The following is a 56,773-nucleotide window of genomic DNA, read 5'->3' as shown; positions in this document are numbered from 1 at the left end:
TAACAGGCTAATCTCCCCCAAGAGTTCACATCGACGGGGAGGTTTGGCACCTCGATGTCGGCTCATCGCATCCTGGGGCTGGAGTAGGTCCCAAGGGTTTGGCTGTTCGCCAATTAAAGCGGTACGTGAGCTGGGTTTAAAACGTCGTGAGACAGTTTGGTCCCTATCTGTCGCGGGCGGAGGATATTTGAGAGGAGCTGTCCCTAGTACGAGAGGACCGGGATGGACGAACCTCTAGTGTTCCAGTTGTCACGCCAGTGGCATCGCTGGGTAGCTACGTTCGGACGGGATAACCGCTGAAAGCATCTAAGCGGGAAGCCCACCTCAAGATTAGATATCCCGTGGCGTAAGCCACCTAAAGACCCCTCGGAGACTACGAGGTTGATAGGTCAGGTGTGTAAGGCCAGTAATGGTCTGAGCTTACTGATACTAATCGGTCGTGCGGCTTGACCATAATTTTATATTTTCAATGCATTTACTGATGTGGCCATATTTGTTTATCAATTGTTTTTTTGAAGAATGTGATTTTCCGGCGGCTATGGCGAGGATGAAACACCCGTTCCCATCCCGAACACGGAAGTTAAGCTCCTCAGCGCCGATGGTACTGCCCGGGCGACCGGGTGGGAGAGTAGGACGTTGCCGGGAATAAAATTTAACCCGATTCCGCCAGAGGCGGGGTCGGGTTTTTTTTGGAGGTGACTTCGTGGGGAAGATAAGACGGGCGTTAATCAGTGTAACCGATAAATCTGGCTTAGTTGAATTTGCAAAAGCTTTGGCTAACTTTGGGGTAGAGATACTTTCCACCGGCGGCACGGCAAGACTTCTGAAGGACAATGGTATTTCAGCGGTCGAGATTTCCAAATATACCGGTTCGCCGGAGATATTGGGCGGCCGCGTTAAGACCCTTCACCCCAAGGTACACGGAGGGATCCTTTTCCGGCGGGATGATCCCGCACATGTCCAGCAGACCACCGAGCTAAATATCCCACCCATAGACCTGGTGGTAGTAAACCTTTACCAGTTTGCCCAGGCCATAGCCAAACCGAATGTTCACATAGACGGTGCTATAGAACAAATTGATATTGGCGGACCGACTTTGCTGCGCGCTTCAGCTAAGAATTTCCGTGATGTCACGGTTATTTGTGATCCCAAGGATTATACTCGGGTGCTGGCAGAAATGGAAAAAACTAATGGTGGCACGACATTGCCCACGCGATTCGTTTTGGCCAAAAAGGTTTTCGATCTGACGAGCTCTTACGATAGGAATATCTTCGAGTACTTGGACGGGCAAACGATGTAAAAAAGAACATATTGACCTGCTGACGACGTTGTATTATTAATATCAGAAACTTGGAAACGGGCTTTTAGTTCCAGTTTTACGATGACCTTAGAGTTGTCATTCCCGCGAAACCTGTCCCCGACTTACGATCGGGGAGCGGGAATCCAGGTTGAGCAGACGGGATTCCGGATCAAGTCCGGAATGACCGTTGTGTAAATTCCTTTCTGAGAAAGTACACTAGAAAGAGGTAATCAGATTCATGCGTACGGATATCGTGCACGTTGGCGCAGGAGAACTGACCTACGAGATTCGTAATATCGTTAATGTGGCGGAGAAGCTCCAGACCCTGGGCATTAAGACCAATATGGAGAACATTGGCGATCCCGTGGCCAAGGGAGAGAAAATCCCGGGTTGGATGAAGAAGATCGTATCTGAACTGGTCATGGAGGATTGCACCTACGGGTACAGCCCTACCCGTGGTCTTCTGGAGACCCGCCAGTTTATAGCGGAGCATACTAACAAACGGGGCGGAGCACAGATTACCCCGGATGACATCATCTTTTTTAATGGTCTGGGCGATGCTATTGCCAAGGTTTATGGGCTGTTAAATCCTACAGCGCGTATTATTGGCCCCGCCCCTACCTATTCCACGCATTCCTCGGCTGAGGCCGCCCATGCCGGGGCCAGACCTATTTCTTACCAGTTAAATCCCGGAAACAGTTGGTATCCGGATATTGAGGACCTGCGTAACCGTGTTAAATATAACCCGAATGTAGCAGGCATCTTGCTCATCAACCCGGACAATCCAACGGGAGTGGTTTATCCCGTAGATATTTTAAAAGAGATAGTTTCTATCGCCAGGGAGTATAATCTTTTCATTATCTGTGACGAGGTTTATATCAATATCGTTTACAATGGGCAAAAAACGGTCCCTATAGGCGATATTATAGGCGATGTTCCAGCCATAGCCATGCGTGGCATATCCAAGGAATTTCCCTGGCCGGGGTCCCGCTGTGGCTGGATAGAAGTCTATAACGGCCACAAAGACGTACTTTTTGAGAGATATGTACAGTCTATTCTGAATGCCAAGATGATGGAGGTCTGTTCGACCACCCTTCCGCAGAAGGCTATTCCGCGATTGGTAACCCACCCTAAGTACCCGGAATATCTAAATGAGCGTATCTCCAGGTATGAGAAATTTTCCAATATTGCCTATGAGCGGCTAAACGGCGTACCGGGTGTCTTAGTTAACCGAACCAACGGTGCTTTTTACATGAGTGTGGTATTTGAAGATGGCCGGTTAAATAACAAGCAGACTTTGCCTATTAAAAATAATGACGTGCGTGTCCATGTGGAGCGCTTGGTAAGTGCACCGGGTGTATCCCTGGACAAGAGATTTGTGTATTATTTGCTCGGATCAATAGGTATTTGCGTCGTGCCATTGTCTTCCTTTTCTACCGACCTCCAGGGGTTCCGGGTTACACTGTTAGAACGAGACGAAAGAGAGTTCAGAAGGATTTTTGATATACTGGCGGAAAATATTGAGCGGTATTTGAAGTCTTGAAGGTCCGGCCCTCAGAAACTCCGACCTTTATGTGCTTTTGATAAGGATCTCAACTACGGTATCCCCTTAATTTATCGGCCATTTCTATTGACTTTTTTGCCTCTATACGTTAAGAAATCACAATAATCAGCAAGTTAAAATAAGCTCAGGAACTTCTATTTTTCACCCCCCTGCCCTCCCTCTTTGAGGGGGAGGGTTTGGGAGGGGTGGACTTGTGCGGCAACCCCCGGGGTTGCCATAGTTTTTAGGGGAGAGAAAAATGCCCATACCGGGTATTCGTGGCTTCAAAGATATCTTGCCTGAAGAGGCGAAAAGATGGCAGCATATAGAAAAGATGGCCAGAGACGTCTTTCGCTGTTTTGGGTTTAACGAGATCCGAATTCCTATCCTGGAGAAGACAGAGCTTTTTGCACGAAGTATCGGTGAAACTACCGACATCGTGGAAAAGGAGATGTACACCTTTGTTGACCGTAGCGGCGAGAGTCTTACCTTACGGCCGGAGGCTACGGCCTCCATCCTGCGGGCCTTTATTGAGCATGGGTTATATGCCCAGGACAAGATACAAAAACTCTATACCATCGGCCCCATGTTTCGCCACGAAAGGCCGCAGAAAGGTCGTTACCGGCAGTTTCATCAGATAAATGCCGAAGCCATCGGCTTAGATAGCCCGGCCATTGATGCTGAGTTGATGACTATGGCTATGCATATCCTAAGCGCTCTGGGCGTATCCGGCGTGGAATTGCAGATAAATTCCCTGGGATGCTCTCATTGCCGGCCGCAATTCCGCCGGGATTTACAGTCTTTTCTTGGAACGAGGCAGGCCGGGCTTTGTCCTGATTGTCAGCGCCGCGCCGTATCCAATCCGCTTCGAGTCTTGGACTGTAAGGTAGAAAGATGCCGAGCGGCGCTTGAGGGCATGCCTTCTTTATCCGAGTATCTTTGTCCGGACTGTAAAACCCATCTCCATGCAGTAGAGGAACATCTCCAGTTGTTTGGTGTTCCTTACACAATAAATCCCCTTATGGTGCGTGGTCTTGATTATTACACCCGGACGACGTTTGAGATTACCAGTCTGGCCCTGGGGGCGCAGAGTGCCGTGGCCGCCGGGGGACGCTATGATGGCCTTATTAAAGAATTGGGAGGCCCCGATTTGTCCGGGATGGGCTTTGCCATAGGGATGGAGAGGTTATCTCTGTTAATAGGTGACTTGCAAAAAATAGGGGAGGAACCTATCTTATTTGTGGCGGCCATGGGTGAAAATGCCTGTGTTATTGCCGCCCGTATCGCACACAGATTAAGACTGGCCGGGATACAGGCTGAGATAGATTACGAGGGGCATAGCCTGAAGAGTCAGATGAGGCGCGCAGGCAAGATCGGCGCCTCTCTGGTTTTAATCGTGGGTGATGATGAACTGGCCAGGAACAGTGTTACTATGCGGGATATGAAATCCAGCCGGCAATGGGCGGTTGATTTTAATGATGATATCGAGGCATTGGTTCGCCGTATAGGTGAGGAAATGGGGAGGGTTGTTTAATGTCCGGCGCGGAGGGTTGGAAGAGGACTCATTACTGTGCATCACTTGGTATGGCTGAGATTGGCAACGAGGTGACGCTCATGGGCTGGGCGCATCGCCGGCGTGATCATGGCGGGCTTATTTTTGTTGACCTCCGCGACCGCGAGGGAATCACGCAGATAGTGTTTGACCCCAGCGTCAGCCAGGAAGCCCATAACCGAGCCGAGGGGGTGCGTAGTGAGTATGTGCTTGCTGTACAGGGAAAGGTGAGGAGTCGGCCGGAAGGCATGGAGAATCCCAATCTGAAAACCGGGGCAATAGAGGTGGTAGTGCATAAGGTCTGTGTACTAAACACCGCCAAGACACCTCCTTTCCCGCTGGAAGAAGAAGTCGATGTCTCGGAGAATCTCAGGCTTCGTTATCGCTACCTTGATCTCCGGCGGCAAAATATGGCCGCCAATTTTCGGCGGCGGCATCAAGCGGCCTCGGTCATAAGGAGGTATCTGGAAGAAAACGGCTTCTGGGAGATAGAGACGCCTTTTCTTACCAAGAGCACCCCGGAAGGGGCGCGGGATTATCTGGTGCCGAGCCGGCTCAACCCCGGCCGGTTTTATGCCCTTCCCCAGTCGCCGCAGCTATTCAAGCAGCTTTTGATGGTAGCCGGCATGGACCGCTATTATCAGATAGTGCGGTGCTTTCGGGACGAGGATCTGCGGGCCGACCGCCAGCCGGAATTTACCCAGGTGGACATGGAGATGTCTTTTATCACCGAAGAAGACGTATATGTATTGGTGGAAGGGATGATGTCCAGGCTGTTTCAGGAGGTCTTGGGGGTATCTACGGTTACCCCGTTCCCCTGTCTTTATTACCACGAGGCCCTGGCCCGTTTTGGGACGGACAAGCCGGATATGCGCTTTGGCCTGGAGCTGCGCGACATCTCTTCTCTCATGGCCGGGAGCCAATGCAAGGTCTTTGCGGATGTAGTGGCCAGGAGTGGCGTGGTGAAGGCCCTTCCGGTTAGAGCCGGTTATGATTTCTCACGCAAAGAGTTGGATGACCTGACCCAGTTTGTTGGTCAATACGGGGCCAAGGGTCTGGCCTGGATAAAGATTAAACCAGAGGGATGGCAATCACCTATTGCCAAGTTTTTTTCTGATGAAGAGAAGAAGGCCCTCGGAGAGGCACTGGATCTCCAGACGGGAGACATAGTCTTTTTTGTGGCAGACACTATGGCCACTGCCTGTCGAGCCCTCGGAGAACTCAGATTACATTTAGCCGGGCGGCTGAATCTTATCCCGGAGGGTGATTTTAGATTTGTATGGATAAAAGATTTTCCGCTTCTGGAATATGATACCGAAGAAAAGCGCTATGTAGCCGTACATCACCCCTTTACCGCTCCGGCGACCAAGGATATAGATAAGTTAAAAACTTCTCCCGGGGAAGTTATGGCCCGGGCCTACGACTTGGTATTGAACGGGATAGAGATTGGCGGAGGGAGCATCAGGATACATCAAACCGGGGTACAGCAGGAGGTTTTTGAGGCCTTGGGTATTGGTGAAGCGGCCCAGGATAAGTTTGGTTTCCTTCTGGAGGCGCTGGAGATGGGCGCTCCGCCTCATGGAGGCATTGCCTTTGGTCTGGACCGGCTTTTGATGCTCATGTGCGGGCGATCGACCATCCGTGATGTCATCGCCTTTCCCAAGACACAGAAGGCAGTTTGCCTGCTTACGGAGGCGCCGTCTTCGGTCAGCATGACCCAGTTGGCCGAGCTATATCTTAAGCCGGACTGGCATTAACAGTGACGAGTGATGAGTACTGAGTGATGAGTGTGGCTGGATAAGGGTGCAAAAGTACTTATCACTCATAACCCATCCCTTTAAAGGAGGTGTGAGTAAAAGTGGCTAAATGGAATCGATCCAGGAGGGTGCTCGAGCACGAGCATACTGAGTTTTGGCGTCATGAACTGAAGGACGTCTCTGAACCCAACCTCCAGCGCGAAGTCTTTCCTTACGATGAGGTCTGCCGTGTAGATTTTGACCACAAGTTGATTGCTATTGATCCGGCGGAAGAGATATTTATTACCGATACCACTTTTCGTGACGGTCAGCAGGCCAGGCCGCCGTACACTGTAGAACAAATCTGCGACATCTTTGATCTCCTGCACCGTCTGAGCGGACCAAACGGCGTCGTGCGTCAAAGCGAGTTTTTCCTTTACAGTAACAAAGACAAAGAAGCGGTGCGGCGCTGTCTGGAGAAGGGATACCGTTATCCGGAGATAACAGGCTGGATCAGGGCCAAGGCTGAGGATTTAAAGCTAGTCAAAGAGATGGGTCTTAAAGAGACCGGCATCCTGACCTCAGTCTCTGATTACCATATCTTTTTCAAGCTAAAGAAAAAACGTTCTCAGGTCATGAGGGATTATCTGCGTATTGTGCAGGCTGCCCTTGACCACGGAATCGTTCCCCGATGCCATTTTGAGGACATAACCAGGGCCGATATCTATGGCTTCTGTGTGCCTTTCGCCATAGCGCTTATGAAACTGAGGGAACAGAGCGGTATCGATGTCAAGATAAGACTTTGTGATACCCTGGGTTACGGCGTAACCTATCCGGGTGCGGCCCTGCCCCGCAGTGTGCCAAAGTTGGTGCGGGCCATGATTGATGATGCCGGGGTCCCTGGCCACCTTTTGGAGTGGCATGGCCACAATGACTTCCATAAGGTATTTATCAATGCCACTACCGCCTGGCTCTATGGATGTGCGGGAGCTAATGGGACATTGCTTGGTTTTGGTGAACGGACAGGCAACGCCCCTATCGAGGGATTGATCGTCGAATATATAAGCCTGCTGGGGCGCACCAATGGGGTTGATACTACGGTAATAACCGAGATCGCCGAATATTTTGAAAAGGAACTGGATTATCACATCCCGTCCAATTATCCCTTTATCGGTTCTGATTTCAACGCCACCCGGGCCGGGGTACACGCGGACGGCCTGATCAAGAATGAGGAAATATATAACATATTTGATACGCAGAAGATACTCAACCGTCCTATAACCATAATAATCGGCGATAAGTCCGGTGTAGCCGGCATTGCTCATTGGATTAACAACCGGTTAGGTCTTGCCGTTGAGTCTCAGGTGGACAAGCGGCATCCCGGGATTGCGCATATCTATAAATGGGTAATGGAACAGTATGAGGCGGGTCGGGTGACCGCCATATCCAATGAGGAGATGGAGATGCAGGCCAGGAAGCATCTGCCTGAGTTATTCATCTCTGAGTTCGATAAACTGAAGAAAAAGGCCTATGACTTGGCGGCCCATTTAATAGAAGAAATAGTAGAAAGAGAAGAAATAAAGACTATGAAGGCTAAGGCCCAGGAACCTGTACTACAGAAGTTCCTGGATGCTAATCCATTTATCCAGTTTATCTATGTCACGAATACCGAGGGCCGCAAGATCACCAAGAATATTACGCACGTTAAGGACCGGGCCAAGTATGAAACGTTTAAGCTGGATAGAGATTTCTCTGATCGCCCCTGGTTTATCAATCCGTTAAAGGACGGGAAGGTTCATGTCACAGATTTCTATACCTCCAAGATAACCGGGGCCCTCTGCATCACGGTTTCCGCGCCAATTCGCAGCGACAAAGAAGAGATCGTGGGTATTCTGGGCGCGGATATCCGCTTTGAAGATCTGGCCAAGATGGAGAAAAACGGGGATATTTGACGAGTAGGAATCTTTTGAGATTGAAGCTCCCCGCAGCAAACTGCGGGGAATCTCCGTAGCAAGGTAAAATGCACCATATTCGCTCGCTAACCCCGCTGCAAGCAACAGGGGATGCGCTCGCTATGCATGTTCATGGAGAGAATGCTGCGTGAATCAAAGAAGACGTAGCATTTTTTGTGCCTCAGCAGTGGGGAGGTTTTTTATCCGGCTAAATATGGTTTCGCACGCCTTATAATCCAGTTTATCCACAAAAGCCTTTAACCGGACCTCTTCCGCCAGATGGGGTGTGGGTTGTTCTTGTGTTGGAAAAAGCTCTTCCTTGGTCAAAAGGCTTACGTAGATCAGGCTCCGGGCGGCCAGTAACTTCCCTAACGCCTCGTTAAATTTTCCTCTGAACATATAGTGCAGGGTTAGCAGGTCACCCGGTGGTGATATAAAATCAACAGCTCTCCCCCCTTGTTTGTAACTGAGATTGCGGGAGGGCTCGGCCAGGATGAAGACCTGTTTTACATTGTGTTGGTGAGCGTTTTTTATTTTTAAGAGCGCCGCGCGTAGGGCAAAATGGATGTACCCCGCTTCTATGTAGATGGTTTTATCCTGGAATCTATTTTCTCTGATAAAGTCAGTAATCGCCTCAGCCCGCATCTGGTCACGGAGTTTTATACGTTGGGCATCACGAGAGGCAAAGTCCATTACGGCCCAGGTGGTTTCCGCAAAGGTCTTATCTACGGACTGGTAGTAGTTCAATAAGGCCCCAAAGGTCATATTCTCTGCATCATAGACGGCCTTCGTCTCCGGCTGGTGTGTCAGATCGGCGGGTTTTAAGCCCTTTTCAACCGATTCATGGATCTCGTTTAACTTTGCCAGGTAAGGTTCAATCTGGGTGACCAACTTACCTCGTCTATAGCAATCTTGTAATAGATGATAGATTTGCCCTGAGTATATCGGGAAAGATGGGTCAGTCTGTTCGAGATAGCCGGGAATAGGAATTTCTCCTTCCAGCATGGTCTGGAACGATGGATGGGGCGGTTCTTCGAGGATAATAACGTCAGATCTTGCGAATACGTTTTTAAGGAAGGGGATCGCCTCTGCCCGATGTGCGGAAAGACCGATAGTGATCATAGTTTGGAATCATAGATGAAAAAATGATAATATTTCAAAAGTTAAGTTTAGCATAAGAAATAAGATTAAGGTAAAAAATAGGGTTATCTTTTTCCTTTAGATATGAAAAATATTTAACTGGACAAACTCGCTGGCTTACATTAAGTTTTTTGAAAAGCTTTCAGCAGTCAGTTCGCCGGAAAAAAATCTTTCTAATAGCTGACGGCTTATAGCTGATAGCTATACGAAGGTCAATCATGAAATTAGCCGTAAGCGGTAAGGGTGGTGTAGGTAAGACCACAGTTTCTGCTCTCCTGGCCTATCTTTTTGCCCAAAAACGAATGAATGTCCTGGCCATTGATGCCGACCCCAGTCCCCATCTGGCCGATGCGCTGGGATTTCCGGAGGCTGCTAACATCACGCCTCTGGCTGAGATGAAGGAGCTCCTTATGGAGCGTTCGGGCAGTCAGGGAGGGGCATTCTACAACCTGAATCCCCGAGTGGAAGATCTCCCGGAAAGATTCATGGTAACCAGGGACAACATACGCCTGATGGTGCTGGGTTCAGTACAAAAGGGAGGAAGCGGGTGTGCCTGTCCGGAGAACATGGTCTTGCGGACGCTGGTAAGGAAGCTTTTTACCTCGGATTCCGAGGTCATTATCCTGGATATGGAGGCCGGGGTAGAGCATTTAGGCCGGGCGACAGTACAGGCCGTGGATGCCCTTTTAATAGTAGTAGAGCCTTCCCGGGGCAGCATTGAGACCGCCGAGAAAATTACGCGCCTGGCTAGGGAGATCGGACTTAATCGGATTTTCCTGGTAGGAAATAAGATCAGGAATGAGGCAGACAAAGAGTATATTACGGCCCGCATAAAAGAATTGCCTTTTGCCGGCTTTCTGCCCCTGGATTTAAAGGTTTCGGATGCTGAACGGGAAGGTGTGCCGCCCTTTGTGGCCAGCCCGGGGTTAAGAGAGGCCGGGGAAAACATTATAAAGCAAGTGATGAGTGATTTTAGCTGAAAGCTATGAAGTAGGACAGGCGTCTCGCCTGTCGAGATGTGTGATGATTGATATCCAGAAACAGAGAGACCACCGTAACATAGATATTGACAAGGTGGGGGTCAAGAACATCCGGTACCCTATCACTGTGCTGGACAAGGCAAACGATGTCCAGCAGACGGTAGCCAGCGTCAATATGTATGTCAACCTTCCCCATAAGTTCAAGGGGACACACATGAGCCGGTTCGTGGAGATACTTAATGAATTCCGCGGTGAGATAAACATCAAGAAATTTTCACACATCCTGGACGAAATGAGAAGACGGTTAAAAGCAGAGTCGGCTCATCTGGAGATTGAATTTCCCTACTTTATTGAGAAAAAGGCCCCGGTAACTCGTACCCCCAGTCTGCTGGAATACCGCTGTTGCATCAGCGGATCCAGGCAAAAGAAGAAAAAGAACGACATCATCCTGCGTGTGGAAGTACCCGTTACCACGGTCTGTCCCTGCTCAAAAGAGATTAGTGAGTTTGGTGCGCATAACCAGAGAGGCGAGGTGCGGGTAAGCATACGTTTTAAAAAATTTGTCTGGATAGAAGATATTATCCGTTTAGTTGAGAATTCTGCCTCGTGTGATGTCTATTCCATTCTAAAGCGGCCGGACGAAAAATTCGTTACCGAGAAGGCTTATCAAAACCCTATGTTTGTGGAGGATGTAGTGCGCAGCCTGGCTGAGAAATTCTCCACCGATCCAGAGATAACCTGGTTTGCCGTGGAGGCGGAAAATTTTGAGTCCATCCACAATCATAGCGCCTATGCGTTTATTGAGAGACGGGTTGTGTAAAAAGTTTAAAGTTCAAAGCTCAAATGTTGGGGTTCTTGGTCATTTGGATTTGATTTGAACTTGGGATTTTGACATTTGAAAATACCCGGCCACTTTTTTAACTTCCTCGGCTGGAACATCTCCCTCCCTTACTATTCGCGGCGGTGAAAGGGTTACATCAATAATCGTTGAGCCTTTGATCCCTTTAGTTTCGCCGGCATCAAGTATCAGATCTACTCCTTCGCCAAGTTGGTTACAGACGTCCTGAGCTGTGGCCGGGTCCTTACCACCTGAGAGATTGGCGCTGGTAGCGGTGAGGGGAAGGCCAAAGGTCAACGCGATAGACCGGGCAACTGGGTGGGAGGATATGCGGATGCCTACCGTATCTGTTCCGCCGGTGAGAAGGGAGGGCAGGCCCTTTTTGGCCTTGAATATAATAGTCAGGGGGCCGGGCCAGAAGCTGTCCATGAGCTTTTCCGCTACGGCCGGAATGTCGCTTACCAGGCTATACAGTTGGTCCTTTTCAGCGATGATTACCAGGAGGGGTTTGGCGTAATCACGCTGTTTGAGGGCGAAGACCCTTTTAAGGGCCTGTTCATTTAAGGCATCAGCGCCTAACCCATAAAAAGTTTCGGTAGGGAAGGCCAGAATTCCACCTTGTTTGAGAACTGCGCAGGCTTTACATATTGCCCCTTCGTCAGGATTTTGGGCATTCACTTTGATAGTGATGAGTGACGAGTGATGAGTAGCCCCTGACAGGCGAGACGCCTGTCCTACGGGATGATGTTGCCACCTATTCTCATCACTCATAACTCAGTACTCATCACTTATTTATATCGGGCCTAGCCGACTGGCCTTTTCCTCCACTTCCTGCGCCATATTCACTTTATGTTTTCTCAATTCTTCCGCGATGTGGGGATATTTCAAGGCCAAGATTTGCGCTGCAAAGATGGCGGCATTCCTGGCCCCGGCCTTGCCGACGGCCATAGTAGCCACAGGGACACCGGGCGGCATCTGGACAGTAGAAAGAAGAGAGTCAAGGCCGTTTAGGGCCGAGGAATTTATGGGTACCCCGATAACCGGCAGGCTGGTTTCAGAGGCGATGACCCCGGCCAGGTGGGCGGCTGCGCCGGCACCGGCAATGATGATTTCCAGGCCACGCTCCGCGGCTTTTTGTGCATATTCATGTGTTCTCTGCGGAGACCGATGGGCAGAGGCGATGGTAATTTCATAGGAGATGCCCATTTTTTTAAGTACGGAAGTTGTCTCAACCATGACAGGCAGGTCCGAGTCACTGCCCATGACAATGCCTACTAAAGGACTGTTTCCCTTATTTTTCAGGGCCTTGCGTCCAATATCCTTACGGGAATAGACGTCTTCCCACTTGATGCGGCCCACTGCCTCATAGGCGCGTTTAATTGCCTGCTTGTAATCGCTGCCAAAAGCGGTTACTCCCAGGACCCGGCCGCCATTTGTTACAACACTGTTACCCTTGATGGCCGTGCCGGCGTGGAAGATGGTAACATCTTTCATTTTTGAAACGGCAGCGAGACCTTGAATGATCTTACCTTTTTTATAACTTCCCGGGTATCCCTGCGAGGCCATAACCACGCAGACCGCCGGGCGGGGATCCCAGTCAATAGAAAGATTGCCGAGCGTACCGTCGATGGCAGCCTGCATGATCCTGACCAGGTCGCCTTTCATGCGCACCAGGATAGGCTGGGCCTCCGGGTCGCCAAAGCGGCAATTGAATTCCAGTACCTTGGCCTTTCCTTCCTTGATGATAAGGCCGGCATATAAGACTCCGCGGTACGGCTGCCCTTCTGCAACCAGGGCCTTTATGGTGGGCTGCATAATTTCTTTCATGATTTGCCGGTACAACTGAGGGGTGACCAGCGGCGCCGGGGAATAGGCCCCCATACCCCCTGTGTTTGGGCCGCGATCCCCGTCAAAAATAGCCTTATGATCTTGCGAGGTGGCCAGCGGCAGAACGGTCTTGCCGTCTGTGACGGCCATGAAAGAGACCTCTTCGCCCTCCAGGAATTCTTCGATGATTATTTTTTTACCGGCCTCACCAAAGGCCTTCTTCTGCATAATGAGGTCAACGGCAGCCGCTCCTTCTTCATAACTTTGGGCGACTATTACGCCCTTGCCCGCAGCCAGGCCGTCGGCCTTAATTACCAGGGGGAATGCAGCCTTTTTCAGGTATGCCATGGCCTTATCAGTTGATGTAAATACCTCGTACTTGCCGGTGGGGATGTGGTACTTATCCATAAGCTTTTTGGCAAATACTTTACTGCCTTCAATAGCCGCAGCCTCCTTGCCCGGGCCAAATATGGATAATTTTTTGGCAGAAAAGATATCTACAATGCCCAGGGTTAACGCCGTCTCCGGCCCGACCACGGTCAGATCTATCTTTTTGTTCTGGGCAAATGCGCACAGCTCCTTAATATCTTCAGCGGAGATATTCACGCATTCAGCCAGCGTACTTATACCGGCGTTGCCCGGCGCACAGTAGATTTTTTTTACTAAAGGACTCTGGGCAATCTTCCAGACCAAGGCATGCTCACGGCCACCTGAGCCTACAACAAGGACTTTCATGCTGTGCTCCTTTTATCATAATTTAGCTTTTACTACCTTTACTAACGGATTCTGTCAAGAGAAACAGCAGCTTATTAGGGATGGGTAATGAATGATGGGTTATGAGTCGGAGAAGGGTTGCGAGTTGTCCGCCCTGGCGGATCTGCCAGAGGCACGACGAGTTTTTGACCCGAAACCCGTAACTCGCAACTCGGAGGCCGAAAGCTGAAAGCCGGCGGCTGACAGCTAATCCATCTTGACGGTAGTTGCAGACAGGAAGATCAGGAGCTCCGTGCGCTCTGTGGCGTCCTTTTCACCCCTAAAGAGCCAGCCCAATACCGGAACCTTGGATAATATAGGCACGCCCGCTATAGTCTTTGTTTTCTTTTCATAAATGATCCCGCCGATCACCACGGTCTCGCCGTCATTAATCAGGAGTTCCGTCTTTGCCTCCCGGATATCAAGGGACGGCGTGCCTTGCACAGTCTTTGTCCAGTCCGGCTCGTCTTTTTTGGCCGTTATATTCAGGCCGATACGGTTGTCCGGCGTTATATGGGGAACCACGGTCAGTTTAAGCGTGGCCTCCACAAATTCCGTGGAGATACCATCCTGGGTCTGCTTGAGATACGGTATCTTGGAACCCTGCTGGATATGAGCCTCTTTATTGTCCAGGGTAGTAATCTTTGGTGAGGAGACTATGTGTACCTTGCCGTCACTCTCCATGGCCAGGAGGCGCACATCCAGACTAGGCATGGTAGCGCCTACTCGCCCAAGGGAAAAACCGATGGCGCCCAATGCGTCCGCAGTAGCCGGTATGCCTGGATTAACCGCGAAGTTATTAGTGGAATCGAGCCGTCCCTGCACGGTGAACTTCCCGTGTTCTCCGGATTTCGTGGCTGTTCCGCCCCACTGCACCCCCAACTCACGTGAGAAATCGGCCGTGGCCTCCACAATACGCGCCTCGATAAGCACCTGCCGGGTTGGCTCATCCAGCGAGCTTACTATAGCCCTGGCGTCTTCGATTACGGCCGGGGTGTCTTTTATTACGATCTTGTTAGTACGTTCATCGAATGTAACCGAACCCCGTTCACTTCTGATTTTGTCGATCTGATCCTTTAATTTTTCGGCCTTGCCGTAGTTTACCTGGATATACTCAGTGACCATGGGCTCTGCCTGCTGCAATTCAATGAGCCGTTTATTCTCTTCTGCCACCCTGGCCAAGGGTGCGATACGAATGACATTGCCGGTTTTTACCATCCCCAGGCCCTTGGCCGCCAGGACCACATCCAATGCCTGATCCCAGGGGACCCTGTCTAATTTCAAGGTTACCTTACCGGTTACATCGTCGCCGGCCACAATATTCAGTTTGCTTACCTCGGCCAGCAGTCTGAAGACGTTATGGATGTCAGCATTCTGGAAGTCCAGAGTTATCTTTTGGCCGGTATAGACCTTATTCGGGCCAAAAGGCATTTCTACCCTGGCAAGGCCATCGTCTATCGGCGCGGCCGTGTCCCTTGACAGATCGCTGAATTCCGGAGGCAAGACTGTGTCCTTGTCAGGGGCCGCTTCATATTCTGCCGGTAGTTTGGCAGCCTCCGGCGCCATTTGGGCCAACTGGTCTGGTTTCGGAGGGACGGTTGTGGCCGCAAATTCCAGTTGGATAGTATTTTCCTTTTCTACGGTCTGGAAGGGGACCTCGTCCCGCATCTTTATGGTAATGTCCACAGTATGTTTTGCAGATATGGATTGCTGCGGGATTATTTCTTTTACCGCACCCTTAAAATAGCCGGTGTCATAAGGTCTGGCCAATGCCTTGGGCAGCAAAGCCTGGCTCAGGCGCAGTAACACAGTATCCTTATCGATGTTAATTAGCTTGTATGGTAATTTCCGGTCAGCCCTCACCGTAAGACGAACCTTGCCTTCCTCCAGAGGCTCGAAGTCTATAGCTTCTATAGTCCCGACCGAAGGTAATACCACGGGTTCGGGTTTCCGGCTTTCCTGCCGGAGGCGGGCCGGGGCCTGCTTGCCGATCCACACCGTAATGGTCCCGGCAGTCTGGTCAATAGAATAAGGGAACAACGCCGTCTTTTTAGAGTCGAAAACAATACGAACCCCGCCTGCTTTTGCGGCCATACGAATCTTTTTTAAGAGATCATTCTGGACAGAGACCGCTCTCTTTGGATATACGAGTTTAATTTCAGGGATGTCTACAACCAGTCTGGACGGGTCAGACAATGTAAAGGACTTTGAACGGGGCAATATTCCATCAGCAGAAATAACAACTTTTACTGTTCCTTTTGCGGGGGCATCTACCGCCACGTCAACTATGCCTTTGGCCGGAGGCATAGCGGCTAAACTGGCCGTGGTCTCGATCGCTTTGTCCGGTTCCCTTGCCGCCTTAAGTTCCGAATCGGGTTCTGGCGCAGATTCTTCTTTTACGGCAACGATAGGGCCCTTTTGAAAAGCAATAACTATACCCTTATCCATTCGGGTAATAGTATAGGGTATATCTTTCACCAATGCGATTTCGATGTGGGAATAAGCCTCCAATTTATCACCCAAAAATGTGCCTTTTATAGCCTTAATAATGCTGGTGTCAAAATCCGTGGGGAAGGCTACCTGGCTTACGTCTGCTTCCGGGATGTCAATAATTATGGCCAAGGGATTGACCTGTTTAAAGGCGGTATATGTTAACGGCTCCTTTCCCTGGATAGTAACCCGGAGCGTGGATTCATACTGGGAGACAATAACAGACTCAATTTCCCGGATTGATGTTGATTTTGATGCCGCATAAGCCGTGTCAGCCGGCAACCAGAGGCCGAGGCCCATGAATACTATAATGGCCAGAACTTGTATTCTAATCCAGCACATTAATCTTCTCCTTCCCCTGATCCACTTAACCTGAGTATCACGGGGCGTTTCCTTATTTTTCCGGTAAAATCTTTCACGGTTTCCGTGACTACCACGCGGTCCGCCAGGATGCCGGTTACAACGCCTTCCTGCGTCCCCACACGGCTTCCTGTACGCAAGATGTAACCCCTGCCCGATGCGTCTTCCACCATGGCGTAGGGATCCCTGCTGTTGGTAACGACGGCAACCAGCGTCAACTGGCCAATATCCAGGCTTTGCAGCGGTAAGGCCACGCTGCCGGGCGATACGGTTTTTGATTTATCCCCTGCCTTATCTTCTGATATAAAGGGCTTAAACGGATCCGGCTTTCCGACCGGGTTATAAGAATATTTTTCCAGCATCCCGATTTCGCCGTTCATCCCGGAGGCAGGAGAGGCGGCTTCGGCTTTCTGAGACCCTTCATTCGGCACACTTAAGGGGGGTTCCGTTTTCTTGTCCTTGCAGCCGGCAAAGATAAGCATCAGGCACATCAAACTACACGCCATCAGCCGGATACCTTTGTTGCAACTATTGCAACTAGTTGTTTTTCTGTTTATCTTCACCAGGCTCGCCCTCTACAAATCGGTACGTGGTGGCCAGACAGGAGGTCTTTATCATCATCGCGCCATGTGCCTTTTGGGGATCAGTCATAGAGACATTAGAGATATTGACTATGCGCGGCAGCTTGCTCACTCTGTCAAAAAATACGGCCACGTTGTGGTATGGCCCCTCAACGATAATCTCTACAGGGATTTCGGCATAAAAATCCTTGGGTGCTTCTTCTTTCGGCTTAAAAAGAATAAATTCCAGGCCCGCTTCGTTCCCAAGACTTGAAATGTTGGTTAGCAGGGAGGGGATCTCTTTCTTATCCGGGAGGAGCAACAGGGCCTGTTGGAATTGGGCCTTGGTCGCCTCAAGTTCAGCCTTAAATTGTGCCAGATTAGCGGCTTTATGTTTGACCTTGTCCAGGGTGGCCTGTGCGTCTTCAAGCTCCCCGCGCAGCTTCCCGATCTTTCTGAACTGGGGTCCGATCAAAATGACGACAAAAACCGCTACCAGGGCCGCAAGTATGCCGATATAAATCAAAATCTTCTGCTTAAAGGGCAACCCGGTAACTATATGTTCTATCTTGGGTGGCAGACTTAACCCTTTCATGCCTTTTTCTCACCCTTCTTTTTTTGGTCGGCAGGCTGCTCCGCTATAGACGTATCTACCGAAGCCCCCCTGATCTCGCAAGTAATGCTAAACTGCATCAATTTCACGCTGTTGACCGTCTCCTGGGCCGAATTTATTAAGTCCACATTGGTAAAATAAGGAGAAGCGGCCAAGCTCTTCATGTATAAGGCTATAGTACCGTTATCCATGGCCACTCCTTCCAGGAGGAGCTTATTTTCGGTCTGTTTGACGGCCTTGAGCCATAACCTTTTTTCCGGCAAATTTGTGCTTATTTCATCCAGCATATGTACCGGCCCGGTTTTATTTCTCTGCAGCCGACCAAGGACATCGAGTTTTTTCTGGATTAAGTCCTTTTGTTTTTTTTGCTCTTCGAGTCCCTGGACTACCTTATTGTACTCACCTATCTCATTCCGGGCCTCCCCGATATCAGCAGTCAGCGATTTTATCTGATACGAAAAGGAAATACCCAGATAAGCCATGGCTAAAACAATAAAGAATACGGACAGAAGGCATACCGATAATTGTTTACGGATGTTTTCCTTCTTCTTGGCTAATCTGACTGGTAAGAGGTTTATTTTAATCATATCTCTACACTTCTCAGGGCCAGGCCGATAGCTATAGCGGCTTGCGGGCCTACCTGGCCTATATACTCCGGATCAAACCGGTCAGGGTCCACATCTATGCGGGCAAAGGGATCAAATATTTCCACCGGGATATCTGTCTCCAGGCGTAAGATATCGCTGAGTCCGGCGATCTTGGCCGATCCGCCGCTCAGCACAATCTTGGCCAGGCTATGGTCCGGATAGTTTGCGTAATAGAAGTCAATGGCCCGCCTTATTTCCATCGTCCAGAGGGAACATGTAGAAGAAAATATCTCCTCAAGGATTGGCCTATTATCGCCGTTCACATTGCCGCTTATCTTCAAAATTTCCGCCTGATCGTATGGCAGACCAAGCTTAGATCGAATCTGGTCCGTGATCTGATCGCCGCCAAAGGAGGCATCCCGGGTGAAAGTAGAGACGCCGTTGATCAGGATGTTGATATTAATCTTGGAGGCCCCGATATCCACCAGGGCGATGTTCTGATCTTGCGTGTCGTAATTGGCTTCATAGGCATTTTCCAGCGCAAATGGATCGACATCGATAATGGTAGGAACAAGATTGGCATCGCGAATTAACTCAGAGTATTCGTCTATCGTTTCACGCTTTGCAGCCACCAGCATAACGTCCATGCGGTCTTTTTTCTCTACGCTCGCTCCCAGTATCTGGAAATCGATATAGACGTCGTTAATATCAAAAGGAATATACTGTGCGGCCTCGACCGCGATATTATCTTCCAGTTCCTTATCACTCATAAGCGGCATATTTATCTTCTTTATAATAACCGAATAACCGGCGATAGATGCCGCTGTGCGCCTGCCCGTTATTTTTAAATTGTTCACCAGTGCGGCTATAATATCAGCCACCTGTGCCCGCTCCTTTACCACTCCTTCGACAATGGTCTGTGCGGGGACAGCCGCTATACCAAAGTTTTTCAGTTGTAACCCATGGGAAGAGTCTGTCACCTCGGCTACCTTTATAGAATGGGAGCCGATATCTAACCCCAAGGCAAATTTTTGTTTTTTAAAAAACATATTTTGTGTTTTCTTCTCCAGAGATTGTCAAAAAATCCACATTATCCTAAATCCCCCTCGCCTCATTTTAGCAAGGGGAGATGGGGGATTTGTAAAATATTTTTAGGAAGTTATAATTTTTTAACATTGCTTCTTATACTTCTTAAATATATCCGGCTGTCAAGTTGTCATTTTCAGTTCATCAGTTGTATCGGCAAGTTATAATATATGCTTAAACATTTTGACAGTTTTTTATTTGCAAACCCAAAATCGTGTACTAATCTGCCAGAGGTTTTGCCTGCAAAAAATATTCCAGGACATGGAGAAAAAGGCTCAAAGGTCAAAATTAACCAAAGAGCCACTGCGTGTAGTCAATGCGGAAGAAATATTTCCGGCAGATAGGCATCTATTCTAACATGCCTATATCTTGATCAATCATTCCGGCTGAAATAAGTTCTGCTACGAAACTTCCGATTATTACCTTACTCTTTATTTTAACAGGGAGCCGTTGCTCATCAGCCGTTACCCATACATTAAGTTCAGCATCTTTGCTTTTCTCAAATACACCGCCGATATGCCTTAATTCCGGCTCCACTAAATAGGTATCATACGTTCCGCTTGTTAGTTTGATTTTTTCCTTTTTTACGACCCGCGCCTTTCCTATTATTGATTTTTTTCCATCGGTTACCGGAATCTCGATTTCTGTATTTTCTTTCAGATCATGCAGTCGAAAGGCGTAAAGAACGGACAACGGATCAAAGGAACCGGGTAATATAGAAACGGGATTTTTCTTTTCTCCAAAGTTGGAGTATTGAGCCTCTGACCTTTCCCAATCGAAATTCACAACGATGTCCCTTTTGGTACTCCCCTCATGTTGTTTTTTCTTATATAAAATTGAGCGGGTCATCTCTACGTCTGTATAGGCATCTATTCTGTTGCGAACTTTATAGAAAATATCTATAAATGGATAAGTTCTGACCAGCATTACAAAATGATACGATTTAATACCATTTATGGTTTCTATCGGGAGTACCGCAAGGACAGCCTCACCGGCCGGTATAAAACTCCATTTAATTTGAAAAGTCAGTTTCTCGCCGGGGTGAAAAGGGGAAATTTTCTCGGCCGCCCGGGTGCCTTTAGTGAGGCTGGAGGCCGCGATGAAGGCTATGACAATGCAGGCAAAAAACAATCGTATTTCCGGTCTGAGACAATTAAATGGATTCTTTTTTCTCATAAACGGCAGGGTATTTAGGGCATGATGGTGTCGAGGAGCCTGTCCACGGCCTGGTTCGCCATTTCCTCGATGAGGGGCAATCCCTCATAGGCAGTCAGCCTGTTGTAACCAACGCCGGACCCTTCCCAGACTTGCTGACCACTGACGGTATCCCAGATCTGTCCTGAGATCCTGACCGAATGGAGCACTGACTGGCGACCAAAGGTCCAGATAATGCTGAGTGAGGCATCGGCCTTGGATTCAGTCACTACCGCCTGAGTAACAAGAAGGTAGCGGCAGTTGAGTGCCCTTCCAAAGTCCTTAAGCGAGGCGCTGTCAAACCCCACTTTGGGGAAATTACGGTTGAACTTAAGATAGGCGCCGGTCAATCCCTCGTCGTTCAGGCGCTTCAGGGCGTCATTGGAAGGCACCAGTCTGAGGTTAGGCTGCCGGGATTGAATCTTGCTAAGCAGTATCTCGCCCAGGCAGACCCGGTAGGCGTCATGAGCATTTAGTGGAACTCCTCCCTCGGAATCGCCCGGAGGACTTTGCGGAGGGGTGTAAGGAGCAGAGAGAGTCCGGCCCTCAGGCGTATTGGCCTTCTCGATAGGTCGCTCCAGAACAATTACAGGCAGAAGGGCCAGCCGTTCCTGATTAAGGGCATCGTTATCGAACCCGGAACTCCGGTAGGATTCCTGAGACCAACCTTTGATTTTTGGGGAGCAGGTTGTTGACAGGAGCAAGAGGATGGGCATCAGCATCCAGATGTATGGTCGCCACGGGAACGCATCAAATCTCACGCCGTTTTCCTCCCGAAGGACAGAAATAGAAAACCCTTTTATTAAAGTATAGCCGGGACACAATCTTGTGTCAATCGAAGACTGGCTACAGGAAGTGAAAGAGAATAACGGCCTCGATATACCTATCAGGTTAAATGGATATCTTGTAAAGGAAATACCGGGAACGGCTCAGAGAGGGCTTTAAATAACATGAACAGAAAGCCTGAGAGGACCGCCACCCCTCCATTAACCCTCCTGGAGAAGGGCAAACCGGACAGCGGATTTTCCGATTAGTCAGGCTTTCAATTTTAGTATAGCCCGAACAGCAAGGGGTGTAAAGTGGAATTATCATCCCGGATTCAACAGCAAAATACTATTCGCGGTTATGTGGTGAATCGAAATGTAATTATTCAGGTTGGATTTCTTGTTGTATCCCTGTATAATTATTAGTGTATGGCGATAAGGCATACCGATACTATTAATAAAGTAATGTCATGAATACCCTGGGCATCCTTTTTATAGCCTCTCTAATTTTCCTGCCCATCTTCGCTATGGCCCAAACCCATGCGGACGTCCCGCTTCCCAAGCCCTCCTTTACCGGTAAAAAGTCCGTGGAAGAGGTTATCAAGGCCCGGCGAACCATCCGCCATTTCAAGGCTAAGGCCCTGAATCTGGAGCAGCTTTCCCAAATCCTCTGGGCCGTCTACGGCGTCACTGCAAACGATCCTTACAAATCCGTACCGTCGGCAGGCGCCCTCTATCCCCTGGACATCTGGGTGGCCGTCGGGAAAAATGGGGTAGAAGGATTGGCGGCCGGAGTCTATCACTATATCCCGAAGGCGCATAGGCTGACCCAGGTGAAGGCCGGAGAGGTTCGGGACGATATCGCCATGGCCTCACTTTACCAGAGCTGGATGGCTGAGGCCCCTGTTATCTTCATAATAACCGGGGAATATGAACGGTGTACCCGGAAGTATGGAGAAAAAGGCATCCCTTATACCTACATCGAGGCCGGGCATGCCGGGCAGAATATCTTTCTCCAGGCCGGGGCTTTGGGGCTGGGGGCCGGCATTGTGGGGGCCTTTCACAGCGACGTGATCCGGCAGGTGCTGGGTATCAGCAGAATTTACGATCCCATCTTGATTATGCCGGTGGGATATAAATGAAGCGTCCGTCTTCAGAGGACTTACTGTGACCTTTTAAAAACGTTCATTGGGAGATATGTCATGTCTATTGGTGAGATTTGCATCCGTGAAGTGGTCATCGCCAGGGCCACAGACTCTATTCACAAGGCCGCGCAGCTCATGCGGGATTATTCAGTGCGCACCGTAATAATTACCGAAAACAGGCATCCCATAGGCATCCTGACCGACCGGGACATAACCATCAGGGTGGTGGCCGAGGGGAATGACCCGCACCAGAGTCTGGTCAAAGATGTTATGAGCGCCCGCCTGCTCACCGTAAGGGAATCGGCAAGTGTGGGAGATGGTATCCGGATTATGCGCGGCAGGGGCATTCGGCGTCTTCCGGTAATAGATCAGCAAGGCAAACTGGTCGGCATTGTGACCCTGGATGATTTGATAGACCTCCTGGCCGAAGAGATGTCTGCTTTAGCGGGGTTAATCAGATACGAACAAGAAAAAGAAAAACAAAAATAACGGAAAGCAGTATTGATCCCTGTGGACAGAACTCGGAGGCCGTCGTGCAGTTTGAGAGTAAATTGATCCCCATCATGAGGGAAGGGGTTGAAGTCATCAAAATGATTTTTTTCAAGAAATTGAAGGCACATCTTTCTCGAAAATACCCTGAGCGCGAGGCATCGTATATCAATAAACTGTCCGGGGCCATTATTAATGATCTCTTTGGCACGCCTAATCCGGGAGAACCTTTTGCGACCTTTGTGAAGGAAAACAATGCCTGCATCGCAGAGGAAATGAACCATCTCGCCACTGAACTCGAGGGAATGCGTATTCCTCTGACCGATGCCCTCCGCGTTCAGTTTCTCTGCGACAACCAGGAGGGCATCGACAGCTCACGCATTCTTGCCCGCGCCCAGGAACTCCATATCTTGCTCGTGGACCGGGAAGTCCCCTTGCCGCGCCATTTTCTGGATCTGGCACGCAAACTGGGCAGCGCCTTCGGCTTCCTGGTTCCTCAGGTATAATGAAACGTTCTACAGGCCTTCTGTTTTTTTACTCTCCATAGCCGATAAAAAGGGCTTGAACAGGTCTATGGGAATAGGAAAGAGCGTTGTCGAGTTATTTTCTGCGGCCACCTCACGCAGCGTCTGAAGATACCGTAGTTGTAAGGCCATAGGATATTTTTCAATGATGCCGGCGGCCTCGGCTAACTTGGTTGCCGCCTGAAATTCACCTTCAGCGTTTATAACCTTCGCCCGTCTTTCTCTCTCCGCCTCCGCCTGTTTCGCCATGGCCCGCTGCATCTCCACCGGCAGGTCTATCTGTTTTACCTCTACCGCGCTTACCTTGACCCCCCAAGGTTCGGTGTGCATATCCAGTATCCCCTGGATCTTTGAATTGATCTTTTCCCGCTCGGCCAGAAGATCGTCCATCTCGGCCTGGCCACAGACACTCCTTAGTGTAGTCTGGGCAAGCTGGGATGTAGCAAAAAGGTAATTCTCCACATCAATCACCGCCTTCATAGCGTCCATAACCCGGAAAAAGACCACAGCCGAGACCTTAACAGAGACATTGTCGCGGGTTATGATGTCCTGCGGCGGGACATCTAGGGTAACGGTGCGCAAATCCACCTTGCGCATCTTATCAATACCCGGAATAAGGATGATAAGCCCCGGCCCTTTGGCCCCGATAACCCGGCCCAGACGAAAGACTACGCCCCGCTCGTATTCGTTAAGAATACGCAAGGCGCTGGCAAAGAATAATACTGCAAAAAAGATTATCACCAAAAATGGAAGAGACATAAGACCCTCCTAAGATATTTTCTTCCTTTGAACCTTAAGTAAAAGCCGATCAACGGATACAACTTCTACGTCCGTACCTGCTTCCATCTGTTCGTTTGCTACGGCATTCCAGTACTCGCCGTGGACAAATACCTTACCCTTGCCGTTAGACCATTCTTTAATAACGCCTATCTCACCGATTAAGGCAGGCGTTCCGGTTTTGGGTTTTGCCCTGACTGCTCGTATAGCAAGGAAGGCCACGGTAATAAAGAAGACAGAAACAGCGGCAATGGTCGGAACTAATACCTTTACATCCGGGCGTATAGCCGGCTCACCACCTTGAAACAACATCATGGAACCCAGTACAAGGGCGATGACCCCTCCCAGACCGAGCAGCCCATAGCTGACAACTTTAATTTCGAGGAGGAAAAGCACGGCAGAGAGAAGGATTAACAGGACCCCGGCGTAGTTAACCGGCAGGGTCTGGAAGGCGAAAAAGGCCAGTATAAGGGAGATGGCCCCTATAGCTCCAGGGAAGATGGCCCCAGGATGGGCCAATTCAAAGTACAGACCGGCCAGACCGATCATCATCAGGATATAAGCAATATTGGGGTCAGCTATAAGGCGGAGAACCTTTTCACCAATGCCTTCGCTGAAGGTAATGACCCTGGCCCGGCTGGTATTAAATTTTACTATGCCGGTAGTGGTCTGGACTTCACGGCCATGCAACTGGATAAGAAGATCATCCATATCCCGGGCCATAAGATCAATGACCTTTAATTTGAGCGCATCTGTCTCGGTAATAGAAACGCTTTTGCGAACGGCGTCCTCGACCCAGCCGGCGTTGCGCCCCCTCTTTTCCGCAATGCTCCGGACAAAGGCCACCATATCGTTTTCCGCCTTGCGGGCCATCTCCTTATCCATATCCCTTCCGCCGATATTTACCGGATGCGCCGCCCCGATATTCGTCCCCGAGGCCATGGCGGCGATGTGGGCAGCGATCGTAATCATCACACCAGCAGAGGCGGCCCTGGCCCCGGCCGGCGAGACATAGACCACAATGAGCACAGGAGAGTTCAAGATACCTTTGACTATAGAGCGCATGGCCGTCTCCAGCCCGCCCGGTGTGTCCAGCCGTATGATGAGGCATTGCGCCTTATCTTTTTCCGCCTGCTCGATATGATCGATAATGAACTTAGCCGACCCTGGATTTATGCTTCCTTCCACCTCTATTACATGGATGGGGCCGGAGACTGTGGCGGTCGAGGCCGTAGCGTTGCTCAAAAAAAGACACAAGACTATGAAGACCACGCCGCCATATCTGATGATAATCATGGTGAACTCGTACTAAGGCAAAGTTTGGACGGCGCAGTAAAAAGCTCTTCGCCGCAGTGATCCGCCGGAGGCGGACAACGCAGCAAATGGATTTTTTACGAAGCCGTCAATCATAACGCCTGATATTCCTTTTGTATCATCTGCATATCTTCCCAGACCTCTCGTTTTTTAGCTGGGTTGCGCAGTAGATAGGCGGGGTGGTAGGTAGGCATCAACTTTACGCCCCGAAAGCTATGAAAACGGCCCCGCAATATGCCAATCGGCGCTGCTGTTTCGAGCAGGGCCTGGGCCGCCACGCTTCCCAGGGCACAGATCAGGCGAGGCCGTATAACCTCCAGCTGTTTAAGCACGAATGGCTTACATGCCTCTATTTCATCCGGCTCCGGGTTTCGGTTTTTGGGCGGCCGGCACTTGATGATATTGCATATATAGACATCCTCACGCCTCAGGTTTATGGCCCGGATGATCCGGGTCAAAAGCTGTCCGGCGGCGCCGACAAACGGTTCTCCCTGTATATCTTCATCCAGTCCCGGCCCTTCGCCTACGAATACTAATTTTGCCTGTTCGTTGCCCGCGCCAAAGACTATATTGGTGCGCGTCTTGTGTAGCTTACAACGCTCGCAATCGCCAAGCTCGCGGCGCACGTCAGCCAGAGTCGGTCGTTTCTCCTGGCCGATGTTTTCCTCTGAACCCCTTCCTCCTATAGGCGAGATGCCTGTCAATCCCCCCATACCCTCCTTTTTCAAAGGGGGGCTGGGGGGGATTATAACGGAAGACACGGGGGGATTATTTTCATTGCCTTTTGAGCTTCCCTCCAACATAACAGTTTCATACAGTACCTTACCGGATGACGCAGGCAAAAAACCCAGCCCCATAGCCTTGCGAAAGGAGAGGTAGTCTTTACATTGGGAGAGTATTTCCAGTATTTCTTTACGTTGGGCCTTCATACCTGGCGTTTAATGACTTTCTTATCCAATTTTTTCATTCCAAAACGGAGCCCATTGCTCCTTCGCTTCACGGCTTGCGCAGTAACCCTTTGCTATTTTCTTCGCATAACTTCTAAGACCTTATCTAAAATCATATAGCTTAGTTCTTCCTTATCGAGGAGGGGGGAATCGATTACCCCGCCATCCGCCGTAATGATCTTTACCTGGTTGGTATCAAATCCAAAACCGGCTCCGGGAGCGCTAATATCGTTGGCCACGATCAGGTCCAGATTTTTTTCCTGTAATTTTCGGCGCGCCTCAACTGCTAAATTTTTGCTTTCCGCCGCAAACCCTACTAAAAATTGCCGTTTTTTGCGCTTACCCAATTCTTTGAGTATATCAGGGGTGCGTGTGAGCTTGAGCGACAGATCCGGTGTCCCCTTTTTTAATTTTTGGGGGAGAACGGTCGAAGGTCCGTAATCAGCCACCGCTGCCGCCTTGATCACAATAGTGGCCCAGTCAAAACAGGACATGACCGCCTTGTACATCTCGGCCGCAGTGCGTACCGGCACGAACTCTATGCCCCAGGGTTTGGAAAGGCAGGTGGGGCCGCTGATAAGTACAACCTCCGCCCCCCGCCGTCTGGCCACGCGGGCCAGGCTGTAACCCATCTTGCCGGATGAACGGTTTGAGATAAAACGAACCGGATCTATAGGCTCTTCTGTCGGCCCGGCGGTTATCAAAATCTTCTGGCCCTGGAGGTCTTTTTTCTCAAGGGCTATCTTTACGGCCTCGCATATAGTGGACGGCTCGGCCAGACGGCCCGGCCCTTCATCTCCGCAGGCGAGGGGGCCGGTTTCCGGTTCAACAACCAGGTATCCGTACTTACGGAGCTGCTCCAGGTTGCCTTTTGTGGCCGGATGTTCGTACATGGCGCTATTCATGGCCGGACAGACGAGGATAGGTTTTTGGGCTGCCAGGACTATAGTGGAAAGGAGATCGTCGGCTATCCCATGGGCCATTTTGCCGATGAAGTTGGCCGTAGCCGGGGCGATTACAACGGCATCGGCCTGACGGGGGAGATTGATGTGCAGGGCCGGATCTGCCGGATTATTAAAGAGGTCCGTGTAAACGGGTTGGCCGGAGAGGGCATTGAATGTGGTGAGACCAACGAACTTACCGGCGCTTTCAGTCATCACCACGGTTACTGCCGCACCCTGCCGGGATAGTTCACGCACCAGTTCCACCGCCTTATAGGCGGCTATACTGCCCGTTACCCCGAGCAAAATCTTTTTAGAGGAAAGCGTAGAGAAGCGCATCATTTAAGGCCTCGACTGCCTCATAGGAAGCTGCCCCGTACCCGGTTCATGCAGGATTCCGACCCATATCTCTACCGGCGTGTTAAACGTCTGTTCACCAACGGTTATTACGCAGCCCTTGTTCGGCTTCTCAAAGGTAAGTACGGTATGGCGGTATTTGATGCTTCCTTTCAGTTGCCAGTTATCCTTGGCCATGTTTTTAAGGAAGAAGTCGATAAGTGAGGCCTGATCAACATAACCGTTGAATACCAGCACTCCGCCGCTAAAGGTGGAAGTGCTTACAACCATCGACTTCTGGGTATCAAGCTTTAGTTCCGGCGGTATGAGAACGTCATCGAAGTCGTAATATGTGGGTGAATTCCCGGTCTCGCCTGATTTTAGAGGGCCGTAGGAGTGTTTTTCTTCGGTGGCCGGCGGCGCTGTCGGGCTTAGTGTGCCCGCGCAACCCGGCATGACTATACAGATAAAAGACAGTAATAACAGCACCCTTAGTAAGGCTTTCCGCATAACCATAGTACCTCCCTTGGATTATCTACCTCAGTGTAAGACTCTCTTTAGCATATTTTACGATAGGTGAAAGGAAAAATTCTATTATTCTCCTTTTTCCTGTTTTGACTTCAACGGCTACGGTCATCCCCGGTGAGACCGGAACGTTTCTGCCATCAACCATTAAGCTTAATTTCTCCAGCTCCACCCTTATCTTATATACAGATCCGAGCTTTTCGTCTTCAAAGGCATCAGGGCTTATGGATGATACCCTCCCTTTGATAGTACCATACTTCTGGAAGGGGAAGGTATCAAGCTTAACCTCTGCCTCCTGTCCGACCTTTAAAAATCCTATGTCTTTATTTAAGGCCATGGCCTCTACTATAAGAGGCGTCCCAGCCGGGACAATCGTAACAATAGGCTGGGCCGGTGTTACCACTCCTCCGATGGTATATGAAGAAATCCCGTGTACAGTCCCATCAACCGGAGAACATAACTGCTCAAGCTCATATCTTTTTTTCGCCTTTATGACCTCTCCTTCCATAGCCGAAATAGTCTTTTCCCTTTCCACTATATCGCCGATTATCCCTTTCACCCTTTCCTTTTTAAAGGCATCCAGATTTTTTCTGGCCTCCTCAAGACTATCTTTAACCTGCCCTACCACCCTTTTCTGTGCCTCCAGTTCCTGCTCTGTAGAATATAACTCCCTTTGTTTGTCGAGAAGATCCATCTTTGGAATATAATCACGCCCGTAAAGATCCCTGAAGGCATTTTCCTGTTCTTTCAATATTACATAGGTCTTCTCAAGCCTTGTTAACATAGCCCCTGCGGCGTGGAGCGCATTCTCCCTCTGGGCAATAATGAGTGTCAGGGCATCTTCTTTGGCCTTGTATTCTGATTCCCTAACCTCTTTCAGTCTGGTCTGAAGTTGCCGAATACCGGCCGTGTCCCTCAAAGATTTTCTTGCGGCCACATTTTTGAGGTGGCCCTCTGATAAAGCTTCTTCAGCGTCCGTGCCGCTTAATTCTTCCATAAGCATTTTTTTATCAATCTGATAGATGGATAATGCTTTTACAGAGCTTGTCACATCCGCCTCTTTGATTGTAGGGTCAAGCTCTATCAGAATTTGCCCCGCCTTGATCCGCTGTCCTTCTTTCACATGAAGAGTCCTTATCACCCCTGTTTCTATTGGCTGTATAATTTTAATCCTTCCATCCGGGATAACCTTTCCCCTGGCCACTGCCACTACATCCACACGCCCCAGATATGACCAGGCAAAAGTTGAAAGGGTGATTATAAAAATCACCCAGATCAATACCCTATGCAGAGGAGAGGCCGGGGTTTCCTCTATCTCAAGGGCCGGGGGCAGAAACTCATATTCAAGGTTGTCCTGTTTAAATATAGTTTTGAGCCGTTTTATCATGTGAGTGGTAATCTTTTATTTTCCTCTATTCCCCTCTTTGGAAAAGAGGGGTTCGGGGAGATTTTATAAATCATACCTGTTTCAGGCTGTTATTATACGTAAGCATAGTTACTACCAAGAGTTTTCAAATCCCCCCTCGCCCCCCTTTGCTAACGGGGGGATAAGATGAGCCTTTAATTATTAAGCATTGCCCCCCCTTCCTGCTGGCTGTGTAGATAATGATAGAGTCCTCTCTTAGCCATCAGCTCATCATGGGCCCCTGACTCCACGAGTTCACCCCTGTCAATGACCATTATTCTATTTGCATGTCTTAATGTGGAGAGCCTATGGGCTATTATAATCACAGTCCTTCCCTGACATATCTTTTTAAGATTCCTCTGTATTATGCTTTCAGATTCATAGTCAAGGGCTGAGGTGGCCTCATCAAATATCAAAATTCTGGGGTTCATAAGAAGCGCCCTTGCTATGGCTACCCTCTGTCTCTGCCCTCCTGACAAGGCGGTGCCGTTTTCCCCCACCACGGTGTCGTATCCTTCGGGAAGTTCAAGGATAAACTCATGGGCGCCTGCCACCTGCGCAACCCTCACTATATCGGACATGTTTGCTGAAGGGTAATGTATGGCCATATTGTCCCTTACACTCCCGTTGAAAAGAAAGTTTTCCTGGAGCACAACTCCTATCTGTCTTCTCAGCCATGCAGGATCGGCCAGGGATATGTCCACTCCGTCCACAAGTATTCTGCCTGATTCAGGGACATAAAGCCTCTGGATGAGTTTCGCGAGAGTGCTCTTTCCCGAACCACTCCTTCCTACAATCCCCACAACCATACCCGGTTGTATTTCAAACGAAAAATTTCTCAACACCTCCGGGCCATCCATTCGATACCTGAATCTCACGCTCTCAATCTTCACATGCCCCTTTATGGCCGGAAGCCTTGCCTTGGTGGGATTTATGGCCGGTTCAGGCGTTGTATTGAATATGTCTCCCAGTCTCCTTATAGAAAGCCCTGCCTGCTGGAATTCCTGCCACATTTGAACCAGCCTCAGCACCGGATCGCTTACCCGGGCCGAAAGCATCTGGAAGGCTATAAGCTGCCCCACGGTTAATCTTCCGTCAATTACCAGGTGGGCCCCAACCCATAAGATCAGTAAATAGGATGTCCGGTTGATAAATTGACCTATTGCGCCGGCGCTTCCTGATAATTGATAGGTTTTAAAGCCTGCCCTTATATAGCTCGAAAGCAGTCCTTCCCATTTCTTCCGGACCTCCGGCTCAAGCGCAAATGACTTTACGGTCTGAACACCGCTAACCGCCTCCACCAGGTATGACTGGGCATCCGCTCCCCGGTTGAATTTCTCGTCAAGTCTATGCCTGAGCAGGGGTGTGACCACTGCGGAGAGCGCCGCAAAAAAGGGGAGGGCGGCCAGGGCAACCAGGGTTAAGGTCGTACTGTAGAAGAACATCACTATTACAAATACTGCTATAAACATAGCATCCAGAAGAGAGGTAAGTGGCGCTCCGGTGAGAAAGTGCCTGATGTTTTCCAGTTCCCTTACTCTGGCCACCGTATCCCCGACCCTTCTCACTTCAAAATATCTGAGCGGAAGGGAAAGCAGGTGTTTGAATAACCGTGTTCCGAGGCTAACGTCTATCTTGCTTGTGGTATGGGTGAATACATATGTCCTTAATATGTTCAACACAGCCTCAAACAAGGCGATGGCGACGAGCCCTATAACCAGGACATCAAGGGTGGTAAGTCCTCTGTGCACAAGGACCTTATCGATTATTACCTGGGTGAATATGGGGGTTACGAGGCCAAATATCTGGAGGACCAGCGAGGCGATCAGCACCTCGGAGAGAGGCTTTCTGTATTTCCATATCGTGGGGATAAACCATTTTAGACCGAAGACTTCCTCCGATCCCGGAAGATTGGTGCCTCTGCATGATAAAAGTATTATCTTTCCTTCCCATCGTGACAAGAACTCTTCTTTTTTAAGAATCCTTGGTTTGGTCTCTACAGGGCGCAGTACCAGCAGTTGTTCCGCATCTGCCTTTGCGAGTATTATATATTCATTATCTTTAAATTCAGCGATGGCCGGGAGGGGAAGTCTTTGGAGCCTTTCGTACTCTACGGTTGCCGTCTTTGCCTTAAACCCAAGCTCTTTTGCAGCCCTGACTATATCGGTAGTAGTCATGCCCTCATTGCCGATGGCAAAGGCATGCTTCAACTGGGCAGAGTCTGCGGCTACGCCATGATACTTTGCAATCATGACCAGACAGCTTAACCCTGTATCGATTTTCTGTGTACCGTCACCCTGAGCCTCTGTCCGAGGCTCAGGGTTGAGAAGGTCTTCTTTTGGCTTCTCCATGGAGACTATGGCTGTGGTGGTGTCCAATACTGGGCGAGTATCTGTTGTACATCCTGCGGTCTGTCTTGTATAGCCTGGCTCCAGCTTATGCCTGCCTCTGTACTGAATGTGGCCATAGCCTGTATAAGCTGTCCAACCTGGCTGTTGAGTAAAGCGATTCCATCAGCCGTCTGGAATACTTCGGTCTGATAATTTGTACTTAACGACCAGTTTTGTATGGCTATCTGGTCCGTCGTACCGTTAACCGTTACATTTAGATTATACCCTGATTGCGCGAATATTAAGTCCAATGGATTTAAATCAAATTGAACCGTATCTGTATTACCTGGAGTCGCATCGTAGTCGGAGATGATGTCCTGGCCGCTGCCCAGGCCGAACCGGTAGGTATCGTTGCCGGTCTCTCCGGACAGGGAGTCGTTGCCGGCCCCGCCATCCAGGACGTCGTTCCCGGCGCCGCCGAAGAGGCTGTCTGTGCCGTCACCGCCGTAGAGGGTGTCATTGCCTGCATAGCCATAGAGGTTGTCATTGCCCTCATAGCCGTATATGGTATCTCCGACACTGGAGCCGTAAAGGGTCTCAGTATTTATCGTCCCATAGACCTTATAGCCCATAGCATCCAGGTCGGCCGGGGTCAGAGTCGTGCCGTCGGCAAACTTAAACTGCTCTATCCTATAGGCGTCACCGGTGAACCAGTTTGGAAGGGTCAGGGAGTCGGTGGTGCCCTGGATATTTATCTTAAGGGTAGTGCTTGCCTTTACCAGCTCCAGGTTCGCTACAGTGATACCTGCCCCAAACTCTATGGTGTTAACGTCAATATTGGTCGCATCGTAGTCGGAGATGATGTCCTGGCCGCTGCCCAGGCCGAACCGGTAGGTATCGTTGCCGGTCTCTCCGGACAGGGAGTCGTTGCCGGCCCCGCCATCCAGGACGTCGTTCCCGGCGCCGCCGAAGAGGCTGTCTGTGCCGTCACCGCCGTAGAGGGTGTCATTGCCTGCATAGCCATAGAGAACATCGTTGCCCTCATAGCCGTACATGGTATCTCCACCCGTAGTACCATTTAGAGTCTCAGTCGCTACTGTGCCGGTGACGGAGTACTTGCCTACAGTATCAACGATCCACGCCAATTCCTCACTTTGCAGGGCGAAGGGAGAGCGAAATGTCATAAAATCCATCATATCTTCGGCAGCAAATCCCCTGAGGGTGCGTACGAATTCAGAAAGAGACTCTTTACCGGCTTCAGGATTGAGTGTGAGCCGATTTTGTATCTCGGCAGCCACAGCGGTCAGATCACCCTTGACGTTTTCCGTCGCCTCATCCCAGGTGTACGTAACCATGCCGTAAAGGTCTTTTAAATGCGTCTGGGCCATAAGTTGGGCACGAAGCATCTCGAATAAACCACGGTAGGCTTGATTCAGGAGTACAGTCGCAGCTGGGCCCGTTGCCCCCGCATAGGTCTCCCCAAATAACGCTCCCATGGCTGCCAGTTTGCGGGCATCGCCAAACCAGGACTGGCTGGCCGGATCGACCCCATCGCTCCCGGTCCATTTAAAGAGAATTTGCTCCGTTAAACTATCACGGACATTTGGATCCGTCTCAGCCACAAAATTTTCAACCAGGGCCTTTAATTCTCCGCTTGTATCCCTCACCATGGCCTGTTGCAGGTCATAGACATTGCCGTATCCCTGCAAGTCTGGAAGTGCGGCTATCTCCGGAGGCACATCCAGCCATTCCGTGGCAATGGTATAGGCCTTATCCGACTGGAACCAGACATCGGTGGCCGTTCCGGTAGTGCCGTCTGTCTTGGTAAAACTGCCCACCTGCCGGTGTTCATTTCCTTGAGCATCTATAAGGGTTGAATCGACGTAGCCTGTATTGATAGATTGAATTCCGAGTTCATCCAGGGTGTGGAACTCATCGGCAGCGCTAAAACCATCTCCGTCCACATCCTGCCATACCTTCAGACCGGTCCAGGCCGCGTCACCGGCATCTATCTTACCGTCCAGATTGTCATCCAACTCTGCTAATGCTTGAAAGCCGTTAGCGGCTGTGGTCCCGTCATTTAAAAGGGTTTCATTCCCGAATAATTCTTTGCCTGTATCAATCGTACCGTTTCCGTCTCTATCCGTAACCAGAAGCCCATCATCAGCCCCTGCCCAGCCAGTCTGCTCCGCAAACCCATTGCCGTCCTGGTCAAAATAGGCCCCATCTTTGACATTGGCCGTCTCCACCCCATCTCCATCTAAATCCAATACGATGGGGCTGATTGCTGGGGTGGTGGCAGCGGCGGTGTAGAGTTGGCTTGAAAGTTCTATGCCTGGATCCAAAACGTTAGTTGAAGTACTACGAGGCTTGTTAAAAGGGAGATCATATCCACCTAATTCCATTAAGTAGTTTGTTACAGGAGTTCCATTACCATCCTCAGGAATATATGTACCGTTAGACTCGAGAAATTTTTTCAATTCGCCAACACCCACCAAATGTGCTCCTGCCAAAAGGCCAGATTCTGTAATTTCTACGCCACCAATATTTTGACCAATGTATTTGTTCAAATCGAGAGCTTTGATGTATTTCAATATTTTTTCGTGATAAGCTCTTATAGCGTTTTCCTGTGCTTGAGGATTGGCCAGAAACTCATCCATACTGGAGATACCATCTTTATCTGTCCATGTGCCTACCCAATCGTTACTTTTTGTGCCGTCTTTTGTATAATACCCAGCATCGATTAAAGCCGCTTCTCCCATTTGGTACTTGCCGAGATAACCAATAGGGTTAATTTCATTGTACTGGCCACTTGATTCAAGATTCCCGAGCTTCTCTAAAAATTGACTATAGGTTCCCATGTTTTTCTCCCTTTTATTTTACAGAATCATTTTGCATAACAGCCTTATACTTATTACCATTCCATTCATAAATAAACTTACCTATGATTATGTCATTCCATCCTAATTTTTTGCTGTTTAAAACACCGGCTATATCTTGTTGTCCTTTTTCATCAATAGGAATGTATGGAACAATAGGGGGACCGATCTCTTTTAATTTGCCTTTGATGTTCATGTAAATTTTAAAGGAACAATTACCCTTAGCTCCACAGAAATATGGATGAACGAAGTAAGCAAAAATTTCATTATCATGGTCTCCGTTGAGATCCTCTAAAGCTATAAAGATTTCAACTTCATCTTCACCAACTAATTTCGATTCCTTAATATCTTTTGCGTTCAATTTTATAACTAAATTACGTTCATAAGAAAACCCCGTATCTGTAAATATCAGCCACTTAACTTGCGTTATATTCTGAGATCCAGCCTGCGTGAATTCTTTTGCATTGCCTGTTTTAACCTCGGCAAAACCGTATCCAATTGCCGTTGCAAAAATTAAAAAAAACACGAGAGCGCTTGCTAAAGTTTTAATTGCCTCATATTTTCTCCTCATAAATTATCCTCTGATCTTTCCATGCATTATAGTATCTTTCACCTTACAATTCCGCACCCTTACCCTCTGCCAGTTCCTGTTTCACCGTCGGAATTTGGCGAGTATATAATAGATCATAAAGGAATGTCTATCCTGATTCTATCTCGTCAATAAAAATTTCCGACCGTCGGTCTTATTCTCGGCCAATACTCTACTGCCTATCCGCATCCCTGACCATAGCCTAGTGCAGGTCATAGACGTTGCCATAGCCCTGCAAGTCCGGTAGGGCGGCTATCTCCGGCGGCACATCAAGCCATTCGGTGGCAATGGTGTAGGCCTTATCCGACTGGAACCAGACATCGGTGGCCGTTCCGGTGGTACCGTCTGTCTTGGTAAAACTGCCGATCTGACGATGCTCATTTCCTTGGGCATCTATAAGGGTTGAATCAACGTAGGTTGTGCCAATAGACTGAATGCCGAGTTCATCAAGGGTACGTAATTTATGAGGGGACGTTCGTGCAGAACATTCATAACGTCGCAAGGTAACTGACTACGTCAGGTGGTCTGAAGGATACCGACCGGGTTACGCATGAATTCGTCACGCCTAGATACCTGGCCACATCGGCACCCGAATATCCCAGCTCTCTTACCGCAACCCATGAGATAATCCACCGGGCCTTCACCACAGGATGCCTTCGACTTCCGGAACGAAGCTCACCAAGTGACACATCGTGTTTTTTGCATACTGCTTCAGCCAGCTTATCAATATCCATTCGCTGCCCGGATAGCCGCAGGTTCCTCTTCACCAAGTCATCAAGACCGGATACAACTTCCTGCACAAACTCACTATCTCCAAGAATCCGCTGGTCTGATGCCTGCTTTTCACCGCGTCCTCTGAGAGACACAACCTCTGACCAGCCCCCCATGCTCCTGATCAATCCCCCGCCGACCAGCTCCGGTCGTCTTCCTAATGGTATGCCCTCTTCGATATATTTCAGGTAATTCCGCCGGCGGGTACTGCTGTTGCCAAAAAGAGCTAAGACATACTCACACTCCTGCCATTCCCTTTTAGTCTTGCCCATCAGGGCGGAATGGCCTGACCAGGGACAGCGGTTCAATTCGTCAATATCTTTAACTATTCCAGCTCTCAATAAGTTTAGATGAATGTAACGCACCAATTCTCTCAGGTAAGGGTCTTCCTGGCACACTATAGATTTATAGCGGTTTTGAAAAAGATGCCCGTGCCTCCGGTGCCGTTTATTGAAATTGACTACGTATCCGGTAAGTAGTTTTCGCATACTTGTAGCTAAAGGGAGGTTTTTCGTCCTCAGTAGGAGATGAAAATGATTGGGCAGCAATGCCCAGGCAAAAACGTCTATCGCTCCTTCTTGTACAAGTCTGGCCACCCGCGCGATGAAGTCGACTCGATCGCCGTCGTTCAGAAAAATCTTTCTTTTTTCTATACCCCGCCCGATGACATGGTGCAGAACACCGGGCGCATCCAGTCTCGCTAATCTTGGCATGGGTTTCTATATCTCACAAATCCACCAGCTTGTCAAGCACGTTCTGCACGAACGTCCCCATTTAAGACATTTACAGAAAAGCTCTTTGCCGTTGTTATCTTTAAAGGAAGGTATTTAAACGTCCGAACGCTCAAATTATCTTTAAAATCAAGTCGTTAAGCCCCTTGCGCTCCGACGTCTGATTGCGATGTGCGGGGTGGCCGATGGCAACAATCGCCATCAATTCCAGGTGCGAAGGCAGGGAAACTATTTCGCGCACCCGGTCTTTGTTTTTTAATATTTCTCCCAACCAGACCGCCCCCAGACCCTGGGCATGGGCGGCCAGCAACATGTTTTGTAAACAGGCCCCGATAGCCTGGAAGTCCTTCAACTCATGGTACATGGCCTTACGGTCCAGTAATACGGCGATGATGACGGGTGCGGTCTCAATTATGGAATGGTACCGGGTTTGCCCGGCTATTTCTTCCTTTGCTTTTGCATCTTTGACCACGACGAAGCGCCAGGGCTGATTATTCAATCCGGACGGGGCCCAACTGCCGCCTCGGATTATCTCCATTATCTGTTGTTCATCAACCGGCATAGGGCTGAAATCCCGTATGCTGCGCCTTTCGTAGATGGCTTTTAATACCTCATTGTTCATCTGAAAATCCCTTTTTTAACCACAGGGTACACAGAGAAAATTAGCGCGGGAAGACCCCGACTACCAAGGGTATCCTGGCCTGGAGACCTTTTAGGCTAAGCTCTCCGGTATAATTTGACATCTGGTATCCGTAGTGCGTGTAATTCAGGCCTGCGGTTCTGATACAAAGCTCAGCCGCCATGCCGCCGTCCAGGTTTAAGGCGTATTCGATGTCCAGCGGCAATTTTTTTAAGAAGTGGGCCAGATCATAGAGCGTAAAGTACGTCTCTTCGGTATGCACTACAATTACGCAGCCATCTTTAGTTGTACAGATAGCCGTGCGGCTGGCCCTGAGATCGCTCTGATTTACCCGGACAACGCCATTTTTGTCTATGAGCATGGGAAAAGATTGCAACCCCTGGCTCCAGGGCAAGTTGTTAGATACCAGACTCATTTTCGTCAGGTCAAGGATTGCGGCCTGCGGTGAATTATTTTTTTGAGGTTCTGCCACAAACATACCCTTCATATAGCGATTCCGGACATGGCCTTTAATCTGACCGTCGCTTATAATTAAGCCGCACGGGTCGAAGTTCTCGCGGAAGTAACTTCCATTAAAGATAACACTGGCGCCCGTGACCGCCTGCCACTTTTCTATAGTCTTGACATTCTTATCATGCAGGACCCGAAATCTGTTCTTCTTCGGGTCTATTTTGACCAAAACCAACGTTTCCACCTTTTGTCTTTCTTTATAGATAGCTACTTTCGCAAACCAAAGGCCAGGCCCGATTTCTTGATAGTTAAGCGGGGTATAAGTAACGGGTGACGCCGCCCAGGTGGTTCTCAGGAGTAAAACGACAAGCAAAAAGCAAGCGGATAGAAAGATGGAATATATGCGTTTTCGCATGTGTAAACTTATAATACGCAGGGAGGGGAGTTGTCAATTTAATAGATTTCTTGCAGAAACGGGAAAGGGCGCCGTCAAGGCGCCCTTTAATCAAGTGTGTATTTTCGTAATCTGTGGACTAAAAATAATGCGTCAGGGCCGCGCCCAGGCCATAATCCGGGCTGCCGTCAGACAGGCCTTTTGTTACATAAACTGAGGCCTTGTTATCTTTATCTATAATATACCCTCCGCTTAAACTGATTTCTAACGGGCTGTCAGATTCGGCCGAAGCGCCTTCTGCGGCATAGATAGAGACCGACCCTTTAAAAGCGGTAGTGCACTGATGGCTCACGCCGGCCGTCATAGAGAAGAAATTATCCAGGTCTATCCCGCCGGGTGATCCGATGATATTATACTTTGCGTTTCCAAAGAGTGTCCATTTGTTGATTCTTTTGTCCAGGCCAACGCCTAAGCAGTAGTCATATTCACCTGTGCCCAGGCCCTTTTCCTCATCGGCGGTAGGAAACTTGATGCTTGCCAGGGCGTAGATGGCCGGTGCATCAGACGTCTCTCTAAGCACCGTGTAGCTTCCGCCGAGGCAGATGTCCCCAAGTCCGCTGTGAGAGGCGGTGTCGATATACTGTTCCGTAATTTTGCTTTTACCGCCGGTCAGGTTTTTCTTCACGCGGATTGGTTTCCCGGCCACGGTGACGGCAGTGCTGGCGCTCTGGTGTATATACGGGATGCTAAGATAAAAATCCCATAGCTGGCTGGGTGAATAGCCGAAAGTAAAGGGTACGGTATATGTGTCTGTGTCTGTGTCTGTTCCATAATCGCCGGTATAAAAGTTAAAACCGATCTCAGCGTACAGTTCATCGGTAGTTGAAGTCTGCCCGTAGGTTATCCCGGTCCCACATAAAAGAATCGCTATCACCAGCCCCACCAGCCACAACCTAATGTTATGAGTCATGCCTTTCTCCATTAATCTGAATTCGTGCTAAGATTAACCACAGAGCACACAGAGAAACAGGATATATTACTTAGAGCCGCTTGACCTGTTCAAAATGTTCAAATTGTCTCCTCAATTACCGTCCCCGGCCGCCCCCACCGCGCGGGCCGGAGGGAAAACCGGTTCCTGCCTTGTTTTCAATCTCGTTACGTATTTGATTCCCTTTCTGTTCCGTGTCGCAGCTCTTTTCCCTCAACCGTTCCCTGGTTTGAGTCTTTTCCTGTGTTTGTTTTCGTACCTTTTCTTGTACCCGCTCCCGTACTTGTTGTTTTTCCTTTTTAGCATAATTGCTTGAAAAACGGTCTGTCCGGCCGCCAACGAAGGTGCCGGTGCTTTTCATTTCCCTCACCACCGGGCCAAGTTTTACCCCTAGATCCTTGGCTACTACCCCCCATCCGGTAGTTCGGTCGCCTTTGCTCCTGAGGTCTAATACCTTCTGATATGCGGCGTCATAAGTGGGATAGGTTGCCGGGTCTTTTTCATATAATTCGGCAGCTAGCGCTCCGGCTATCATGGTCTCTCCGTGGCCCATTTTTAAATCCCGGGCGGCTGTGACTGATTGTGAAGGTTCCCTTGCCCCCCAATTTTCGAAAACCGCATTTATCCTTACATTAGCTTCTGTACCCCTGCCCGATTTTGTTGTCAACTGGTTTATTTGGTCGGCCTCGGTTCTTAGTTGCGTTTCCTCATCTACGGCCATTGCCGTAAATGACCATAAGAATGCTAACGCCAAGGTTGCTACAATAAAGCATAGTCTTTTCATGGTGTTATCTCCTGTCACTTTCTATTAACATTGTTTGTCTTAATATGGGTAGTTAGTGTTCATCCGGAAACTACCGTTTCCGGCTTCACGCTTTCAGCGATCAGCGATTAGCTGTCAGCAAAAACCCAAGACAAACAACACATTAAGCTGAACGCTGATAGCTCGTCCGGAATTTTTTGGTTTCCGGACGAACAATCGTTAATCGCCGTGTCGCCCGTGTTTATGTGATTTATGCGTCTTTTTGGAGGCCTTTTCGTGTTCCTTCCAGTGCTTTTTTAATTGTCCGTAGGGAATCCTTTCATGGCCTGGTGGTATATGCCTGTAGCTGGGCGGCACGTGTACAATTGCAGTAGGCACGGCACGGCGCGCGATGTGTCTCCAAGGCCCGTTATAATGAGTAGCCCGATACCAGCGCTCCCGATATGGCCTGTACCAGTAGCCGCGATGAAAGAAAATATCCACTTCAATATCCGGGTCGAAATAGACCGGAGATCCCGGAATCATGACCACGGCGGGCGGGGACGAAATGACAACCGACGGGAGCGGCAGGCCTATGTTGACGCTGACATCTACTTCAGCGCGGCCTTTGGCCGGATAAAATAAAAAAAGGGACATAATGATGAGACCTGAACCAAGCATAAAACTTTTTCTAACTGTCATAATAGCTCTCCTTTTGGATTATCGTCTGTCTAGAACTCAACCACAGAGGACACAGAGAAAATAAGAATATCAGCAAGTTATAACAGCTTTTGGCTTCTTCTCTCTGTGATCTCCTAATATTATCGCCTCCAGAACTGCTTTCACTAATAACAGTTCAAGCTGTTTAAACTGTTCAAACGGTTGAAATCGTTTTTTCGCTGTACTTTGTGGTTTGTTTTTTTAAAATTCGACGTTAAATTATTAAAAAGGTTTACCGGGTCAGGCAAAAATAAAAATGCTAAACTTTTTTCTTGCATTGGCCGTAAAAATCTTATAACAAAAAGCGCTTTGGAATACATTAAAAACTACCCGGCAACAAGGACAGATAATTGCACGTTAAACAAACACATAGAGGAAAGAGGCCTATGCAGTGTGATCGCCTGAAAAAGCTGGCCAGGGATTGGAGTGACCAAATAATCGAGGATGCTCTGGCGCCGGCTAGAATGGTAGAGTTTGCGATTCGTCATATCAAAAGTTGTCCTGTGTGTCAGGCAGACCCAACGGTTAGTATTGAACAGGCCAAGGTAAGAAAGATACTCGCGCCTTTTATAAGCGCCCGGGATCCACAAAAGGCGGCGCGTTTTGAAGATATACTTGCCATTTACGCTTATGCAGGTTATGAAGAAGAGCCGGAGATTGAAGAGAAGGCACCCGAAGAAGAAATAGAAGAGGTCGAAGAGGAAGAAATCTGATTTGTGACTCTGAGTTAAAATTTTGTGAAGGAGGTTTAACTTAAATATGGTAAAGATCGCTGTCCCTTCCAATTTTCCAGGAGGGCTTGAAGCCGGGCTCTCCGGACATTTCGGGCACTGTGATGTCTATACGGTAGTGACAATAGATGAGACAAAGATCCAAGATGTGGAAGTGATACCCAATGATGGGCATGAGCCTGGCGCCTGTCTGGCTCCGGTTATGCTTCTGGCCAGAAACGGGGTACAGGGGATTATCTCCGGCGGTATGGGTATGCGACCACTCCTGGGATTTAAACAGGCGGGTATTCGCGTCTTTTTGTATCGTGAGGGCGGCCAGGTAAAAGATGCCCTGGATGCCCTGCAGGCCAACAAGCTGCCTGAATTTACCGACCAGCATACCTGTGCAGGCCATGGACATGAGAGCGCCTGCGGGAATCATTGAGAGGCAGGAGCAAGACCGGACTCTTCCCAAAATATTAACTAGTTTTCATCCGGAAACTGTCGTTTCCGAATGAAAGCCCTCAGCGATCCGCTTTCAGCCGTCAGCAAAAAAATAAGACAAACAACATCTTAAGCTGAACGCTGAGAGCTGAGTGCTGATTGCTCAGCCGGAACTTTTGGATTTTCGGGTGGAAACTAAAGAATTTTACTTAAATGGATCGGGATGCAGCAGGCACGCCACCGGCGTATCTTAGAATTGACAGCCTGCCGTCTTTAGCGTTATAAATCGGCATGGCCGAACGCCCCACCTTATTGTATCTTATTGATGCCCATTCCTACGTCTACCGGGCCTATCACGCCATCTCGCATCTTTCTACGTCTCAGGGCCTGCCTACAAACGCCATTTTCGGCGTAACCAACATGCTGCTCAAGGTGCTGCGGGAGAAGAGGCCCGAGTATCTGGCTATGGTCTTTGATGCCCGGGGGCCTAAGTTTCGGCACGCTCTGCTGGAGACGTATAAGGCCAACCGCCCAGCCATGCCGGATGATCTATCTATCCAGATACCTTATATAAAGGATATTATTCGGGCAGAAAATTTGCCTGCTTTTGAACTGGAAGGTTACGAGGCCGATGATCTCATAGCGACCATAGTCAAACGCCTGGCCTCTGACGAGCACAGGATCGTCATCGTCTCCGGCGATAAGGACCTGCTGCAGCTTGTTTCTCCGTACGTAACCATCTGGGATCCCATGAAGGATCGCCGGATAGACATCGAGAACCTGCGCAAAGAATATGGCCTGGAGCCCGGGCAGATGGCTGACGTCTTCGCCTTAGCCGGTGACGCAATTGACAATGTCCCCGGTGTCCCCGGCATCGGTCCCAAGACGGCGTTAAGCCTCATACAAAGATACCGGTCCGTAGAAAACCTCTTTACCTCTCTGGAGAGTATTGATAAGTCTAAATTACGGGAAAAATTGACCACTTATAGGGAACAGGCCCTCCTTTCCAAAGAACTCGTAACGCTGCGTGTTGATGTCCCATTAGAGATTGATCTTTCCATGCTAAGGGTCGGCCCCCCGGATCCGGCCGCCTTAAGAGAGCTGTTTGCCGGGTTGGAATTTACAAAGTTTCTGAAAGAACTGGAGCTGGCAGATGCCAAGGTCAACGACGACGGGCAGCAGCTGGCGGCCAAAGTTCAGTCGGTCGACACGGGAGATGCCTTAGCCGGAATGCTTTCGAGGCTTGAAGGCGCTGAAGGTTTTAGCCTGACGGTTGTAGGCACATCGCCGGATCCGATGCTGGCCGATATTTCTGGCATAGCCCTATGTATAGAACCGCCGGAGGCCTTTTATATCCCTTTACCGGATGTAAATTTTAAATCATCGGCTATCGATGGGATTGCTGCCTTCTTGCGAGATAGCTTGCGGGTTAAGGCCGGTTACAATCTGAAATATGATCTTATTCTTTTACAAAGAAACGGCATCCCTGTCTCAGGTCCTTACTTAGATGTGATGATCGCCGCCTATCTTCTGGACCCCTTGGGCCGCTCCCGGAAGGCGGATAGTTTAAAGATGCTGGCGGAACATTATCTAGGCGTCCATCCGGGTGATTTGGGCGGCCAGGCCATCTCTTCTGCCTGTGCTGCCGCCGGGATTATAGCCGGACTATCCAGCCACTTATTGCCGGATCTGGAAGAGAGGGACCTATATAACCTTTTTTGTGAGGTAGAAATGCCTCTTCTCGAAGTCCTGGCGGGAATGGAGATGACGGGCGTCAGGATCGATCTCGCCTTTCTGGCCAGGATGTCTGGGGAGCTTGATGCACAACTATCTGATATTAAAAGCAAAATTTTTGCGACAGCGGGTTGTGAATTCAACATAAATTCCCCAAAGCAGCTCGGAGAGATACTTTTTGAGAGATTAACCTTGCCCCGTCTGAAGAAGACGAAAAAAACCGGCTCTTATTCGACGGAAGCTGGCATACTGGAGGATCTCGCCCTTTATCATCCCTTGCCAGGGCAGATTTTAACCTATCGCAACCTGGCAAAGTTGAAATCTACATACGTGGATGCACTGCCTAAACTGCTTAATCCGGCCACCGGAAGGCTTCATACCTATTATAACCAAGCGGTTACGGCCACAGGCCGCCTGAGCAGCAGTGAACCCAATCTCCAGAATATACCCATCCGTTCTGAGGAAGGACGGCAGATACGCCGGGCCTTTGTTACCGACCCCGGCCGGGTATTGCTATCTTTTGATTATTCGCAGATAGAACTGCGCATTCTGGCCCATTTTGCCCGGGATGAGGGCCTTATAAGGGCATTTGCAAAGGGGGAAGACGTGCACACCATGACTGCGGCGGAAATTTTCCACGTCTTTCCGCAGATGGTCACGGCCGAGATGCGCCGCGTGGCCAAGACGATCAATTTCGGCGTGGCTTACGGCATGAGTCCCTTTGGTCTCGCGCAGGAACTCAGGATCGGACAAAAGGAGGCCCGGTCTTTTATCGATGCCTATTTCGCCAGGTATCGGGGTGTGGAAAATTTTATAAAGGAGGCTGTCGCCTCCGCACGGGAGAAGGGTTATGTCCGGACCCTGCTGGGCCGTCTCCGGCAAATTCCGGACATCAACAGCCGGAATAACGCCGCCAGACAGTTTGCGGAGCGTACAGCCGTTAATACCCCGATTCAGGGCACAGCGGCAGATATAATTAAGGTGGCCATGATCCAGGTGCACGACGCCCTGGGCACAGGCGGTTATGGAGCGCGTATGATTATGCAGGTCCATGACGAATTGATCCTGGAGACCCCGGAGAAAGAGGCGGCTGAGGTAATCCCTCTCGTCAGGGAAAAGATGGAAAAGGCCGTGACCTTATCTGTGCCACTGGTGGTCAATGTCCGCTCAGGGCATAATTGGGCCGAACTGGAATGAGGTAGCCGGTGGTCAGAAGCGGTATATCTGGACAGGCTGAAGGCTGATGGCCTCGTAAAAAAACCTTTTCACCGCTGAGCACGCAGAGTCCGCAGCGAAAAACTATAATCCATTCAATATGTTATCTCGGCGTTCCCGGAGACCTCCGCGGTAAATAGCTGAACGCCGTGTAATCATTAACCTTTCTCATTGACCGCCCGGAAAGCCCCTATTTTATGGGCCTATAACACACTGTTTTTACTAAATATTGTATCAACCAAATTTTTTTATACAACATGTTGTTTTTTTCTTGACAAAGGAGTGTGCTTATTCTAAAAGGTTTTAACTCACTGTAAGGACTGTTCCTAATGGGTAGCGGAACGATATTGATTGTCGATGATGACTTGGGTGTGTTAAGCACCCTGAGCGAGATATTGGAAATGGAAGGTTATTCTACCATTGCCCAGGCCGCTAACGGACTGGAGGGATTGGAAAAGTACAAGGAACTCCACCCCGACCTGGTATTGATGGATATGGATATGCCGGTTATGGATGGGTATGAGTCCTCGCGGGAGATAAAGGCATTTGATCCGGACGCTAATATCCTGGTCTTAACCGGTAACCCCACCGCCATCCAGGCCAAAAAGACCCTGGAAGAAGGCTATGCCGTCATCCTCTTAAAAAAACCGGTCAAATGGGCCGAGCTTGGCCGGGTCATCCGAAGCCACTGCACTATTGCTGCGTAAATTTTGTGTAACTACTCAGCCGCCGATCTACGCTGATCATCACTGATATTTTTTCTTTTATTATCATATACAGTATCCGTTCACCGTTGTCCGTAAGAACCTGAAAAGTTTTTTTCGGTGAACGGTGAACGGTTACAATATCTGTGATTTCTTTGTATTTAAACCTATCTGCGTTCATCTGTGTGAATCTGTGGTTGAATAGTTACATTTTTGTTTAAAAAGCCAACACCAAACTATGTACCTTCCCTGTTTTCAGCTCTTTTAACTGTAAGCGTAGCTCCTTAGCTGCCTTGGCCTCTCCCGGAAAGAAGATAAAGCCGTGCGCTATTTGTCCGGGCGGGATAGCGTTATTTTGCAGGGTCTTCTTTTCCAGGTCATCCATTATGCGGTAGCGGGTCTCCTGAGAGCCATAGGCCTGCGTCCCGCCCAAGGTGGCGCCGGCGGCCGCGCCCACAGCCGCTCCTTTGCCTATAGCCGCGCCTACATTTTCACCGGTCACAATGCCTACCGCCGCCCCGATAATGGCGCCGGCAGCGCCGGCCAGGAAGGCATGTTTGGTTGCACCGGCGCCGATTTCGCCCAATTCGGTCTTCTTTGCGACCCGTTCATAGGCCAGCCTGCTCTCCATGACCGGCCAGAGGTTATGCTCTTTGTCGATTAAGTAGGTATGCGTGGGGTCTATGAGAAGGGATTTACTGCCCTGGTTGTCGAAGACAACCTGCACCGGCAAGAGTCCGGCTCCCCGGATGTCAAACCCGAAGGCCTCCTGCGCGGTATTAGAGTCATCGTAGGCCACGGCCGCCACTTTAGCGCCATCTACAGCCTGGACATTGTGATATGCCTCCGGCATCTTAAAAGGGACGATACGGGTCTCGTACCGGGCACAGCCCGAGACCAGGATTAGCGCCGACACCATTATTAACCAAGGCAATCGTTTCATAGGGATACTCCTTTGAACATAGTGTATAAAAAGGAGCGTATAGCGATTAGCGATTATTGTCAAGGTCTCACCTTATCCCAAATCCAACGCCTATTCCCATCCTTTACTTCCGACCCCTGACTTCTATCTTCGTAACACGTTAGCTGTTTGAAACTGTCCTACAGTCAGAAAAAGCTATTAATCAGGAACTCACGAACTCATGAAAAAACAGAGCAACCAGAAGCCGAACTGCTGAAAATCAATTTCTCAAAAATACTTTCCTGATTTCTTGAGTTCCTGATTGAAGCTCCCCGCAGCTTGCTGCGGGGAATCTCCGTATGCAAGGTAAAATGCATCATATTCACTCGCTAACCCCGCTACAAGCAGCGGAGAATGCGCTCGCTATGCATGCAAACGTCTTCCTGAATTCTTTCAAGCCCTCTCCTTCCTGATTTCCTGAGTTGGTATGTTTCCTTGCACTTTTTATCATGCATTTTCACAACGCTAAATTGTTACCTATCTTCTATCTCTGTGTTCTCTGTGTGCTCTGTGGCTAACAAGTGGGCACCAAAATGCCACATTGGAATTTTTTTTCCTCTCTGATGTGAAAAACACTTCCACATCAGTCAATAGCTATAAATAATAGATAACTAAAATTATAGTTATATCAACCAGTTATATATTAGGGAGCCTGTTGGCATTGAACTTGCTGTAACTTGTTATAGATCAGGTCACAAACAGGCCTTAAGCTGAACGCTGATTACGGATAGCTGGGCGCTATTTTTTTATTGACTTGGCCTTGTCTTCTGTTGTAAAAGTAATTATAGTTCTAGGTAGGGAAAAAGTAAATTTTATCTTAACTGGCTTATCGGCATGGCAGGTTAGAACTTTAATTTTTAAACTCTTAAATGCTGAGTGCTGATAGCTGAACGCTGACAGCTAGTTCAAGGAGGTAGGATTATGGATATAAAAGCAAGGATTAAAATTCATAAAGGAAAGGAGGTGTATAGATAATGAAAAAGGCATTAATTTGTTTACTGTCTATGGCCTTTGTATTGGCCATGGGAGGGATGGTCCTGGCAGGCGTATCTGGCCAATGCGCTAACTGCCATACCATGCACTACAGCCAGAACGGGGTTGCTCCTGTTGACGCTTCGCCTGGCGGACCTTTTCCTGTACTTCTCTTAGGTGGCTGTCTGGGTTGCCATAGCAATAGTGCCGGTATTACTATTAAGACCGCTGGTAATATCCCTGTAGTCTGGAACACAGGAGGAGCTACAACCGATCCCGGAACGTTACAGACATGGAGCGGGACTAATTATAATCTTGCCGGGGGTAATTTCTCTTATGTAGTGAATGGCCCTTCTGATGTAAAAGGTCACAACATAGAGGATATGGTAGCACAGGATGCAACTCTGCTGAACAATCCGCCCGGTTACAATGCAACCTATGATCCGTCCACTACTAAGTGGTCCACTACTTATCAGTTAACCTGTGCAGGCTCTAACGGTTGTCATGGAAATAGAAATGTTGATCGCGCTTCTTACACTAATAGTTTTTCTGCAAGTTTTGCAGGTGTAAGTGGTGCACATCATGGCGCCAGTACACCCATAGATGGTACTACTACTGCTAAGAGCTATCGTTTTCTGGGCAGTACAGTCTTGTCCGCTTATAGTGTTCTGGGTCTGGAAGATCCCAACTGGCAACAAAGTGCGTCTGCTAGTGACCACAATGAGTATCAGGGTGCTTTAACCCAAGACACTAAAACTACCATCAGCTATCTCTGCGGGCAGTGTCATGGGAATTTCCATGCAAGCGGCCCTGGCGGTATAGGTACAGGAAGCCCGTGGCTCAGGCATCCCACAGATACAGATGTGATTGCAAAAGGTGGGGAATATGCAAATTACAATGATGCAGTCGGCGGTAATGCATATAGTCTTGAAGCCCCTGTTGGTTATGTAGGTGCAATTCCTGCTGCTGCACGAACGACAGTTACGTCAGGTAATAGCCCGGTCATATGCCTCTCATGTCACAGGGCACATGCAAGCCCTCATGATGATATTCTGAGATGGGATTACTCAACCATGATAGCTGGTGGCGGTGGTGCAACCGGTACCGGATGCTTCAGATGTCATACCACAAAGGACTAACCTTTAGATAAACCACAAAGGCCGCGCTTACCTAGCGGCCTTTGTGGAGATTTTTTTGCATTTAGATTTGTATCGGAGGCCCGCCATGGTATGGAAGCGCGCATCAAAGGCCTTGATAAGGCCAGGTCTTCTCTTGTCGTCCGTTTTTCTATTTTCTATTTTCCATTTTCTCATCTTTTTAACCCCGGCCTTGGCCAAAGTTACCGGCGAATGTGTCAACTGCCACACCATGCACAATAGCCAGGACGGAAGTCCGATGCCCGGTGTTGGCAGTATATCCGAGACCGGGCCATTTGATGCCCTCACACGCGGCACTTGCGGAGGATGCCATTCCAACACGGGAAGCGCTACTGTCAAGGCCCTCGGCTCCTCAAACATCCCGGTGGTCTTTAATACCGTGCCGCCGGCAGCCGGAACTGAGCTTGCGGGGGGAAATTTTTACTGGGTAGTATCGAAAGGCCAAGCCTATGGGCATAACGTGTTGACGATTCCGGGTATTACAAATGATACAAATTTAACAGAGGCCCCGGGCAGCCCAACCGGCGGAGGAGGTGCTTGCGCCATTTGTCATGACCGCATAGCCGCTTGTACGAGTTGTCATTATCCGTATCACCACGGTGAGGATGCCCAGCCAGTCGTTGGTTCAGATGTACAGAATGCCGGAAATAATATTAAGGCCGTTTATTACCGGTTTTTGGCCAACGGCTCAGATCAACATGGTAGCGGTGGAGTAATGGGTATTGAAGACTCGGACTGGGAACGCACCAAAAACGAATCAGACCATAATACTTATGCCGGTGGCGGTATTCCAGCCAGTAAAAGTAGTGGTCTTATGCAGGACGATGGATCGATGTCGAATTGGTGTGCAGGGTGTCATACGGGCTTTCACAACGCGGATGATACCGGGACGGCCAGCCCCTGGTTACGACATCCCAACAACTATGCATTGCCAAGCGATACAAACAAGGAATATCGCCTCTATAATACCCCTGACGGTTCTACAATAGGCCCATATAACTGCGAAGCCCCTGTGGCCCGTCCTGACATTTTGACATATGCAGGTGATCAAAGTCTTGTCCGTCCAGGAACGGATCAGGTCATGTGCCTTTCCTGCCATAAACCACATGGTAGTCCCTACAAAGATATCCTGCGCTGGGATTATGATGGCATGATTGCCGGTACTACAGGGCCAACAAAAGGAACCGGCTGCTTTATCTGTCATACCAGTAAGGATGGAGTGTAGGGGCGAAGTCAGGGTCACATCTTCATATGTCATTTAAGGTGTATAAGTGAGTAATCTCATCCTTTACTGAGGCTGAATAGTAGTTATATATCTGAATCCGCCGTGTTCCACCTTTAGTATTACTGCCTGCTTGATGGTCTCCCGGCCCTTTATGGCAATGTTTCCGGTTACCCCTTCAAAATTGGTTGTTCTGGCCAGGGCGTCTTTTATCTTTTCGGGATGGGCAGAACGGGCCCTTTCAATGGCATCGAGCAGGAAATTATAGCTATCGTAGGAAAGGGCGCTCACGGAGTCCGGAGCATCCTTGTTTATCTCGTGGAAATTTTTTACAAACAGTCGGCCGGTTTTTGTGGTAACCCCTTTTTCATCAAAATGGGTGGTAAAATACAGCCCTTCTACGGCCTTACCGCCGATCTTTATCAATTCATTGGCCTGCGCGGCATCGCCGGAGACTATAATTGACCTGATGCCAAGTTCGCGGGCCTGCCGGGCGATAAGGGCGTCTTCCATAAAATAACCGGGGACGTAGATAATATCAGGCCGTATGCCGCTTATACTGCTTAACTGCGCCGTGAAATCAAGGTCGCCGCTCTGGTAAGCCGTCTTGATAACGACTTTTCCTCCCCTTTTAGTAAATTCCCTCATGAAAAAATTAGACAAGCCCACGGAATAATCCTGGCTAATATCTATCATTACTGCAGCCGTGCGGGCCTTGAGATATTCACGGGCAAACTTCGCGGCCACGTAGCCCTGAAAGGGGTCTGAAAAACAGACCCGGAAGATATACTGGCGGTTCTGTGTTACCAGGGGATTAGTGGCCCAGGGGGTAACCATGGGGATTCGTGCCTTCTCTGCTATGGGGGAACCGGAGAGAGTGTTGGAACTGGTGAGTTCGCCGATTATAGCCGTAACCCGTTCTTTTTCGATAAGACGCGAGACGGCATTGGCCGCCTCCATTTTATCGCTTTTATCATCAACCAGTATGAGCTGGACCGGTCGGCCGAGTACGGTTGGCCGGTCCTTGTGGACCATCTGCAGCCCTTTCCAGGCCACCTGTCCATAGACGGCGGCCGGACCGGTCATGGGCAGATAGACGCCGATACGTATTGGCTCAGCCGCTATGGTAGTGGACGGAGAGATACAAAAAATGTTTACAATTATCAGCATCATCAAATAAAGAATCGAGCTTCTGTTTTTCATAAACTTACCCCCGGGATTAAATAGTAGGTATCAGTTTAGCTGTTTGAAAAAGTATTCTTAAATCCCTCCCAACCTCCCTTTTTCAAAGGGAGGAGAAACACTTCCCCCTTTGGGAAAGGGGGATCAAGGGGGATTTGGACGACAACCTCGTTTTTCGATATTTTAATGTTAGCAATAAAATCAATATGTTAACCTGTCCCAAAAGATTGTTCTTTGAATGTATTGGACAGCAATGACTTAAGAACCTACCGGCCTTGCGAACAGGCGCGCGCCTAATACGCCGATTTCATACAATATAATGAGCGGGATGGCTAACATAACCTGGGAGACGATGTCCGGCGGAGTAAGTATGGCGGCTATAATGAAGACAATGAGGATATAATACTTACGCCTAGCCCGTAATTGTTCGTAGGTGAGGATACCCATTTTTGCTAAAAAGACCAGGAAGAAAGGTATTTCAAAGGCCAGGCCAAAGGCCAGGAGGGCCTTGGAGGCGAAAATAAGGTAGCTTTTCATGGTGATAAGCGGTCTTAGGGATTGTCCGGCAAAGCCCAGAAGAAAATTAAGGGCCAGGGGCAGGATTACGACATAGCCGAAAACGGCCCCCATGAAAAATAAAAGGGTCGATGACACGACAAATACTAACGTATATTTGCGTTCCTTGTTTTCCAACCCAGGCGATACGAATTTCCATATCTGGTGTATGATAACCGGGAAGGCAATGATGAAGCCCATTATCATAGAGATTTTAAAATAGGAGATAAAGGCCTCGGGCAGGCCGGTATAAATAAGCTTATTACCCCGGCCCATGGCCGCAAAGAGCGGAGCAGCAAGGATGACGAATATCCTTTCGGCCAGGGCGTAAGATATGAGAAATCCGATGCCGATTGCTGAAAAGGATATGATGAGCCGATTGCGTAGTTCTTTTAGGTGGGCAGTAAAAGGCAGCCTGAAGTCAGCCATGGAGGGGATCCTTGGGGCTTACACCTTCTCTTTCGGCCAGGGTATCTGGTGGAGAGTCAGAGGCCTTCTCCGGTTTTTCAGTTGTAGTTGTTTCCGTCTCTAAATTACGGGGAGGGCTGTCTATTACCGGCGGGCTTCCTAAGGTGTCCAGATTATCTGAGTTAAAGCTCTCTTTGAACTCAGAAGAGGCCCTTTTGAATTCGGCCAGGCCCCGGGCCAGAGAGCGGGCCAGATCAGGTAATTTTTGCGGACCGATAACGATGAGCGCCACGATCAAGATCAGGATAAGCTCTGAGATACCGATACCGAACATGCATCAACTCTAAAACTTTTTAGGCCATGCGTCAAGTAAACGATTACACGATGTCATTAGTCAATAGTCATTTGTCACCGGTAAAAGTTGATTGATTTTCCACAGTTAACATGACCGATGACTAATGACCAGTGACGTTGTCTATAGTTTTAGGCCATTGACAAGCGTACATATTTCCCCTATCATACCGGCCATGGGGAAAGCATCACCGCAAAGACGCAAAGGAAGAATATTTTCACCGCAGAGGCGCAAAGGACGCAGAGAACACATATTAAATTCGAAATTTTTCTATCTCTGTATCCTTTATGTCTCTATGGTTACTTTCTTCACGGCCTGCGCCACAGCGCCCCGGTATCAATACTCTCGCGGCATAACCCGTGATACAAAAGGCATCCCCCCCACTCAGCGGCCGTATGAGATATTTGGCGAGGTCTATTATCCTATACCTTCAGCAGGTGGTTTTGCCGAAGAAGGTAAAGCCTCCTGGTACGGCCCTGATTTCCACGGCAAGTGCACTTCCTGCGGCGAGATATACGACATGTATGAATTTACCGCCGCCCACAAGCTCTTGCCCATGCACACCTATGTACGCGTCCTCAATCTCGAAAATAACCGGGAAACGGTGGTGCGTATAAATGACCGAGGCCCTTTTGTAAAAGGCCGTGTTATAGACCTGAGTCTGGTGGCGGCCAGAGAGATCGGCATACACAATAACGGAACGGCTTTTGTGCGCGTAGAAGCCCTTGGTACGCCCACGGAAGTCTCTGAAAACGGACGGCGGGTTAAGCGATTCGTTCAGACCATGGACTACCGGGCAGGCAATTTCTGGATACAGGTTGGCGCCTTTACTAACAAGGATAATGCTGACCGCATGCGGGCCACCTTAAACAGAAACTATGGCCAGGTCGATATCGAGGCCCATAACCGTGGAGATGCCCTATTTTATCGCGTCCAGGTCTTTGCCTCCACCAACCTGGATAAGGCCAGGGATATTCAGCAACAATTTGAAAGCAATGGCTTCCCTGGCGCCTTCTTAGTGGCCAGGTAATCTTTACCCCCCTTTGGCAAAGGGGGGGCGGGGGGATTTTCAAGTGAAAGTGGTTTGCATTGTTGGTCCGGTAAAAAGCGGGAAGACGCTTCTTATTGAACGGCTCATTCCAGACTTAAATCGCCGTGGGTTAAGGGTAGCGACGGTAAAGCATACACATCACCGCGATGTTTCTCTGGACATCCCCGGGAAAGATACCTACCGATACAGGCAGGCCGGGGCAGAGGTTATAGTTTTGGCTTCACCAGATGGGTTTTCTATACTTACTGAAAAGGCTGGGACCTTTGGCCTGGAGGAAGTAGTCTCCGCACTGCCCGAGAAGTCAGATATTATCCTCGTCGAGGGCTTTAAACAGGAGGGGTTCCCAAAGATAGAGATCGTACCCGACGATATGGCCCCTTTATTTGTTAATGATCCCTCATTGCTGGCCCTGGTTTCCAGCAATACTTTTCCTGCAGCAAAAGTCCCGTGCTTTAAGCCCACGGACATTGTGGGCATAGCAGAATTACTGGCTATATCCTTCTCTCCAGCATAGCCCGGTAATCAGCCAGATTGCACCCGCAATCTGGCGCAGGACAATACCTCATTCCCATCCATGCTTCTCCTTTTTCCTGTTGCGAAATACAGTTGAGATCGAGGAGCTGATCCACACCGGTTACAATCATTCCGGCGTAGATGCGCACCCAGACATTGGCCCAGCGGTTGGCATCGTAGCGCCTGAAATTGACGTCCCAACCGAAATCGCGCGCATACTTGGAATAGACCAGGCCGGCAATATGCTTGGGATGCCAGCCGATAGCCATCAGCGCCCGGACTATTGTACGCAGGTTGGTAGGTTGAAGAAGTAAAGGGTTAGGGCAATGAAGCGGCAGGGCTACACAGGGCGGGATAGAGCTTAAGTCAAAACGATCATAACCCTGGAGCCAGCCGGATGCGTTATCCTGCCGGGCGTCGTCGTACCCCAGATGAAAGGCGTGGAGACGGGATTCTTTGTATTCACGAATCAACCCGGGCATGCCCTTTGGTTGATCAGGAATATATGTACCGACCTTTTTTGCCCATCGGGCGGATTTCTCGGCGCTTGTTCGTGTATCCAGAACTCTGGTCAGAGGAAGTTCTGCATCCCGCAGTTTTCTGGGGACAGAAAACAGGGAACCTACACGCCTGGCTACAATATCACCCAGGACGTCTCCTCTTAACATGTGCTTGGAGTAGGCAGAAAATGGACACCGAATACTCCGGGTGTGGAGGGGATTGGTGTAGAGGGAAAGGTCCAGGGATATAGCCTCACGCTTCTCGTTCCCGCAGACCACATCTCCTACTACTACGGGAATAGGGGGTGTGCAGGCGGATACCTCTGTCAGGATTCGGTGGCAAAGGAATTCAAACAACTTGCCCATGGCATCAAAGGCCCTGGCATCTTCTTCCGGCACCGGCCGTCCTCTTTTAGGCGAGGGGTGGCTATAGTCATATTTCAGCGTCTCTTCCACATGCCCTAAGGATGCCAAGCTGTCAAAAGCAGGGCTATCCTTGCTGACAAATACGTCAAAATTATAGCCCTGACCGGTAGTAACAGCCAGGGGTGCGAGTCCATAAGACTTAAAGACATCTAAAATGCCCTGATACACCGGCTCCATAAGCATGAAGGCCCGCTTCGGGGCAAGATAAGGCTCTCCCGGAAATGACTTGGAAAAATACTCGACATCGAGAACGCCGAGGGCATTTTCCCGATCCCATATTGAGCGGTGGATGTCAAGGCCGTTATCCAGGGTCCAACCCAGCCTGAAAGGCTTCATGGAGGCATGATCGCGGTGATTTGTCTCGAGGAGTCTGTGTCCGTAGGCAGATATATACTCTGTAGTAGCAGCACAGAGCAATTCCTTTAATTCTATTGAATCGACCAAGGGGCGGGAAAGATCAATACTCGTACTCAGGTCAGTAAGCAGCTCAGGGGGGACACCTAAAAATTCCAGTATGCGCGTCAAGATAGCTGGATTACGGTAATAATGTACGATATCCATGGTTGAGACGTATCAATATCCGGCGGCATTTTTTCTAGTTAATTCCTATCCAAAAACTCAGGATACGGATGGAGCAGTCAGCAATCAGCGTTCAGCTTAATGGGTTGTTTATCTTAGATTTTTGCTGACGGCTGAAAGCTGACCGCTGTAAGCGTGAATCCGGAAGCGGTGGTTTCCGGATGAAACTATTTCTCTTCCCACAGATACGCATACCTTCGTGTGTCTTCCGCAATGCGGCGGGCCTTTTTCACAATATCGTCGTATATAAGCCGGGCCGCCTCGAGCATCTCTATGTAATTCCGCTGATAGATTTCGAGCATAATTAGTACATCCTGCCGTCGTTCTATGTTGTAACGAAGGAGGCGGTTGATGACCTTGGGGAGGTTCATCTCCACCTGTGGGTTATAAGCATATACAGGCTCATCCAGCCTCAGTTTATGCAAAAACGGGCTTTCTCCCGGACGAAGACCGGGTATCTCATGAGTAAGGTGCTTCCAGCATCCGCCCAGGTGATAGAGAAAGATATCGCCGTCAGACAGACCGGCCCCGGCGGTAAAGATATGTTCCATGGCATAATCGAGATAGTCAGTACATGATGCCTCTAAGATACGAAAGTTGGGGATAAGATGTTCGAATCTGGCCTTGTTTTCCAGTATCAGGGCACGGGAACGCCAGAAGTGGGAGACGTCAAAGCAGAGTTTAAGATTGGGAAGAAACTCCCGGCAGGTCTTGAAGATACTAACCATCTCTTCCGGTGTGGACGGGAACTTCGGGAATTCAAGATTTTCTATAATGGGGATAAAGCTAAAGCCGGATTGCTTATAAAAATCCGCCCAGCCCTGAAAAGCCTTTAAGGCCACGGCAATCTGTTCGCTGCGATTCCAGTCCCAGTAATCCTTGCTTTGCGCCAGATGAAATACAAAATAGTCAGCAGATATAAGGTGCGCAAACAGCATGCCTTGTTGGGCGCTCTCTATCGTCTCCAATTTTTTGTGGATATCCTCAGAAAGGATGTCCATATCACGTATGGACTGGTGCACCCCAAAGATGTGGCCCGGTCGGCGCATGGCCTCAATAATCCCGGCATAAGGCCCTTCGGACGCCCCTTGTTCCGCGGCCCGGCCCAGTTTGAGCCATCTGTTATCCTCATCCGCTACATAGGAAAAATCCCCTTTTTTCTTAAGCCAGGGCATT

The 56,773-nt window shown here is 49.3% G+C and carries 49 protein-coding genes, 2 rRNA genes and 1 pseudogene (1 of these 52 cut by a window edge); 20 read left to right on the top strand and 32 right to left on the bottom strand.

Translation table 11 applies throughout. The features are described 5' to 3' along the window. The 7 genes and pseudogenes from RDU59_03475 to RDU59_03445 all read left to right on the top strand — a co-directional run. A 23S ribosomal RNA gene (locus RDU59_03475) occupies window positions 1-454 on the top strand; the annotation flags it as partial. Between the two features lie 74 nt (window positions 455-528). Next, window positions 529-645: ribosomal RNA gene (gene rrf / locus RDU59_03470) — 5S ribosomal RNA — on the top strand. 58 nt (window positions 646-703) lie between these two features. After that, window positions 704-1,282: pseudogene (locus RDU59_03465) on the top strand (IMP cyclohydrolase). A gap of 256 nt (window positions 1,283-1,538) precedes the next feature. Beyond that, entirely contained in the window at window positions 1,539-2,843 is a 1,305-nt protein-coding gene (locus RDU59_03460) for a pyridoxal phosphate-dependent aminotransferase (protein ID MDQ7837535.1), read from the top strand. 259 nt (window positions 2,844-3,102) lie between these two features. Continuing rightward, on the top strand, window positions 3,103-4,377 hold the full coding sequence (hisS, locus tag RDU59_03455) for a histidine--tRNA ligase (protein ID MDQ7837534.1): 1,275 nt from the start codon (window positions 3,103-3,105) through the stop codon (window positions 4,375-4,377). Next, complete coding sequence (gene aspS / locus RDU59_03450) at window positions 4,377-6,152, top strand: aspartate--tRNA ligase (GenBank protein MDQ7837533.1); 1,776 nt, start codon at window positions 4,377-4,379, stop codon at window positions 6,150-6,152. Before hisS ends, aspS begins: the two co-directional genes overlap by 1 nt. A gap of 101 nt (window positions 6,153-6,253) precedes the next feature. Then, window positions 6,254-8,083 carry a cache domain-containing protein gene (locus tag RDU59_03445; GenBank protein ID MDQ7837532.1) on the top strand — a complete coding sequence of 610 codons (1,830 nt, stop codon included), beginning with the start codon at window positions 6,254-6,256 and terminating at the stop codon, window positions 8,081-8,083. Between the two features lie 153 nt (window positions 8,084-8,236). Here RDU59_03445 and RDU59_03440 read toward each other — a convergent pair whose 3' ends face one another. Next, window positions 8,237-9,205, bottom strand: a complete 969-nt coding sequence (locus RDU59_03440) for a hypothetical protein (protein ID MDQ7837531.1) — start codon at window positions 9,203-9,205, stop codon at window positions 8,237-8,239. A 236-nt stretch (window positions 9,206-9,441) separates the two neighbouring features. On the opposite strand from RDU59_03440, the gene RDU59_03435 reads away from it, so the two are divergent. After that, window positions 9,442-10,203, top strand: coding sequence for an AAA family ATPase (locus RDU59_03435; protein MDQ7837530.1), 762 nt, complete (start codon window positions 9,442-9,444; stop codon window positions 10,201-10,203). A gap of 43 nt (window positions 10,204-10,246) precedes the next feature. Further along, on the top strand, window positions 10,247-11,023 hold the full coding sequence (gene folE2 / locus RDU59_03430) for a GTP cyclohydrolase FolE2 (GenBank protein MDQ7837529.1): 777 nt from the start codon (window positions 10,247-10,249) through the stop codon (window positions 11,021-11,023). A gap of 39 nt (window positions 11,024-11,062) precedes the next feature. Here folE2 and RDU59_03425 read toward each other — a convergent pair whose 3' ends face one another. The 9 genes from RDU59_03425 to RDU59_03385 form a co-directional block, all read right to left on the bottom strand. Continuing rightward, window positions 11,063-11,812 (bottom strand): L-threonylcarbamoyladenylate synthase, encoded by a 750-nt coding sequence (locus RDU59_03425; GenBank protein MDQ7837528.1) that lies wholly within the window; start codon window positions 11,810-11,812, stop codon window positions 11,063-11,065. A gap of 21 nt (window positions 11,813-11,833) precedes the next feature. Then, a complete protein-coding gene (gene purD, locus RDU59_03420) occupies window positions 11,834-13,603 on the bottom strand; it encodes a phosphoribosylamine--glycine ligase (GenBank protein MDQ7837527.1) in 1,770 nt (589 codons plus the stop codon). A gap of 225 nt (window positions 13,604-13,828) precedes the next feature. Next, window positions 13,829-16,453, bottom strand: coding sequence for a type IV pilus secretin PilQ (gene pilQ / locus RDU59_03415; GenBank protein MDQ7837526.1), 2,625 nt, complete (start codon window positions 16,451-16,453; stop codon window positions 13,829-13,831). Beyond that, window positions 16,453-16,977 (bottom strand): pilus assembly protein PilP, encoded by a 525-nt coding sequence (locus tag RDU59_03410; GenBank protein ID MDQ7837525.1) that lies wholly within the window; start codon window positions 16,975-16,977, stop codon window positions 16,453-16,455. Before RDU59_03410 ends, pilQ begins: the two co-directional genes overlap by 1 nt. 31 nt (window positions 16,978-17,008) lie before the next feature. Continuing rightward, the gene (locus tag RDU59_03405; protein ID MDQ7837524.1) at window positions 17,009-17,626 is read right to left on the bottom strand and encodes a type 4a pilus biogenesis protein PilO; all 618 of its coding nucleotides are present in this window, start codon (window positions 17,624-17,626) and stop codon (window positions 17,009-17,011) included. Next, window positions 17,623-18,231 (bottom strand): PilN domain-containing protein, encoded by a 609-nt coding sequence (locus RDU59_03400; GenBank protein MDQ7837523.1) that lies wholly within the window; start codon window positions 18,229-18,231, stop codon window positions 17,623-17,625. Before RDU59_03400 ends, RDU59_03405 begins: the two co-directional genes overlap by 4 nt. Further along, a complete protein-coding gene (pilM, locus tag RDU59_03395; GenBank protein ID MDQ7837522.1) occupies window positions 18,228-19,280 on the bottom strand; it encodes a type IV pilus assembly protein PilM in 1,053 nt (350 codons plus the stop codon). The genes RDU59_03400 and pilM overlap by 4 nt, the downstream gene beginning before the upstream one ends. A gap of 385 nt (window positions 19,281-19,665) precedes the next feature. Then, complete coding sequence (locus tag RDU59_03390; protein MDQ7837521.1) at window positions 19,666-20,448, bottom strand: DUF3108 domain-containing protein; 783 nt, start codon at window positions 20,446-20,448, stop codon at window positions 19,666-19,668. 59 nt (window positions 20,449-20,507) lie between these two features. Then, complete coding sequence (locus RDU59_03385) at window positions 20,508-21,272, bottom strand: hypothetical protein (protein ID MDQ7837520.1); 765 nt, start codon at window positions 21,270-21,272, stop codon at window positions 20,508-20,510. 473 nt (window positions 21,273-21,745) lie between these two features. On the opposite strand from RDU59_03385, the gene RDU59_03380 reads away from it, so the two are divergent. From RDU59_03380 to RDU59_03370, 3 genes are read left to right on the top strand one after another with little or no spacing between them, the layout of a single operon-like run. Next, the gene (locus RDU59_03380) at window positions 21,746-22,417 is read left to right on the top strand and encodes a SagB/ThcOx family dehydrogenase (protein MDQ7837519.1); all 672 of its coding nucleotides are present in this window, start codon (window positions 21,746-21,748) and stop codon (window positions 22,415-22,417) included. A gap of 60 nt (window positions 22,418-22,477) precedes the next feature. Then, window positions 22,478-22,909: a CBS domain-containing protein gene (locus RDU59_03375; GenBank protein ID MDQ7837518.1), complete on the top strand. Its 432-nt coding sequence runs from the start codon at window positions 22,478-22,480 to the stop codon at window positions 22,907-22,909. 44 nt (window positions 22,910-22,953) lie between these two features. After that, entirely contained in the window at window positions 22,954-23,415 is a 462-nt protein-coding gene (locus tag RDU59_03370) for a hypothetical protein (GenBank protein MDQ7837517.1), read from the top strand. A 9-nt stretch (window positions 23,416-23,424) separates the two neighbouring features. Here the strand turns inward: RDU59_03370 and RDU59_03365 are convergent, their stop codons facing one another. From RDU59_03365 to RDU59_03290, 16 genes are all read right to left on the bottom strand, one after another. Beyond that, on the bottom strand, window positions 23,425-24,192 hold the full coding sequence (locus tag RDU59_03365) for a slipin family protein (GenBank protein ID MDQ7837516.1): 768 nt from the start codon (window positions 24,190-24,192) through the stop codon (window positions 23,425-23,427). 9 nt (window positions 24,193-24,201) lie between these two features. Beyond that, window positions 24,202-25,506 carry a nodulation protein NfeD gene (locus tag RDU59_03360; GenBank protein MDQ7837515.1) on the bottom strand — a complete coding sequence of 435 codons (1,305 nt, stop codon included), beginning with the start codon at window positions 25,504-25,506 and terminating at the stop codon, window positions 24,202-24,204. A gap of 110 nt (window positions 25,507-25,616) precedes the next feature. Beyond that, on the bottom strand, window positions 25,617-26,453 hold the full coding sequence (locus tag RDU59_03355; GenBank protein MDQ7837514.1) for a uracil-DNA glycosylase: 837 nt from the start codon (window positions 26,451-26,453) through the stop codon (window positions 25,617-25,619). A 92-nt stretch (window positions 26,454-26,545) separates the two neighbouring features. Continuing rightward, the gene (gene coaBC / locus RDU59_03350; GenBank protein ID MDQ7837513.1) at window positions 26,546-27,754 is read right to left on the bottom strand and encodes a bifunctional phosphopantothenoylcysteine decarboxylase/phosphopantothenate--cysteine ligase CoaBC; all 1,209 of its coding nucleotides are present in this window, start codon (window positions 27,752-27,754) and stop codon (window positions 26,546-26,548) included. Further along, window positions 27,755-28,264, bottom strand: coding sequence for a hypothetical protein (locus tag RDU59_03345; GenBank protein MDQ7837512.1), 510 nt, complete (start codon window positions 28,262-28,264; stop codon window positions 27,755-27,757). 19 nt (window positions 28,265-28,283) lie between these two features. Continuing rightward, complete coding sequence (locus RDU59_03340) at window positions 28,284-29,660, bottom strand: HlyD family type I secretion periplasmic adaptor subunit (GenBank protein ID MDQ7837511.1); 1,377 nt, start codon at window positions 29,658-29,660, stop codon at window positions 28,284-28,286. 173 nt (window positions 29,661-29,833) lie between these two features. Further along, on the bottom strand, window positions 29,834-32,056 hold the full coding sequence (locus RDU59_03335; protein ID MDQ7837510.1) for a type I secretion system permease/ATPase: 2,223 nt from the start codon (window positions 32,054-32,056) through the stop codon (window positions 29,834-29,836). Continuing rightward, on the bottom strand, window positions 32,035-34,869 hold the full coding sequence (locus RDU59_03330) for a calcium-binding protein (protein MDQ7837509.1): 2,835 nt from the start codon (window positions 34,867-34,869) through the stop codon (window positions 32,035-32,037). Before RDU59_03330 ends, RDU59_03335 begins: the two co-directional genes overlap by 22 nt. Window positions 34,870-34,882: 13 nt before the next feature. Further along, entirely contained in the window at window positions 34,883-35,458 is a 576-nt protein-coding gene (locus RDU59_03325; GenBank protein MDQ7837508.1) for a hypothetical protein, read from the bottom strand. A gap of 220 nt (window positions 35,459-35,678) precedes the next feature. Next, complete coding sequence (locus RDU59_03320; protein ID MDQ7837507.1) at window positions 35,679-35,978, bottom strand: hypothetical protein; 300 nt, start codon at window positions 35,976-35,978, stop codon at window positions 35,679-35,681. Beyond that, window positions 35,965-36,960, bottom strand: a complete 996-nt coding sequence (locus RDU59_03315) for a transposase (GenBank protein ID MDQ7837506.1) — start codon at window positions 36,958-36,960, stop codon at window positions 35,965-35,967. Before RDU59_03315 ends, RDU59_03320 begins: the two co-directional genes overlap by 14 nt. Before the next feature lie 130 nt (window positions 36,961-37,090). Continuing rightward, complete coding sequence (locus RDU59_03310; protein ID MDQ7837505.1) at window positions 37,091-37,600, bottom strand: nitroreductase; 510 nt, start codon at window positions 37,598-37,600, stop codon at window positions 37,091-37,093. A 40-nt stretch (window positions 37,601-37,640) separates the two neighbouring features. Then, the gene (locus tag RDU59_03305; protein ID MDQ7837504.1) at window positions 37,641-38,483 is read right to left on the bottom strand and encodes a phosphodiester glycosidase family protein; all 843 of its coding nucleotides are present in this window, start codon (window positions 38,481-38,483) and stop codon (window positions 37,641-37,643) included. Between the two features lie 118 nt (window positions 38,484-38,601). Continuing rightward, entirely contained in the window at window positions 38,602-39,432 is an 831-nt protein-coding gene (locus RDU59_03300; protein ID MDQ7837503.1) for a transporter, read from the bottom strand. A 115-nt stretch (window positions 39,433-39,547) separates the two neighbouring features. Continuing rightward, on the bottom strand, window positions 39,548-40,234 hold the full coding sequence (locus tag RDU59_03295) for a hypothetical protein (GenBank protein ID MDQ7837502.1): 687 nt from the start codon (window positions 40,232-40,234) through the stop codon (window positions 39,548-39,550). Window positions 40,235-40,432: 198 nt separating this feature from the next. Then, the gene (locus tag RDU59_03290) at window positions 40,433-40,894 is read right to left on the bottom strand and encodes a hypothetical protein (GenBank protein ID MDQ7837501.1); all 462 of its coding nucleotides are present in this window, start codon (window positions 40,892-40,894) and stop codon (window positions 40,433-40,435) included. A 404-nt stretch (window positions 40,895-41,298) separates the two neighbouring features. Here RDU59_03290 and RDU59_03285 point away from each other — a divergent pair, with 404 nt between their 5' ends. From RDU59_03285 to RDU59_03270, 4 genes are all read left to right on the top strand, one after another. Further along, a complete protein-coding gene (locus RDU59_03285; protein ID MDQ7837500.1) occupies window positions 41,299-41,625 on the top strand; it encodes a hypothetical protein in 327 nt (108 codons plus the stop codon). 46 nt (window positions 41,626-41,671) lie between these two features. Beyond that, a complete protein-coding gene (locus tag RDU59_03280) occupies window positions 41,672-42,067 on the top strand; it encodes a NifB/NifX family molybdenum-iron cluster-binding protein (protein MDQ7837499.1) in 396 nt (131 codons plus the stop codon). A gap of 290 nt (window positions 42,068-42,357) precedes the next feature. Beyond that, entirely contained in the window at window positions 42,358-44,997 is a 2,640-nt protein-coding gene (gene polA, locus RDU59_03275) for a DNA polymerase I (GenBank protein MDQ7837498.1), read from the top strand. Window positions 44,998-45,344: 347 nt separating this feature from the next. After that, entirely contained in the window at window positions 45,345-45,722 is a 378-nt protein-coding gene (locus tag RDU59_03270) for a response regulator (protein ID MDQ7837497.1), read from the top strand. A gap of 214 nt (window positions 45,723-45,936) precedes the next feature. Here RDU59_03270 and RDU59_03265 read toward each other — a convergent pair whose 3' ends face one another. Further along, on the bottom strand, window positions 45,937-46,662 hold the full coding sequence (locus RDU59_03265; protein MDQ7837496.1) for a hypothetical protein: 726 nt from the start codon (window positions 46,660-46,662) through the stop codon (window positions 45,937-45,939). Window positions 46,663-47,654: 992 nt separating this feature from the next. Between RDU59_03265 and RDU59_03260 the strand changes: the two genes are divergently transcribed. Together RDU59_03260 and RDU59_03255 are read left to right on the top strand one after the other, a co-directional pair. Next, window positions 47,655-48,791 carry a cytochrome c3 family protein gene (locus tag RDU59_03260; protein ID MDQ7837495.1) on the top strand — a complete coding sequence of 379 codons (1,137 nt, stop codon included), beginning with the start codon at window positions 47,655-47,657 and terminating at the stop codon, window positions 48,789-48,791. A gap of 85 nt (window positions 48,792-48,876) precedes the next feature. Beyond that, window positions 48,877-50,034 carry a cytochrome c3 family protein gene (locus RDU59_03255; protein MDQ7837494.1) on the top strand — a complete coding sequence of 386 codons (1,158 nt, stop codon included), beginning with the start codon at window positions 48,877-48,879 and terminating at the stop codon, window positions 50,032-50,034. A gap of 63 nt (window positions 50,035-50,097) precedes the next feature. On the opposite strand, the gene RDU59_03250 is transcribed toward RDU59_03255, so the two are convergent. From RDU59_03250 to RDU59_03240, 3 genes are all read right to left on the bottom strand, one after another. Beyond that, the gene (locus RDU59_03250) at window positions 50,098-51,234 is read right to left on the bottom strand and encodes an ABC transporter substrate-binding protein (GenBank protein ID MDQ7837493.1); all 1,137 of its coding nucleotides are present in this window, start codon (window positions 51,232-51,234) and stop codon (window positions 50,098-50,100) included. 237 nt (window positions 51,235-51,471) lie between these two features. Beyond that, a complete protein-coding gene (gene tatC, locus RDU59_03245) occupies window positions 51,472-52,197 on the bottom strand; it encodes a twin-arginine translocase subunit TatC (GenBank protein ID MDQ7837492.1) in 726 nt (241 codons plus the stop codon). Continuing rightward, window positions 52,190-52,510, bottom strand: a complete 321-nt coding sequence (locus RDU59_03240; protein ID MDQ7837491.1) for a twin-arginine translocase TatA/TatE family subunit — start codon at window positions 52,508-52,510, stop codon at window positions 52,190-52,192. Before RDU59_03240 ends, tatC begins: the two co-directional genes overlap by 8 nt. A 124-nt stretch (window positions 52,511-52,634) precedes the next feature. On the opposite strand from RDU59_03240, the gene RDU59_03235 reads away from it, so the two are divergent. Then, the gene (locus RDU59_03235; GenBank protein MDQ7837490.1) at window positions 52,635-53,558 is read left to right on the top strand and encodes a septal ring lytic transglycosylase RlpA family protein; all 924 of its coding nucleotides are present in this window, start codon (window positions 52,635-52,637) and stop codon (window positions 53,556-53,558) included. A 43-nt stretch (window positions 53,559-53,601) separates the two neighbouring features. Further along, window positions 53,602-54,093: a molybdopterin-guanine dinucleotide biosynthesis protein B gene (mobB, locus tag RDU59_03230; GenBank protein MDQ7837489.1), complete on the top strand. Its 492-nt coding sequence runs from the start codon at window positions 53,602-53,604 to the stop codon at window positions 54,091-54,093. Here the strand turns inward: mobB and RDU59_03225 are convergent. Continuing rightward, the gene (locus RDU59_03225) at window positions 54,071-55,579 is read right to left on the bottom strand and encodes a hypothetical protein (protein ID MDQ7837488.1); all 1,509 of its coding nucleotides are present in this window, start codon (window positions 55,577-55,579) and stop codon (window positions 54,071-54,073) included. The genes mobB and RDU59_03225 overlap by 23 nt on opposite strands. Before the next feature lie 185 nt (window positions 55,580-55,764). After that, window positions 55,765-56,773: the 3' portion of a hypothetical protein gene (locus tag RDU59_03220; protein MDQ7837487.1), read on the bottom strand. The gene runs 173 nt beyond the window's last position; 1,009 of the gene's 1,182 nt are visible here — the last part of the coding sequence; its start codon lies beyond the right edge, outside the window; it ends in the stop codon at window positions 55,765-55,767.

The organism is Thermodesulfobacteriota bacterium, assembly GCA_031082315.1.
Lineage (GTDB): Bacteria > Desulfobacterota > QYQD01 > QYQD01 > QYQD01 > QYQD01.
The sequence above is the reverse complement of the archived record's forward strand: the minus strand, read 5'-3'. Positions and strand labels throughout refer to the sequence as shown.

What these genes read in the sequence shown, in the direction of transcription:
- RDU59_03375 (MDQ7837518.1), top strand. Translation starts at nt 22,478, where the DNA reads ATGTCTATTGGTGAGATTTGCATCCGTGAAGTGGTCATCGCCAGGGCC.
- RDU59_03300 (MDQ7837503.1), bottom strand. Translation starts at nt 39,432, where the DNA reads ATGACTCATAACATTAGGTTGTGGCTGGTGGGGCTGGTGATAGCGATT.
- RDU59_03285 (MDQ7837500.1), top strand. Translation starts at nt 41,299, where the DNA reads ATGCAGTGTGATCGCCTGAAAAAGCTGGCCAGGGATTGGAGTGACCAA.
- RDU59_03330 (MDQ7837509.1), bottom strand. Translation starts at nt 34,869, where the DNA reads ATGGGAACCTATAGTCAATTTTTAGAGAAGCTCGGGAATCTTGAATCA.
- hisS (MDQ7837534.1), top strand. Translation starts at nt 3,103, where the DNA reads ATGCCCATACCGGGTATTCGTGGCTTCAAAGATATCTTGCCTGAAGAG.
- tatC (MDQ7837492.1), bottom strand. Translation starts at nt 52,197, where the DNA reads ATGGCTGACTTCAGGCTGCCTTTTACTGCCCACCTAAAAGAACTACGC.
- RDU59_03280 (MDQ7837499.1), top strand. Translation starts at nt 41,672, where the DNA reads ATGGTAAAGATCGCTGTCCCTTCCAATTTTCCAGGAGGGCTTGAAGCC.
- RDU59_03235 (MDQ7837490.1), top strand. Translation starts at nt 52,635, where the DNA reads ATGACCAGTGACGTTGTCTATAGTTTTAGGCCATTGACAAGCGTACAT.
- purD (MDQ7837527.1), bottom strand. Translation starts at nt 13,603, where the DNA reads ATGAAAGTCCTTGTTGTAGGCTCAGGTGGCCGTGAGCATGCCTTGGTC.
- RDU59_03270 (MDQ7837497.1), top strand. Translation starts at nt 45,345, where the DNA reads ATGGGTAGCGGAACGATATTGATTGTCGATGATGACTTGGGTGTGTTA.
- RDU59_03440 (MDQ7837531.1), bottom strand. Translation starts at nt 9,205, where the DNA reads ATGATCACTATCGGTCTTTCCGCACATCGGGCAGAGGCGATCCCCTTC.
- RDU59_03295 (MDQ7837502.1), bottom strand. Translation starts at nt 40,234, where the DNA reads ATGAAAAGACTATGCTTTATTGTAGCAACCTTGGCGTTAGCATTCTTA.
- RDU59_03380 (MDQ7837519.1), top strand. Translation starts at nt 21,746, where the DNA reads ATGAATACCCTGGGCATCCTTTTTATAGCCTCTCTAATTTTCCTGCCC.
- RDU59_03355 (MDQ7837514.1), bottom strand. Translation starts at nt 26,453, where the DNA reads ATGAAGGCCCAACGTAAAGAAATACTGGAAATACTCTCCCAATGTAAA.
- RDU59_03325 (MDQ7837508.1), bottom strand. Translation starts at nt 35,458, where the DNA reads ATGAGGAGAAAATATGAGGCAATTAAAACTTTAGCAAGCGCTCTCGTG.
- RDU59_03340 (MDQ7837511.1), bottom strand. Translation starts at nt 29,660, where the DNA reads ATGATAAAACGGCTCAAAACTATATTTAAACAGGACAACCTTGAATAT.
- folE2 (MDQ7837529.1), top strand. Translation starts at nt 10,247, where the DNA reads ATGATTGATATCCAGAAACAGAGAGACCACCGTAACATAGATATTGAC.
- RDU59_03400 (MDQ7837523.1), bottom strand. Translation starts at nt 18,231, where the DNA reads ATGATTAAAATAAACCTCTTACCAGTCAGATTAGCCAAGAAGAAGGAA.
- RDU59_03460 (MDQ7837535.1), top strand. Translation starts at nt 1,539, where the DNA reads ATGCGTACGGATATCGTGCACGTTGGCGCAGGAGAACTGACCTACGAG.
- RDU59_03260 (MDQ7837495.1), top strand. Translation starts at nt 47,655, where the DNA reads ATGAAAAAGGCATTAATTTGTTTACTGTCTATGGCCTTTGTATTGGCC.
- polA (MDQ7837498.1), top strand. Translation starts at nt 42,358, where the DNA reads ATGGCCGAACGCCCCACCTTATTGTATCTTATTGATGCCCATTCCTAC.
- coaBC (MDQ7837513.1), bottom strand. Translation starts at nt 27,754, where the DNA reads ATGATGCGCTTCTCTACGCTTTCCTCTAAAAAGATTTTGCTCGGGGTA.
- RDU59_03240 (MDQ7837491.1), bottom strand. Translation starts at nt 52,510, where the DNA reads ATGTTCGGTATCGGTATCTCAGAGCTTATCCTGATCTTGATCGTGGCG.
- RDU59_03405 (MDQ7837524.1), bottom strand. Translation starts at nt 17,626, where the DNA reads ATGAAAGGGTTAAGTCTGCCACCCAAGATAGAACATATAGTTACCGGG.
- RDU59_03425 (MDQ7837528.1), bottom strand. Translation starts at nt 11,812, where the DNA reads ATGAGTGATGAGAATAGGTGGCAACATCATCCCGTAGGACAGGCGTCT.
- aspS (MDQ7837533.1), top strand. Translation starts at nt 4,377, where the DNA reads ATGTCCGGCGCGGAGGGTTGGAAGAGGACTCATTACTGTGCATCACTT.
- RDU59_03410 (MDQ7837525.1), bottom strand. Translation starts at nt 16,977, where the DNA reads ATGGCGTGTAGTTTGATGTGCCTGATGCTTATCTTTGCCGGCTGCAAG.
- RDU59_03250 (MDQ7837493.1), bottom strand. Translation starts at nt 51,234, where the DNA reads ATGAAAAACAGAAGCTCGATTCTTTATTTGATGATGCTGATAATTGTA.
- pilM (MDQ7837522.1), bottom strand. Translation starts at nt 19,280, where the DNA reads ATGTTTTTTAAAAAACAAAAATTTGCCTTGGGGTTAGATATCGGCTCC.
- pilQ (MDQ7837526.1), bottom strand. Translation starts at nt 16,453, where the DNA reads ATGTGCTGGATTAGAATACAAGTTCTGGCCATTATAGTATTCATGGGC.
- RDU59_03310 (MDQ7837505.1), bottom strand. Translation starts at nt 37,600, where the DNA reads ATGAACAATGAGGTATTAAAAGCCATCTACGAAAGGCGCAGCATACGG.
- RDU59_03315 (MDQ7837506.1), bottom strand. Translation starts at nt 36,960, where the DNA reads ATGCCAAGATTAGCGAGACTGGATGCGCCCGGTGTTCTGCACCATGTC.
- RDU59_03360 (MDQ7837515.1), bottom strand. Translation starts at nt 25,506, where the DNA reads ATGATTATCATCAGATATGGCGGCGTGGTCTTCATAGTCTTGTGTCTT.
- RDU59_03290 (MDQ7837501.1), bottom strand. Translation starts at nt 40,894, where the DNA reads ATGACAGTTAGAAAAAGTTTTATGCTTGGTTCAGGTCTCATCATTATG.
- RDU59_03365 (MDQ7837516.1), bottom strand. Translation starts at nt 24,192, where the DNA reads ATGTCTCTTCCATTTTTGGTGATAATCTTTTTTGCAGTATTATTCTTT.
- RDU59_03255 (MDQ7837494.1), top strand. Translation starts at nt 48,877, where the DNA reads ATGGTATGGAAGCGCGCATCAAAGGCCTTGATAAGGCCAGGTCTTCTC.
- RDU59_03265 (MDQ7837496.1), bottom strand. Translation starts at nt 46,662, where the DNA reads ATGAAACGATTGCCTTGGTTAATAATGGTGTCGGCGCTAATCCTGGTC.
- RDU59_03225 (MDQ7837488.1), bottom strand. Translation starts at nt 55,579, where the DNA reads ATGGATATCGTACATTATTACCGTAATCCAGCTATCTTGACGCGCATA.
- RDU59_03305 (MDQ7837504.1), bottom strand. Translation starts at nt 38,483, where the DNA reads ATGCGAAAACGCATATATTCCATCTTTCTATCCGCTTGCTTTTTGCTT.
- RDU59_03345 (MDQ7837512.1), bottom strand. Translation starts at nt 28,264, where the DNA reads ATGGTTATGCGGAAAGCCTTACTAAGGGTGCTGTTATTACTGTCTTTT.
- RDU59_03435 (MDQ7837530.1), top strand. Translation starts at nt 9,442, where the DNA reads ATGAAATTAGCCGTAAGCGGTAAGGGTGGTGTAGGTAAGACCACAGTT.